The sequence below is a fragment of the Paenilisteria rustica genome (genome assembly GCF_013820765.1).
Classification (GTDB): domain Bacteria; phylum Bacillota; class Bacilli; order Lactobacillales; family Listeriaceae; genus Listeria_A; species Listeria_A rustica.
Genome location: NZ_JABJVM010000020.1, coordinates 1 through 55,519, shown reverse-complemented (window position 1 = coordinate 55,519; position 55,519 = coordinate 1). Strand labels below are relative to the sequence as shown.

General features: G+C 42.8%; 49 protein-coding genes and 1 riboswitch. Of the genes, 10 read left to right on the top strand and 39 right to left on the bottom strand.

Annotated features, from left to right (window positions below; translation table 11 throughout):
• Positions 1-518: 518 nt before the first annotated feature.
• The 8 genes from HPK16_RS14560 to HPK16_RS14525 all read right to left on the bottom strand — a co-directional run bounded on the left by HPK16_RS14560 (position 519) and on the right by HPK16_RS14525 (position 9,292).
• Positions 519-1,820, bottom strand: a complete 1,302-nt coding sequence (locus HPK16_RS14560) for a pyrimidine-nucleoside phosphorylase (RefSeq protein ID WP_181677644.1) — start codon at positions 1,818-1,820, stop codon at positions 519-521.
• 20 nt (positions 1,821-1,840) lie between these two features.
• Positions 1,841-3,022 carry a phosphopentomutase gene (gene deoB / locus HPK16_RS14555; RefSeq protein ID WP_425487942.1) on the bottom strand — a complete coding sequence of 394 codons (1,182 nt, stop codon included), beginning with the start codon at positions 3,020-3,022 and terminating at the stop codon, positions 1,841-1,843.
• 14 nt (positions 3,023-3,036) lie between these two features.
• Complete coding sequence (locus HPK16_RS14550; protein ID WP_181677642.1) at positions 3,037-4,218, bottom strand: NupC/NupG family nucleoside CNT transporter; 1,182 nt, start codon at positions 4,216-4,218, stop codon at positions 3,037-3,039.
• Between the two features lie 356 nt (positions 4,219-4,574).
• Positions 4,575-5,588 carry a LacI family DNA-binding transcriptional regulator gene (locus HPK16_RS14545; RefSeq protein ID WP_181677641.1) on the bottom strand — a complete coding sequence of 338 codons (1,014 nt, stop codon included), beginning with the start codon at positions 5,586-5,588 and terminating at the stop codon, positions 4,575-4,577.
• A gap of 66 nt (positions 5,589-5,654) precedes the next feature.
• The gene (deoC, locus tag HPK16_RS14540) at positions 5,655-6,329 is read right to left on the bottom strand and encodes a deoxyribose-phosphate aldolase (RefSeq protein ID WP_181677640.1); all 675 of its coding nucleotides are present in this window, start codon (positions 6,327-6,329) and stop codon (positions 5,655-5,657) included.
• A 498-nt stretch (positions 6,330-6,827) separates the two neighbouring features.
• Entirely contained in the window at positions 6,828-7,763 is a 936-nt protein-coding gene (deoR, locus tag HPK16_RS14535; protein WP_181677639.1) for a DNA-binding transcriptional repressor DeoR, read from the bottom strand.
• A gap of 9 nt (positions 7,764-7,772) precedes the next feature.
• Positions 7,773-8,576, bottom strand: a complete 804-nt coding sequence (locus tag HPK16_RS14530) for a GHKL domain-containing protein (RefSeq protein ID WP_181677638.1) — start codon at positions 8,574-8,576, stop codon at positions 7,773-7,775.
• Positions 8,577-8,590: 14 nt separating this feature from the next.
• Positions 8,591-9,292 (bottom strand): LytR/AlgR family response regulator transcription factor, encoded by a 702-nt coding sequence (locus HPK16_RS14525; RefSeq protein ID WP_181677637.1) that lies wholly within the window; start codon positions 9,290-9,292, stop codon positions 8,591-8,593.
• Between the two features lie 153 nt (positions 9,293-9,445).
• Between HPK16_RS14525 and HPK16_RS14520 the strand changes: the two genes are divergently transcribed.
• From HPK16_RS14520 to bla, 3 genes are all read left to right on the top strand, one after another.
• A complete protein-coding gene (locus HPK16_RS14520) occupies positions 9,446-10,192 on the top strand; it encodes an ABC transporter ATP-binding protein (protein ID WP_181677636.1) in 747 nt (248 codons plus the stop codon).
• Positions 10,185-11,372: an ABC transporter permease gene (locus tag HPK16_RS14515; protein WP_181677635.1), complete on the top strand. Its 1,188-nt coding sequence runs from the start codon at positions 10,185-10,187 to the stop codon at positions 11,370-11,372. Before HPK16_RS14520 ends, HPK16_RS14515 begins: the two co-directional genes overlap by 8 nt.
• 159 nt (positions 11,373-11,531) lie before the next feature.
• Positions 11,532-12,449 (top strand): class A beta-lactamase, encoded by a 918-nt coding sequence (bla, locus tag HPK16_RS14510; RefSeq protein ID WP_181677634.1) that lies wholly within the window; start codon positions 11,532-11,534, stop codon positions 12,447-12,449.
• A gap of 45 nt (positions 12,450-12,494) precedes the next feature.
• Here bla and HPK16_RS14505 read toward each other — a convergent pair whose 3' ends face one another.
• The 26 genes from HPK16_RS14505 to HPK16_RS14385 all read right to left on the bottom strand — a co-directional run bounded on the left by HPK16_RS14505 (position 12,495) and on the right by HPK16_RS14385 (position 39,092).
• Positions 12,495-13,727, bottom strand: coding sequence for an MFS transporter (locus tag HPK16_RS14505; RefSeq protein WP_181677633.1), 1,233 nt, complete (start codon positions 13,725-13,727; stop codon positions 12,495-12,497).
• Between the two features lie 133 nt (positions 13,728-13,860).
• The gene (locus tag HPK16_RS14500; RefSeq protein ID WP_181677632.1) at positions 13,861-14,331 is read right to left on the bottom strand and encodes a MarR family transcriptional regulator; all 471 of its coding nucleotides are present in this window, start codon (positions 14,329-14,331) and stop codon (positions 13,861-13,863) included.
• 74 nt (positions 14,332-14,405) lie between these two features.
• The gene (locus HPK16_RS14495; protein ID WP_181677631.1) at positions 14,406-15,215 is read right to left on the bottom strand and encodes an amino acid ABC transporter ATP-binding protein; all 810 of its coding nucleotides are present in this window, start codon (positions 15,213-15,215) and stop codon (positions 14,406-14,408) included.
• Positions 15,212-15,922, bottom strand: a complete 711-nt coding sequence (locus tag HPK16_RS14490; RefSeq protein ID WP_181677630.1) for an amino acid ABC transporter permease — start codon at positions 15,920-15,922, stop codon at positions 15,212-15,214. Before HPK16_RS14490 ends, HPK16_RS14495 begins: the two co-directional genes overlap by 4 nt.
• Positions 15,923-15,942: 20 nt before the next feature.
• A complete protein-coding gene (locus HPK16_RS14485) occupies positions 15,943-16,647 on the bottom strand; it encodes an amino acid ABC transporter permease (protein WP_181677629.1) in 705 nt (234 codons plus the stop codon).
• Positions 16,648-16,842: 195 nt separating this feature from the next.
• Positions 16,843-17,670 (bottom strand): amino acid ABC transporter substrate-binding protein, encoded by an 828-nt coding sequence (locus HPK16_RS14480; RefSeq protein ID WP_181677628.1) that lies wholly within the window; start codon positions 17,668-17,670, stop codon positions 16,843-16,845.
• An 11-nt stretch (positions 17,671-17,681) separates the two neighbouring features.
• Positions 17,682-18,221: a GNAT family N-acetyltransferase gene (locus HPK16_RS14475; protein WP_181677627.1), complete on the bottom strand. Its 540-nt coding sequence runs from the start codon at positions 18,219-18,221 to the stop codon at positions 17,682-17,684.
• A 155-nt stretch (positions 18,222-18,376) separates the two neighbouring features.
• The gene (locus HPK16_RS14470; RefSeq protein ID WP_181677626.1) at positions 18,377-19,702 is read right to left on the bottom strand and encodes an LLM class flavin-dependent oxidoreductase; all 1,326 of its coding nucleotides are present in this window, start codon (positions 19,700-19,702) and stop codon (positions 18,377-18,379) included.
• 17 nt (positions 19,703-19,719) lie between these two features.
• Complete coding sequence (locus tag HPK16_RS14465) at positions 19,720-20,721, bottom strand: LLM class flavin-dependent oxidoreductase (RefSeq protein WP_181677625.1); 1,002 nt, start codon at positions 20,719-20,721, stop codon at positions 19,720-19,722.
• On the bottom strand, positions 20,697-20,981 hold the full coding sequence (locus HPK16_RS14460) for a glutaredoxin family protein (protein ID WP_181677624.1): 285 nt from the start codon (positions 20,979-20,981) through the stop codon (positions 20,697-20,699). The genes HPK16_RS14465 and HPK16_RS14460 overlap by 25 nt, the downstream gene beginning before the upstream one ends.
• A gap of 17 nt (positions 20,982-20,998) precedes the next feature.
• On the bottom strand, positions 20,999-21,544 hold the full coding sequence (ssuE, locus tag HPK16_RS14455; RefSeq protein ID WP_181677623.1) for an NADPH-dependent FMN reductase: 546 nt from the start codon (positions 21,542-21,544) through the stop codon (positions 20,999-21,001).
• 103 nt (positions 21,545-21,647) lie between these two features.
• A riboswitch (SAM riboswitch) is annotated at positions 21,648-21,758 on the bottom strand.
• A 131-nt stretch (positions 21,759-21,889) separates the two neighbouring features.
• Entirely contained in the window at positions 21,890-22,429 is a 540-nt protein-coding gene (locus HPK16_RS14450) for a VanZ family protein (RefSeq protein ID WP_181677622.1), read from the bottom strand.
• Positions 22,430-22,453: 24 nt separating this feature from the next.
• Positions 22,454-22,840: a hypothetical protein gene (locus HPK16_RS14445; protein WP_181677621.1), complete on the bottom strand. Its 387-nt coding sequence runs from the start codon at positions 22,838-22,840 to the stop codon at positions 22,454-22,456.
• Between the two features lie 118 nt (positions 22,841-22,958).
• On the bottom strand, positions 22,959-23,063 hold the full coding sequence (locus HPK16_RS17250; RefSeq protein ID WP_484549370.1) for an avidin-fold protein: 105 nt from the start codon (positions 23,061-23,063) through the stop codon (positions 22,959-22,961).
• 30 nt (positions 23,064-23,093) lie between these two features.
• A complete protein-coding gene (locus HPK16_RS14440) occupies positions 23,094-26,873 on the bottom strand; it encodes a right-handed parallel beta-helix repeat-containing protein (RefSeq protein ID WP_181677620.1) in 3,780 nt (1,259 codons plus the stop codon).
• Between the two features lie 61 nt (positions 26,874-26,934).
• Positions 26,935-29,061, bottom strand: a complete 2,127-nt coding sequence (locus HPK16_RS14435) for a leucine-rich repeat domain-containing protein (protein WP_181677619.1) — start codon at positions 29,059-29,061, stop codon at positions 26,935-26,937.
• A 296-nt stretch (positions 29,062-29,357) separates the two neighbouring features.
• Positions 29,358-29,696: an avidin-fold protein gene (locus HPK16_RS14430; RefSeq protein ID WP_036094577.1), complete on the bottom strand. Its 339-nt coding sequence runs from the start codon at positions 29,694-29,696 to the stop codon at positions 29,358-29,360.
• 98 nt (positions 29,697-29,794) lie between these two features.
• Positions 29,795-30,373, bottom strand: coding sequence for a nitroreductase family protein (locus tag HPK16_RS14425; protein ID WP_181677618.1), 579 nt, complete (start codon positions 30,371-30,373; stop codon positions 29,795-29,797).
• Between the two features lie 239 nt (positions 30,374-30,612).
• Positions 30,613-31,968, bottom strand: coding sequence for a metallophosphoesterase (locus HPK16_RS14420; RefSeq protein ID WP_181677617.1), 1,356 nt, complete (start codon positions 31,966-31,968; stop codon positions 30,613-30,615).
• A 523-nt stretch (positions 31,969-32,491) separates the two neighbouring features.
• Complete coding sequence (locus HPK16_RS14415) at positions 32,492-33,469, bottom strand: DNA cytosine methyltransferase (RefSeq protein ID WP_181677616.1); 978 nt, start codon at positions 33,467-33,469, stop codon at positions 32,492-32,494.
• Between the two features lie 206 nt (positions 33,470-33,675).
• Positions 33,676-35,271 carry a hypothetical protein gene (locus tag HPK16_RS14410; protein WP_181677615.1) on the bottom strand — a complete coding sequence of 532 codons (1,596 nt, stop codon included), beginning with the start codon at positions 35,269-35,271 and terminating at the stop codon, positions 33,676-33,678.
• 102 nt (positions 35,272-35,373) lie between these two features.
• Positions 35,374-36,006 (bottom strand): hypothetical protein, encoded by a 633-nt coding sequence (locus tag HPK16_RS14405; protein WP_181677614.1) that lies wholly within the window; start codon positions 36,004-36,006, stop codon positions 35,374-35,376.
• A 15-nt stretch (positions 36,007-36,021) separates the two neighbouring features.
• Positions 36,022-37,497: a T7SS effector LXG polymorphic toxin gene (locus HPK16_RS14400; RefSeq protein WP_181677613.1), complete on the bottom strand. Its 1,476-nt coding sequence runs from the start codon at positions 37,495-37,497 to the stop codon at positions 36,022-36,024.
• Complete coding sequence (locus tag HPK16_RS14395) at positions 37,494-37,778, bottom strand: hypothetical protein (RefSeq protein WP_181677612.1); 285 nt, start codon at positions 37,776-37,778, stop codon at positions 37,494-37,496. Before HPK16_RS14395 ends, HPK16_RS14400 begins: the two co-directional genes overlap by 4 nt.
• Before the next feature lie 86 nt (positions 37,779-37,864).
• Positions 37,865-38,143: a DUF3130 family protein gene (locus HPK16_RS14390; protein WP_181677611.1), complete on the bottom strand. Its 279-nt coding sequence runs from the start codon at positions 38,141-38,143 to the stop codon at positions 37,865-37,867.
• A 253-nt stretch (positions 38,144-38,396) separates the two neighbouring features.
• Positions 38,397-39,092, bottom strand: coding sequence for a type II toxin-antitoxin system PemK/MazF family toxin (locus HPK16_RS14385; protein WP_181677610.1), 696 nt, complete (start codon positions 39,090-39,092; stop codon positions 38,397-38,399).
• Between the two features lie 138 nt (positions 39,093-39,230).
• Between HPK16_RS14385 and mutT the strand changes: the two genes are divergently transcribed.
• The gene (gene mutT / locus HPK16_RS14380) at positions 39,231-39,620 is read left to right on the top strand and encodes an 8-oxo-dGTP diphosphatase MutT (RefSeq protein ID WP_181677609.1); all 390 of its coding nucleotides are present in this window, start codon (positions 39,231-39,233) and stop codon (positions 39,618-39,620) included.
• Between the two features lie 111 nt (positions 39,621-39,731).
• Here mutT and HPK16_RS14375 read toward each other — a convergent pair whose 3' ends face one another.
• Positions 39,732-41,162, bottom strand: a complete 1,431-nt coding sequence (locus tag HPK16_RS14375) for a DEAD/DEAH box helicase (RefSeq protein WP_181677608.1) — start codon at positions 41,160-41,162, stop codon at positions 39,732-39,734.
• A 283-nt stretch (positions 41,163-41,445) separates the two neighbouring features.
• Between HPK16_RS14375 and HPK16_RS14370 the strand changes: the two genes are divergently transcribed.
• From HPK16_RS14370 to HPK16_RS14345, 6 genes are all read left to right on the top strand, one after another.
• Complete coding sequence (locus HPK16_RS14370; protein WP_425487943.1) at positions 41,446-42,843, top strand: CapA family protein; 1,398 nt, start codon at positions 41,446-41,448, stop codon at positions 42,841-42,843.
• A gap of 16 nt (positions 42,844-42,859) precedes the next feature.
• On the top strand, positions 42,860-43,825 hold the full coding sequence (locus tag HPK16_RS14365) for a cation diffusion facilitator family transporter (protein WP_181677606.1): 966 nt from the start codon (positions 42,860-42,862) through the stop codon (positions 43,823-43,825).
• Positions 43,826-44,039: 214 nt separating this feature from the next.
• Positions 44,040-45,524, top strand: a complete 1,485-nt coding sequence (locus HPK16_RS14360; RefSeq protein ID WP_181677605.1) for an MDR family MFS transporter — start codon at positions 44,040-44,042, stop codon at positions 45,522-45,524.
• Positions 45,525-45,690: 166 nt separating this feature from the next.
• Complete coding sequence (locus HPK16_RS14355) at positions 45,691-48,564, top strand: immunoglobulin-like domain-containing protein (protein WP_181677604.1); 2,874 nt, start codon at positions 45,691-45,693, stop codon at positions 48,562-48,564.
• 105 nt (positions 48,565-48,669) lie between these two features.
• The gene (locus tag HPK16_RS14350) at positions 48,670-49,575 is read left to right on the top strand and encodes an AEC family transporter (protein ID WP_181677603.1); all 906 of its coding nucleotides are present in this window, start codon (positions 48,670-48,672) and stop codon (positions 49,573-49,575) included.
• Between the two features lie 122 nt (positions 49,576-49,697).
• Positions 49,698-51,158 (top strand): AcpB/EbpR/MafR family transcriptional regulator, encoded by a 1,461-nt coding sequence (locus HPK16_RS14345; RefSeq protein WP_181677602.1) that lies wholly within the window; start codon positions 49,698-49,700, stop codon positions 51,156-51,158.
• Between the two features lie 51 nt (positions 51,159-51,209).
• On the opposite strand, the gene HPK16_RS14340 is transcribed toward HPK16_RS14345, so the two are convergent.
• The 4 genes from HPK16_RS14340 to HPK16_RS14325 all read right to left on the bottom strand — a co-directional run bounded on the left by HPK16_RS14340 (position 51,210) and on the right by HPK16_RS14325 (position 55,183).
• On the bottom strand, positions 51,210-52,160 hold the full coding sequence (locus HPK16_RS14340; RefSeq protein WP_181677601.1) for a quinone oxidoreductase family protein: 951 nt from the start codon (positions 52,158-52,160) through the stop codon (positions 51,210-51,212).
• Between the two features lie 256 nt (positions 52,161-52,416).
• Positions 52,417-53,535: a dual-specificity RNA methyltransferase RlmN gene (gene rlmN / locus HPK16_RS14335; protein WP_181677600.1), complete on the bottom strand. Its 1,119-nt coding sequence runs from the start codon at positions 53,533-53,535 to the stop codon at positions 52,417-52,419.
• A 63-nt stretch (positions 53,536-53,598) separates the two neighbouring features.
• Positions 53,599-54,288, bottom strand: a complete 690-nt coding sequence (locus HPK16_RS14330) for an amino acid racemase (RefSeq protein ID WP_181677599.1) — start codon at positions 54,286-54,288, stop codon at positions 53,599-53,601.
• 73 nt (positions 54,289-54,361) lie between these two features.
• Complete coding sequence (locus HPK16_RS14325; RefSeq protein ID WP_181677598.1) at positions 54,362-55,183, bottom strand: alpha/beta hydrolase; 822 nt, start codon at positions 55,181-55,183, stop codon at positions 54,362-54,364.
• Between the last annotated feature and the right edge of the window lie 336 nt (positions 55,184-55,519).

Genomic DNA, 55,519 nt, shown 5'->3' with positions numbered 1-55,519 from the left:
GCGTAGTGAAAACCCTCTTTTGGTTTTTGCGGAGGCCACGAATTTTCCGAGAGGCTGGCAAAAAGGAAGGCAGTCTCATTGCATATTGAGGTTCTAAAAAAGGAAACGACGCTTTTCAAGAACTACAACAAAGCCGGATCCGGAGGCGCAGGTCATGACGCAAAACATGGATTACATGCTCACTTCGCTCCTATGCATATTGCGGCTCGACAGAAATTGTTAGGGGGCGTAGTGAAAACCCTCTTTTGGTTTTTGCGGAGGCCACGAATTTTCCGAGAGGCTGGCAAAAAGGAAGGCAGTCTCATTGCATATTGAGGTTCTAAAAAAGGAAACGACGCTTTTCAAGAACTACACAACAAAGCCGGATCCGGAGGGCAGGTCATGACGCCAATTATGGATTACATGCTCACTTTGTTCTCATGCATATTGCGGCTCTAATTCAGCACACGGCGCTTCATAAGAGCCGCAACAAAAACCACCGATTCAGCTACTACAATCGGTGGTCTTTTTCATGCCTGCTATTCCGTAATAATCGTGTGGATCAACTTCGGCGCCTCAGCCTTATCGCTCACTCGAATATTCTCGTAAATCTTCGCCTCAACAACCTTCACATCTTCCTTATTCGCGTAAATCGTCACAAGCGGCTCACCTGCTGCCACCTTATCCCCGACTTTCTTACGCAACATAATGCCAACTGCCAAGTCAATTTCGTCCTCTTTCGTCGCGCGTCCAGCTCCTAGAAGCATTGCAGCGATACCAATTTCATCCGCCACAATCTCAGACACAACACCGCTTTCTTTCGCTGGCACATCGATTTTGAATTTCGCTTGCGGTAATTTGCTCGGATCATCAACAATCGAACCGTCGCCACCTTGGTTGTTCAAGAAATCCTTGAATTTCGCCAAAGCTTTTCCGTTTGCCATCACTTCTTTTAACATTTCGCGTGCTTCGTCCAAATCCTTCGCTTTCTTAGCTAAAACAACCATTTGACTTCCTAAAATTAAAACTAATTCCGTCAAATCTTCCGGTCCTTCACCTTTTAGCGTATCAATAGCTTCTTGTACTTCCAAAGCGTTACCAATCGCAAAGCCAAGTGGTTGCGACATGTCGGAAATGACAGCCATCGTTTGACGACCAACATTATTCCCAATTCGAACCATCGCGTGCGCCAAATTCTCAGCATCTTTGTCTGTTTTCATAAACGCACCAGCGCCCGTTTTAACATCCAATACAATGGCGTCGGCACCTGCTGCAATTTTCTTACTCATAATCGAGCTCGCAATCAGCGGAATCGAGTTTACCGTACCGGTTACATCGCGTAACGCATATAATTTTTTATCAGCAGGAGTTAGGTTCCCTGATTGGCCGATAACCGCTACTTTATCACGGTTCACCAAATCGATGAACTGCTCTTTCGTGATTTCAACGTGGAAACCTTCGATCGCCTCTAATTTATCAATCGTGCCTCCTGTGTGACCCAATCCGCGTCCAGACATTTTCGCAACGGGTACGTCAAGCGCTGCAACAAGTGGTGCCAGTACAAGCGTCGTCGTGTCGCCCACACCGCCAGTCGAGTGCTTATCTACCTTGATGCCTTCAATGGCGGACAAATCGATTGTTTCGCCGGAATTGACCATCGCCATCGTTAAATCTGCGCGCTCACGGTCTGTCATATCTTGAAAGAAAATCGCCATAGCCAAAGCACTGACTTGATAATCAGGAATCTTGCCAGCTGTATAACCATCCACCACGAATTGAATTTCTTCGGTCGTTAACTCTTTACCATCACGCTTTTTCGAAATTACGTCTACCATTCTCATTTTAGTTCACCAATCCTTTTTTATTTTAAGTCGTTTAGGAAACTTGTGCCGTATTCAGGCATTTTCACTTTAAAATTATCTGCGACGGTTGCGCCTAAATCAGAGAATGTTTTGCGCAGATCAAGTTCTTTGCCACCGTCTTTGAATTGTTTTGAATAAGCTAAAAGTGGCACGTATTCGCGTGTGTGGTCGGTGCCGCGGTATGTTGGGTCATTTCCATGGTCGGCTGTGATAAGTAGCAAATCGTCCTCTTGCATGTTCGCAAACACTTCTGGAAGTCTCGCATCGAAGGCTTCTAGCGCATCTCCGTAACCGATTGGATCACGTCGATGTCCGAATAACGCATCAAAATCAACTAAGTTCAAGAAACTCATGCCGTGGAAATCTTCGGTCAGCAGGTCGATAAATTTATCCATACCGTCCATATTTGACTTCGTACGAATCGATCTTGTTACACCTTCATCGTCAAAGATATCCGAGATTTTCCCGATTGCGATCGAGTCTAAACCGCCATCCTTCAAATGATCCATTACCGTTTTATCGAATGGTTTTAGCGCGTAATCATGACGGTTAGACGTACGTTCGAATGTTTTCGCTGTTTTACCAACAAAAGGACGGGCGATAATACGACCTAGCATATAAGGCTCATCACGCGTAATTTCGCGGCAATACTCACAAATACGATACAATTCTTCGAGTGGAATCAATTCTTCATTCGCAGCAATTTGCAAAACGGAATCCGCGGATGTATAGACAATCAAAGCGCCTGTCGCCAACTGTTCTTCGCCAAGCTCTTCCATGATTTCCGTACCACTTGCCGGCTTGTTCCCGATAACTTTGCGACCAGAGAAGTCCTCAATTTTTTGGATAAGTTCATCTGGGAATCCATCTGGGAAAACGCGGAATGGTGTGTCGATGTAAAGCCCCATGATTTCCCAATGTCCAGTCATCGTGTCTTTGCCTGCGGACGTTTCTTGCATTTTTGTGAAGTAGGCTTGTGGTTTGTCGGCCACTGGTACGCCTTGGATTTCACGAATATTAGAGAGACCAAGCATCGCCATATTTGGCATTTTTAGCCCACCTTTTTCGCGTGCAATGTGTCCTAATGTATCGACGTCAAAATCGTCAAATTGTGCCGCGTCTGGCGCTTCCCCAATACCCACCGAGTCCATAACTACAACGTGAATTCTTTTAAATGCCATTTTCAAAAACCTCCTTAATAGATTAAGCCAACGATTGTGGCTGTTAAGAAACTAACTAATGTGGCCCCGAATAACAGTTTCAAACCGAAGCGAGCGACAACGATACCTTGCTTGTCGTTCAAGCTTTTGACTGCTCCAGCGATAATACCGATGGATGAAAAGTTCGCGAAAGATACTAGGAATACGGATACAATCGCGGTTGTTCTGCCTGAAAAGTTGAAATCGCCTTTTGCTAAATCGGTCATTGCGACGAATTCATTGGATACCATCTTCGTTGCCATGATGCTTCCTGCGTGAACCGCTTCGTTCCACGGAACACCTACTAGGAATGCAAACGGTGCAAAAACGTAACCGAGTAAATCTTGGAATGAAAGTCCGAAAATACCGCTGAAAATCGCGTTAATCATCGCGATAATCGCAACGAATCCGATCAGCATCGCAGCAACCGTGATCGCTACTTTAAATCCGTCCATAATGTACTCGCCCAACACTTCGAAAAAGCTCTGTTTGGCTTCTTCTTTTACTTCGAGAATATCTTCTTGTTCGGTGACTTCGTATGGATTGACAATCGAAGCGATAATGAAACCGCCGAATAGGTTAAGAACTAGAGCAGTCACGACATACTCTGGCTTTAAGAGTACCATATAAGAGCCGACGATGCTCATAGAAACGGTTGACATCGCGGACGCACAGAGCGTGTATAGACGATGTTTTGGCAGTAAACCGAGTTCTTTTTTCACAGAAATAAAAACTTCGGATTGTCCAAGAATCGCGGACGCAACGGCATTATATGATTCAAGTTTTCCCATTCCGTTGATTTTACTCAGCGCAAGGCCGATATATTTGATGATAAACGGTAGGATGCGCCAGTGTTGCAAGATTCCGATGAGTGCCGAAATAAAGACAATCGGCAATAATACACTTAGGAAAAAGGACATTTGATCTGTGTTAACAAGCCCTCCGAATACAAAATTCACACCTTCAGCAGCGTACGATAATAGTTTCCCAAAACCGTCTGCAATCCCACCGATAAGCCAGTTCCCCGCGCTTGTGTTCAGCAAGATAAAGCCTAAAATGAACTGTAATACAATCATGATGATAATCGGTCTAAATTTCACTTTTCTGCGGTCGTTACTCGCAATCCAAGCGATGCCTAGAACAACAATCAAGCCAATAATACCAATTAGATATTTCATTATGAATCCCCCAATAATTTAAAGTATGAAACAATCATTGCTATGTTCGGTAAAACGGTTTACTAATAATGGTTACACCTTTTCAGCAAGCGTTTACATTTAGCTTCCGAAAAAGTAAAACGGTTTACTTTTAGTAGTATATCATCAATTTCTCCCCAAGTGAAACAATATCCTCTCTCCGTGTGCTCACAAATACTCATCTTCGTCGTTAAAGTCTGCGCGCTGGTGCTCACATACCTTAGTATGCTCCGCTCCAGTGCTCGACTTTGCCTAGAATCTAAGCATTTGTGAGCACACGGAGGTGTGGCGGGATATCTTGTTGGGCGGGTTTTCTGTGACTCTTTTTATTTTGTGTTTTATTCTGCCACTCTCTTTTTCGTACTTTCGCGAATTATGAGGTCTAGTGGCATTTTTTTGTTGGGCATTTTTTCGGTTGGGTTTTGTATGGCTTTTAGTAGATATTTGGCTGCGGTTTTGCCAATGTTGTAGATGGGTTGGCGAATGGTAGTCAAAGTTGGTGCCATGTATTCTGCGAGCTCGATGTCGTCGAAACCGATGATCGAGAGGTCGTCTGGAATGCTGATGCCGAGTTCAAGCGCTGCGCGGTAAGTCCCCGCCGCCATCTGATCGTTTGTTACGAATAATGCTGTAATATCCGTCGATGCTAGTAGCTTTTTCGATGCAACATAGCCGCCCGCCATCGTTTGGTCGCCTGCCATAATCCAATCGGGTGAGCCTGAAATCTCGTGTTCCTTCAAGGATGCCTGATAGCCTTGCAAACGTTCTTCTACAGAATAAAAAGAATCGTCTGATGTGATAATTCCAATTTTCGTGTGTCCGAGTGATAGAAGATGTTCGGTCGCCATGTATCCGCCTTCATAATCATCGATAAAAATATTGCCTTCCTCGCGATGATGTCGTTTGCGATCGAGCAAAATGTACGGTTTATGTAGCGCTTCTAGCTGTGTGAACACGTTTGACGCTAAAATATTCGGACTCGCGATTATCAAACCATCCACGGCCCGATGTAAAAGCTCTTCGACATACAAGTCCTCACGTGTACTGTCCTGCGAAGAGTTACACAGTAAAATCATGTAATCATGCGCGTTTAAATAGTCCTCTGCGCCCTTCACCATCTGCGAAAAAAATGGGTCCGTTACCTCCGGTACAATCATGCCGATCGTATTCGTCCGATTCGTCACCATATTTTTCGCAAAAAAGTTCGGTTTATAGGCTAAATCTTTTGCGGTTTGAAACACTTTATTACGCGTTGCTTCGCTAAAACGACTTCCTTTACCGTTTAGGATCTGGGAAATAGTCGTAATCGAAACACCCGTTTTTTCTGCAATATCTCGAATCGTCGCACTCAATGTGGCTCGCCTCTTTTCACAGGAAAAATTACTTCTCCTCCATCATGCCACATTTCGGTGATTTTGTTAATAGTTATCTTTTGGATTTGCATCATTTCCTGAAACAATCGATACGCCAGCGCTTGCTCCAATACGAGTCGCGCCCGCTTCAATCATCTTATCCACGTCTTCTTTTGTGCGGATTCCACCTGATGCTTTCACGCCGATATTTGGTCCAACTGTTTTGCGCATTAACGCGATATCTTCGGCTGTTGCGCCACCTGTTGAAAATCCTGTCGATGTTTTGACGAAATCAGTTCCTGCAGCTACCGCTAAACGGCATGCGCGCTCTTTTTCTTCGTCAGTTAATAGGCACGTTTCGATAATGACTTTAACTAAAGCTTTTCCTTTGGCTGCATCGACAACTGCTTTAATATCAGACTCTACTAATGCATCGTTTTTGTCTTTTAGGGCACCAATATTGATGACCATGTCGACTTCTGTCGCGCCTTTTTGGATAGCGTCTGCTGCTTCGAATGCCTTGGTAACGCTTGTGTTAGCACCAAGCGGGAAACCGATAACCGTACATACATCCACGCCTGTTCCGGCTAATTGTTCATGTGCTAGCTCAATCCAAGTTGGGTTTACACATACAGATGCAAAATTATATTGTTTCGCTTCTGCCGTTAGTTTTAGAATCATTTCCTTCGTTGTTTCTGGTTTTAAAGCTGTGTGGTCGATCATTTTGGCGATATTCGTCATGATTAATCTCCTCGCTTTTCTATTATTTGTCTTCATCATAATACATCGTTGAACATTTGTAAAGTTATATATGAAATTATGTTCATTTCTGATTTTTGACAGTCTGTAACTAACGCATGCTATAATGAAAAAGCAGACGAGTTTATGATGTGGTTTGGCAGCCTTCTTTTACGAAAGTGGGTGATGCCGATGTTATTTGTGGTTTCTCCTAAGAAAGGATAAATTATGACTGTCTTTGAGTCGTTAACGATTATGATCGCTTTTGCGTGTCTAGTCGTTATGATTATGAACAGTAAAAATGACAAGAACGAATAAAAACCACTCATAAGCTCCAAACAGCTGAGTGGTTTTGAAAAACTATGAAGGCTGGCACCATCTTAAACGGTGTGTTAAGTTTGCAAGTGAGGCTATGTTGACGCATAGCCTTCTTTCTATTACATAGTACCATAATTAGAAGCAGAACAACAGAGTTCAGTCACCTATCCAGCTAAAAGGCTACTATCGAACTAATTCTTTCGCAGTAAACTGGTCGGTGATGAGGATGTTAGCATATTCGCCTTGAAGCGCACCATGAATCGCGGCAACTTTCCTAGCTCCACCGGCAATCAGAATCGAGCGCTCTTTTTGCTTGAGTGATTCAAGTTCAATGCCGATTGTACGAGCATCAATTTCGACGCTACAAATCTGACCGTCTTTATCGTAGAAACGGGAACATATATCTCCAACGCCAATCGTTTTTAATAGCTTTTTCTCGGATTCATTGAAATAACCAAGTCGGAAAAGTAGTGCTTCATCGCGGACGGTTCCTACTGTAAAAACGGCGATATTCGCTTGTTTTCCCATCTCTATAATATGGTGAATATGCCGGTCTTGTTCCACCATTTCTTTGACAGTCGCGTTGTCGAAAATGACGGGAAGCGGTAAGTGACGCGGCATCGTTTGGAAATTTTCGGCGAATAGTGAAATTGTTTCGGACGCGTAAGTATTGACGTTGGAATGGCTGATCCCGCCTTTTAATTGAATGACTTCAACGCCGCGCACGTCTTGTGGTCGGATTTTTTTCGCGACTTCGTACATTGTTGTTCCCCAGCTCACACCTAGGATATCGCCATTTTTGACGGTTTCTTCTAGGTATTCAGCGCCCTTTTTGCTGAGAAAATCGGTAATCGTTGTATATTCGGTAGTTGGGGAAAAAACGACATGTGCCTCTTTCAAGTTATATTTTTCTTTGAGTGCAGCTCCCAGCGCGTCCAAATCAGCGAATGGATCGGTGACTTTGATCTCAACGTAACCATTTTCTTTGGCAAATTGCAAAAGTCGAGATACGGTTGGGCGCGAAATCCCGAGTTGGCTGGCGATTTCTTGCTGGCTGTAGTCGGATTGATAGTAAAGTCGCGCTACTTCAATGCTTAGCTGCTGTTTTTGTTTATCCATTGGGTTTCCTCATTTCTTTATTGCTGGGAGTTTGAGCATTAATTTGAAACTCCCTTGCTCAAAGCGGTAATCGCTGGTACCATACGCGTTCGCTACCTGCTTTTGGATAAATGCGAGGCCGCTCATAGGTTTGGATTTTGTAAATAGATAATCCATGGTAGCTTGACTAGGCATTTGGGTCGCATTAGCTACCTCAAGCAAAAATAGGCCACTTTGTTGTTGCAACCGCCACGTTATCCACCCATTTCCGGTTTGTGTCGCGGCTTCCTTGGCATTGGTTAAAATCGCGGATAGGAACGGGATTAGTTCGTCTTTTTCGATGGGTAGATCGGATATGGGAACTTGTAAATCTAGTTGAAAATCAAGGTTTTCCAGATGTAATTGTTCTTCGGTCATCGCAAGCCAGGCCGCAACGTCTGGTCGTTCGTTTTTTGTCAGCTGAAATAAGGTGTGGCTCGTGTAATTCTTATGACGCTCGGCTTGGAGTAGTGCCACAAAATTCTCTAAATGGACGTTTTTGTTCCGTAGTTGTTGTTTCTTTAGCTCGGCGCAATTTAGATAGTGACTTGCTAGGAGGAGTAAAAAAACTAGTGCCCAGCCTGCCAATGGATTGCCGACTATCGCTATCCAAATAAGTCCTACTAATGTGATGCCAAGTAAAGCCCAATACTGTGTGAAAAAACGAATCTTCACCAGGAAGAATAATGCAATCAGGCATAGAAAAATCGAAATAGCTTGCATACTAAAGCTAGATAGCACAAAACAACTTATGATGGCGTATAAGGTGATAAGAAGGGCTAAAATAAGTCGCATTGGCTAAACTCCTTTTAAAAATAGTTTTCTTGTAGGTATTTGAGTTTTTCTTTAGTTACAAGTGCTTTTTCGGATGTTCCTTCAAAAATGACAACGAATGATTTTTTTGAGTAGGCGGCGAATCGTTTGACGTATTGCAAGTTAATAATGAACGAGCGGTGCGAGCGGATGAACATGCTTTCTCGTATATCTCCTTCTAGTTCGCCTAGTGATTGGTAAGTCTCGAATGTTTCGTTGCTTGTATGTATGGTCGTTGTCCGCCCAGTGCGCTCGAGAAAAATAATTTCAGCTTTAGGAATCACGACGAGGTCGCCTCCTGAGCGAATAAAGAGACGCCCAGTAATTTTTCCAGCCGCTTTTTTTGTAGTGAAACGCTCGATGCTTTGGACTAAACGTTCTTGGTTGTAAGGCTTGAGAATATAGTCGTGAACATTCAGCTCAAAGGCATGAACTGCATAACCACTTTTTGCGGTGACGAAAATAACGGTGGTGTGCATGTTGTTCAGGTGAATGAAGTCGGCTAGCTGATATCCTGACATACCAGGCATTTCGATATCTGTAATGAGCAAATCGACGGGCTTCTCTTGGATAAAAGTATACACTTCCTCGGCTGAATTAGCTTTTAATAGAAGTTCTATGGTAGGTATTTGAGCCACAATGAGTTCTAGTTTATCTAAATCGAGCTGGTTATCATCAACAATTCCGACTGTTAGCATTTTTTCCACCCCTTATGCTTTCATTATAAACAAACTCTATCTGAAATACACCCCTTTCGCGACGAATTTAGCTCCCTTCACGACGAAAGCCTCGTATTATCGTGAATTTGCGGTATGATTTAGTTATTCAAGTAGAACGAAGGAGGAAGAAACATGATTGATGTTGTGAACGTAACGAAAAAATTTCAAGATCGCAAAAAATCAACAACCGCAGTAGATCACGTCTCGTTTCATGTAGATAAAGGGCGTATCGTTGGGCTCGTCGGCGAAAATGGAGCTGGTAAAACGACGATTTTGCGGAGTATTGCAACACTTATCACGCAGGATGAGGGTGATATTACGGTTGCGGGTTATGATACGCGCAAACAGCCTGAGGAGGTGAAAAATCATATTGGTGTGCTTTTCGGTGGAGAAACGGGGCTTTATGACCGGCTTACGGCACGTGAAAACTTGTTATATTTCGGCGGATTATATGGTTTGCCAAAACATACGTTGAAAAACCGCATCGATGATTTGTCAAAACGCTTTGGTATGCGGAAAGAACTGGATCGTACGGTGGGTGGTTTTTCTCGCGGTATGCGTCAGAAAGTGGCTATTGCCAGAGCTGTGATTCATGACCCTGAGGTGATTCTGTTTGATGAACCGACAACTGGCCTTGATATCACGAGTGCCAATGTTTTTCGTGATTTTACGCGACAATTGCAACAGGAAGGCAAGACGATTATTTTTTCCAGTCATATCATGGATGAAGTGGAAAGCCTTTCTGATGATATTATTTTGATGCATCAAGGACAGCTTTTATATACTGGGACAGCGGAAGATTTATATGCTAAAGAAGGTACGAGAGATTTGAATTACATCTTTATGTCGAACATTGTGCGGGGGGATATGTATGCCTAAGTCAGGCCTATTTTCACACGTGTATAAGAAAGAAATGCTTGAAATTATGCGGGATAAACGGACTTTTTTACTTGTCGTTTTCATCCCGATGCTCCTGTTTGTTGGTCTGGTTTTATTTTATGAAAGCATGCTAACTAGTCCTAATGAGGAGGTTACCGTCGCCGTGAATAACTCTGCGGACCCTGCCCTGTTGAAAGCGTTGCAGCAGCAAGATAAAGACTTGATTTTCAACAAAGTGGGGCAGCCGAAGAAAACAGCAGCGGCTGGAGACGCGGACATCGCTATGTTGGTGGACCCCGATGCGCTTTCTAAAATGAAAAACGGTGACTCGGCTTCGATTGTTATTTACAGCGATTCCTCGGATAAAAATGCGGCGGCAGCGGTTGGGACACTGAGTGCACAACTTGGCGCTATCGATAAAGCCGTTGTGTCTGAGCGACTTGTGAAAGCCAATATCCCTGTTCAAACGCTTGACTCGATGCAGGTTCAGATAAAACCATTATCTAGTGGTTCAGCGGATACGGATGCCTCACGTATGATGTTAACAATTCTGTTGCCCATGTTGCTCTGCCTTGGCGTGACGATTGGCGCCTATCCAGTAGTTTCCGAACTTTTCGCGGGAGAGAAAGATAAGAAAATTATCGATGCCTTGCTCGTAACGCCTGTCAAACGCGGGACATTATTATTTGGAAAATGGTCTGTTGCCATTACTGTCAGCTTGTTCACGGCGCTCGTTTCCTTAGCCGCAACATTGCTCATTATTTTCTTCGCGACGACCCATTTGCGTAAAGCATTGGATGCGATGTCGAGCCCACTTGCCCTATTCGCGGTCGGTATGCTTGCTGTGGCCTCATTCGCAGCTCTCATTGTCAGCATTCAAACGATCGCAGCCATTTTTGCGAAATCGATGAAAGAGGCAAATAGTTATCAAAGTCCAATCATGATGCTCGCGATAATTCCGTCCTTTGTAACGATGTTTATCAGCCTGAGCCAGACGACAACAGCTATGTTCTTCATCCCATTGGCTAATATTTCGTTCTTACTCCGAGAGATGATTTATGATCAGTTTGTATGGATGCATCTCTTGGGGACACTAGCTTCTAACCTTATTTTAGCCGCGATTTTCTTATATGTCGCCAAACGAATCTATAGTAATAATAATTATTTGTTAGCAAAATAACACAATGCAAAAATAAACCGACTTACGACATATTTTCTAACACTTACGCAAAATAGACCATCAAAACTTAATATTTTCTTTCTGTTTTCTGCGGTCCTGCTTTAATTTTGTGCCATAGACTAGAGCATGTAACACAAACTTAAGATAGGAGATGAAAACATGCGTATGCGAAAAATTTTGTTAAGTTTGATGGTCATTTTTGCAGTAGCTGGGTTGGTAGCGTGTAGTGCGCCAGATAAAGATGCGGTGGCCACTAAGAAAGAAGCGAAGCAAGATACGAAAAGCGAACAAGTGAAGGCAGCGCTCGAAAAACTGGAAAAAAAGTACGGGGCAACATTGGGTATTTACGGTATGGATCAGACGGGAAAGCAGTCTCTCCGTTTTAATGCGCAAGAACGATTTGCCTACGCCTCTACTTTTAAAGCAATTGCTGGCGGTATTTTACTTAAAAATTTGACGGATGAACAACTGAATAAGCGGTTTACTTTTTCAAAAGAGGATTTAGTGGATCATTCACCGATCACGGAAAAACATGTGGGTAGCGGGATGACGATGAAGGAGCTTATTAATGCGTCGATGACTTACAGTGATAATACGGCGGCGAATCTGACGCTTCAACAGCTTGGTGGACCTAAAGGCTTTGAGAAGGAGCTCGTGAAAATCGGCGATAAAACGATGAAACCTGTTCGCTATGAACCTGAACTAAATAATGCTGTGCCTGGTGATATTCGTGATACGACGACTCCGGAAGCGATGGCTAAGACGCTGGCCTACCTCATAACCGAGGGAAATCTGCCGGCCGATAGATTGGCTTATTTTAAACAGACTTTGATTGATAATACGACTGGCGGTACATTGATTCGTGCTGGTGTTCCGGATGGTTATGTTGTTGGTGATAGAACTGGCGCTGGAGATTACGGCACTCGGAATGCTATTGCGATGATTTATCCTAAAAATAAGGATACGAAACCGCTCGTGTGGGTTATTTATTCTAAGAAAACTGGCAAAGACGATGAATATAACGATCAATTGATAGCGGATGCGGCAAAAGTACTTAGTGATTATTATTCTCTATAGCAAAAAGGTGAACAGAAATCTACACCTGGATTTCTGTTCACCTTTTTAGTGTGCGCTAACCTGTTTTGCTTTATACAGAACAAGTATTGCCGCGGCGAGGAGGATAACGCCCATCACGGCTGGCGCTGCGTGTCCGAGTGATACGTAGATAGCGCCTCCGAGTATCGGACCGATGATTCTGGCTAACGATTGGATGGATTGGCTGCCGCCTTGGATCCGGCCTTGTTCGCTTGCATCGACCGATTTGGATAACATGCCATTGAATGATGGTCCGAATATCGAATCACCGAAGCCGAATACGAAGAATCCGATGATGAAAAGTGGCACGGATGCAGCGATTGTTGATGTGGCGATGAACGCGTAACCCACGAGCTCGGCGCCCATTCCTAACATCGCGATGTGCTTGTCACTGAGCTTTTTCAAGAGTTGCGGCATGATGAAGGCTTGTGAAATGATGTCTTGGAAGCCCATGATGGAAAACACGAGTCCGATGAGCGCTGGTTTCCAGTTGAACGTGTCGATGGTGAATTGGGACATGATGGCTTGTAATGAGCCGCTCGGTACCCACAGTAGGAACGCCGCGATAAGCAGTCGGTTTAAGTTTTTGATGGATAGTATGTTTAAAAGTTGCAAAAATGGATTCAGTCGCGCTGGTGTGATTTTTTCGAGTCTATTTTTTGCGTGGAGGCTTTCTGGCATGAAGAAGAAGCCGTAGATCATGTTGAGCAGTGCGATAACCGCGCCGAAGTAAAGTGGGGCGATGTAGCCGAAATTGGTTGCGAGGAGCCCGCCGATTGTTGGGCCCATGATGGAACCAGCGCCTGCCATTGCGCTTACCCAGCCGAAGTATTTCGTGCGCTGTTCGGGAGGCGTGATATCGGCAAAATAGGCGAAAATGGTGCTGATGCTACCGCCTGTTATGCCTTCAATGATGCGTCCTGCGAATAGTACCCATAGCGCTCCGCCGATTCCGAAAACGAAGAATCCGATGGCGGCACCGAGCAAACTGACGATAAGTATGGGACGGCGACCGTATCTGTCACTTAGAGCTCCGAGCACTGGTGCAGAGAAGAACATACAGACGGCGTACACGGACATGAGTAAGGTCACGACCATCGCTTGATCTCCGGGATGCGTTATATAGGGCTGTACTAAGAACGGGATGACTGGTGTGATAATGCTGAAACCTATTCCGATAAGAAATACAGAGATAAGGCCGAATACTAAGGCGTGCTTGTTGACGATTGGTTGCTTGTTGTTTGATTTGATTTCTGACATTGATTTCTCTCCTTAAGAGGCATTTTTTGTTTCTAGGTAAACAATATCTCATTTTTGTTTCCTTGTCAACAAATTATTTTTAAAAATAAAAAACAGCCCCGACTCTGAATATAGAGTTAAGCTGTTTCGCGTTTTAGGATTTATCATCTGCATTCTGTTTTTTGATTTCGGCATCTAAATGGTTACTATAGTTTTTTAGAAATTTGAGCGTGGCGTTGAATTGTTCCTCCGTCACTTGCTCAAAAACGGCTTTATCACGGTCTCGGAACTCTTTATGCAACGTTTCATGAATATCGAAAACTTCTTGTCCTTTTGCGGTCAGGCGGAAGTAGATTTCTTTTTTGTTGTCTGCTTTTTGGTAGCTTTCGATGAGGTCTTTTTCCATGAGTTTTTTCGTTAATTTACTGATGGCCCCTCGAGTCATATAAAAGGCTTCCGCGAGTTTTGTCACATTGGGCTCGGTCATTTTTCCGATATATTCGACGCCGTGGACTTCGGACGATTTGTATCCCCTGAGGCTCATTTCCATTTTGGACTTGTTCAGCGAGGCCATTTTATTAAATACATCCCTGACACCTGACATGATTTCTTCTTCCTTGTTCATGGCTTGCCCTCCTACCTACTTCGTGCGTTAAGGACAATTATAGCTCGTTTTTGTTTCTTTTTCAACAATAAAATTCAGAACGCTGTTGGGTTGGAAGGTGTCGCAATCCACGCTTCTTTTAGCGGTATAACTACTGGCGGAACGGCTACATCGCCGGATATCCGTTTCAAAAATTGGCGGGTTCGTTCTTGTTTTGGCGCGCCGAATAATTCTGCTGGGCTTCCTTCTTCTACCACAACACCATCTGCCATGAACAGGACGTGATCGGAGACTTCTTTCGCGAATTGCATCTCGTGCGTGACGACAACCATGGTCATGCCTTCTTCCGCGATGGATTTTATCACAGCCAAAACTTCACCAACGAGCTCTGGATCGAGTGCCGAGGTCGGTTCGTCAAACAGGATAACTTCAGGATTTAGGACGAGTGCTCGCGCAATGCCGACGCGTTGTTGCTGTCCACCTGAAAGCTGGCTTGGATAAAAATCGAGTTTATCGCCGAGCCCGACTTTTGCGAGAATGGCTTCGCTGCGCTCGCGAGCTTCGGCTTTTTTGACTTTTTGGGCGATAATCAGGCCTTCCATCACGTTTTGAATCACGGTTTTATGCGCGAATAGATTGTAATGTTGGAACACCATCGCGGTTTGTTTGCGCAGAGCTATGATATCTTTTTTCGTCGCTTTTTCGGTGGCTACGCTCACGTCGCCGATTTCGATTAAGCCACCATTTGGTTTTTCTAAGTAATTGAGGCAACGCAAGAGTGTCGTTTTTCCCGAGCCGCTGGGGCCTAGAATAGTAATCACCTCGCCTTTATTTATCGTTAAATCGATGCCTTTTAGCACCTCTTGTTCACCGAATTGCTTTTTAATTCCTTGTAAGCGTATCATCCAATCCCTCCCTGGTTATAGGCCGTGGCTCTGCGGTCGATGTGTGACGCGATTAGTTCGATGATGATTGTGACGCCCCAATATAGCAGGCCTGCCGCGATGAATGCCTCGAGAAACTTGAGGTTGCTTGAGGCCACGATCTGCGCAGTTCCCGTGATTTCTTTGACGGATACAAGGAAAGCGATAGACGATGCCTGCAAAAAGCCAACCGTGACATTCGTCAAATTCGGAATCGACTGCGCGAGTGCTTGCGGTAAAATAATACGCGTCATCACTTGGAATTTGGTCATCCCGACCGAGTATCCCGCCTCGATTTGACCGCTTGGAACAGCGACAATACCAGAACGGATAATCTCGGAAAGATACGCCCCAGCGCTAAGTGACAATGCGATAAGTACAAAAATCGTAATTGGTACGCCGTTGATATTGAATGACCAGTCGTAGCGCTTCGCCAGACTGTCGAGCAAAAGTGGCAAACCGAAATAAATCAACATAATATGCATCACGATTGGCGTTCCGCGGACAAAGGACACATAGCCATTCGCCACATGATAGACGCCCTTGACGCGATAAATACGTGCTAGCGCGACGCCAAGTCCAATCAAAAAACCAACAATCAGGGGTACAAAAGTGAGCATTAAGGTAAGCGGGAGCGCCGTCAAAATTTCTTTAAAAGCCTCCCAAATAAACGGATAATCGAGTTGCATCGTTTGGTTCGCCTCCTTTTTTAGTCTAAAACTACGACTGGTGCTTTATGACGATTCGCGCGTTTTTCAAATACTTTCGCCGCCTGCTCTAGAATCAGCACAACCGCGTAATAAATAATCGACATCGCGATGTAGACTTCTAGCGCGTGAGCCGTCGCCGCAATCAGTGCTTCGCCGCGCCCCATCATGTCCATCAGCCCAATCGTGAACGCGAGCGATGTATCCTTCAGCGAACTAATCACCGAATTCGCCACGTTCGGAAACGCGATACTCGCACTTTGCGGCAGCACAATTCGGAAAAAGCTCTGCATCGGACTCATACCAACCGACATCGCGGCTTCCGTTTGCCCATAATCCACGCCTTTGATCGCGCTTCGGAAAATCTCCGAGAAAATCGCCCCATCCCTGAGCGCGTAAGTCACAATCACGAAATACGCCGGCGCCATCCGCGAAATATCGACGCCAAACACGAGCAATAACGCTGGCAAACCATAAAACACCAAAAATAACTGAATCAACATCGGCGTCCCGCGAATAAAGGAAAGAAATACGATTACCAACTGACTCAAAACCGGCACCCGAAACAACCGAATCACCGCCAAAATCAGCCCTAAAACAAGTCCAATCACCGTTGCATAAAACAAAACCTGCAACGTTATCATTAAATATTCCAGCAATGTCGGAATAAAGTCAAAAATCAAATGCCAATCAAACGCCTTCCCCATCCGCGTTCCACCCCTTATTCTTTAAAATGTAAAAGCTACATCCTGCTTTAAACAAATCGAGCGAAAGCGGTTGTATTTCATGATTTTGGTGGAAGCCGGAAGCGGAGCATACTAGTGTATGTGAGAACCGGAAGTCCACTAAAATCGTGAAATGCGAGCGCTTGTCGCCGATTTATCTAGCCTAGGATCTATTCTTTAAAAATCAACCGTGTAGTCAGCACCAAGCCATTTCTTACTCAACTTACTAACAACGCCTTCTTCCTTCAATTCCTTCAGCGCCCCGTCCAAATCATCCGACAACTGCGACTCATTTTTGCGTAACAAGAAGAAAACCTTCGAGTTCAGCATAGGATCCCCGACAACTTTTTGCTGAGCATCCGCCTGTTCATTCAGTAATTTCACCGCGAATGGCGTTGTAATCGTAGCATCCGCGCGCCCCGTCCGAATTTGATTGGTCGCATCATTGTTCCCCGTACCCGAATACACGATATTAATTTTATCCCCATGCTCCTTATTATATTTCTCCAAATACACCGCCGAATTACTCGTCGCACTCACAATCGCCGTCTTCCCAGCGAGATCCGCGACCGACTTAATATCCGTATTATCCTTGTTCACCGCCACCTGCAGCGGAAAAACATTATATGGCTCCTTATTAAATAAAAACTTCTCCTTACGCTCATCATTCACTTCCATTTGATGCGCCACGAAGTCGATTTTATTAGTTTGCAAACTCAGTAATAAATTCGAAAAATCCATCGTTTTAAACTCAAACTTGTACTGCGGCAACTTCTTATCCAGCGCCTTTACAAGTTCCACGTCGTACCCCGTCAAATTCCCCTTATCATCAATAAAGCAGATATTCGGAAATTGTGTCCCAGTCCCAACCACAATCGTTTTAACATCCTTACCATCTTTCGAAAGCGCATCACTCGACGCCCCCGTATCCGTTCCAAGCCCACAACCCGCGAGCAAAACACCACTTGCCACCACTAACAACGCCCCAAAAATCCACTTTTTCATCCAATCTCCCCTTAATTCGAATTAACTAGCACATCCACGTCGCCTAATTCAGCAAACAGCGATTCATCCAAAACTTTCCGCAAGAAAACAATATTATCCCCTTCATATTCATGCTCATAAAATCCAACATATCCGCGATGCTCATAAATCGAAACGAGCCAAGGGTGCCGCGTCGCCGTCGCCAAGTAAACCGCTGGAGCCTTAATCTGAGCCACCAAAACCTGCTCCTCCACATAATCCAAAAGCGTCGTCCCAACACCTTGCCGCTTGAAATCCGGGTCCACCGCGAACCACCAAATAAATGGATACGGCTGAATCGAGCGCTCACCTAAAGCCCACGGAAAAGCCACCGTCACCGTCGCGATAATCCGCCCATCACGCTCCAAAACATAGTTCGCATTACGCCTAATATTCTCCTCTACCGTCGCCAAATCCGCCGTCGCCCCAACAAATTTGATATCCATATCCTTCAGCGGCTTGTACCCCCGAATCGAAACATCGTGCACAACCGCCGCATCTTCCAACTTCGCTAACCGAATAACATCCCCCACAAAAATTCCTCCTTAGTTTTTTTAGATTGATCAAACCTCCAAATAAAGCAAAAACTGTCACTCTATTATTTCGAGTAGGACGAATATTCCGCTTTAAACAAATTTGCGGAATGCGAACGCTTGCCGCCGATTTATCGAGGTTATGCTCCAGCCCATTAGTTTTGTGCCTCAACCTTGCTCGCGTAACGGCTTTCCTTAAATGGCAAATCCAAATTTCCACGCAACGTATCACTCGCATATTCTCGGTCATAATACCCGCGAGCCTCCAAAATCGGAATCACTTTTGCAACGAAATCATCTAATCCCTCGCCCAAAACTGGCGCTCCGAAAATAAAGCCATCCGCCGCCTTGCCATCAAACCAAGCGATTAACTCATCCGCAATCCGCTCCGGCGTGCTCACAAAAGCCGATTTTGGCGTCGTCACCCGAAGCGCCACCTCACGCAACGTCAAATTCTCACGCTTCGCATCCGCCTTAATTTTCTGCGTCGTCGCCCGGAAACTATTCTCACCAACCGTCCCAATATCAGGAAACGGCTCGTCCAGCGGAAACTTACCGAAATCAAAATGATCGAAAAACCGTCCAAGATACGCGAGTGCCTCCTCATCCGAAACCAAATTCTTAATTTTCTCATATTTAGCATCCGCGTCCGCCTGCGTCACTCCAACAATCGGCGCAAAACCAGGGAAAATCTTAATCTCATCTGCATTCCGACCATTCGCCACCGTCCGTGCCTTCACATCCGCATAAAACGCCTGCGCCTCCTCAAGCGACCCTCCATTCGTAAACACTGCGTCCGCACTCTTAGCCGCCAAATCCTTACCTGGCTCCGACGCCCCAGCCTGAAAAATCACCGGTTGCCCCTGCTTCGAACGACCAATATTCAGCGGTCCCTCCACCGAGAAAAATCGTCCCTGGTGATTCAAACGATGCAACTTCTCCCGATCAAAAAACTGCCCAGTCTCGCGGTCCCGCACAAACGCATCGTCCTCCCACGAATCCCAAAGCCCCTTCACGACCTCCAAATGCTCCACCGCAATCTCATAACGCAGCGCATGTTCCGGGTGCGTTTTCTTACTATAATTATTCGCCGAACCCTCAAGAGGCGACGTCACCGCGTTCCAACCAGCCCGACCATTACTAATCAAATCCAGCGACCCGAACTGCCGCGCCACCGTATATGGCTCACTATAAGACGTCGAAAGCGTTCCAACCAGCCCAATCCGCGACGTCACCGCAGCCAATCCCGAAAGCACCGTCAAAGGCTCGAACCGATTCAAAAAATGCGGAATCGACTTCTCATTTATAAACAACCCATCCGCCACAAAAGCAAGCGTAAACCCAGCCGCCTCAGCCTTCAAAGCCTGTTCCTTATAAAATTCAAAATTCACACTCGCATCCGCTGGCACACTCTCATGTTTCCAAGCATTCATGTGCCCGCCAGGACCATGCAACATCACGCCAAATTTAATTTTTCCCATCGATCATTTCCCCTTCCTCATCTCACATCCACCGTCAAAATTGCCTCACTAATCAACTGCACTGACCGAAACCGCGCGTCCTGCTCCGCAACCGGCGTATGAATAACAAATTCATCCACATCAAACGTCGCCCGTAATCGCACCAATTCCGCCTTCACCTGCTGCGCCGTCCCAACGATAATATCCGCCACACGCTCCTCAATCTCGAAATCAACCGCACCAGCCTGTCTCGCAAATTCCTCCGCCTGCGCCACCGTCTGCACCGTCACCGAAACACCCGTCGAAAGCGTCACCCGCACCACTTTCTGCTCACCCGCAAGCGCTCGTGCCGCGTCTTCCGTATCCGCCGCCAAAACCGGAACCGCAATAATCAATTCGCCATCCGGATTCGCCGCCCGAAACGCCGTCACCGCCTCACCAAGCGCCACCTCATCACTATTAATAAATTTCGCAAAACAATAATTCACACCTTGCGCGCCCGCCAATTCCGCACTCGCCACACTCGCACCAAGCAAGAAAATCTCCGGCTTCGTTGGCGGTTCAGGATCAACGCCAACACCCGCCAACACATGATCCGCAGGCACCTCATCATCCACGAACTGCTTCAAAAGCGCCAACTGCTCCTCAAAATCCGCTTTTTCCGACCGACCAAACTGTAAAGCCTTCGTCGAGAGCGGCAAACCACCAGGCGCCTTCCCAACACCTAAATCCACTCGATTCGGCGCTAAAGTAGCTAACAATTGGAAGTTCTCCGCAACCTTATACGCACTATAATGCTGCAACATCACGCCACCCGAACCAACCCGAATCCGTTCCGTCCGCGCCAACAAATGCGACACCAAAACCTCCGGCGAAACACCAGCCAGCAACTTCGTATCATGATGCTCTGACACCCAAAACCTGTGATATCCCCATTCCTCGGCCTTCTCCGCAAGCGCAATCGTCTGCTGCAACGCCTGATACGCACTTTTTCCATCCGCAATCGGACTCTGATCTAATAAACTGAGTCTAAATCCCATTTCTCCGCCTCCCTCAAAGCCAATTCAAGCGCTGGCAAACCGAGCTCCGTAACGCCCCGATATGTATGCCCCCGACCAATTTCTACCACTGGAACATAACGCACCCCGTATTTCGCCTGCAAAATATCCCGCTGCTCATCGTAATCCGTCACATCGACCACCTGAAACTCGTGCCCCTCCTTCGTCAAATAATCCTTCACCTCCGCACAATACGCACAACCCTGTTTCGCCCAAACCACAATCGATAAATTTTCCGCCATCTCACTCGTCCCCCTTTTTAACTAATTTGTCCAACCTCACGTCTATCAATCGCCACGACCAATTCCGCCAACTGCCCACGCAACCGCTGTTCCAACTCCACATCCCGAATCGGCACAACCGCCGCCTTATCCACCTGCGCATCCACCACATAAACCCCTTGCAAAACCTCGCCCTTCAACACACCAAGTAACGGTTTGAGCGCAAAATCAATCGCCAACACATGCCCACTGCTCCCACCAGACATAATCGGCAGAACAACCTTATTTTTCAAAATATTCTCCGGTAACAAATCCAGAACCGCCTTCAAAACACCCGTATACGAAGCCTTATAAACCGGCGAACCCACAATAACACCATCCGCCGCCTCAATATCCGCAACCAATTCCCCGATTCGCGCATCCTTAAAATTCGCGTTCACCAGCACCTCCGCATCAAAATCCCGCACCGAGTGAAAACCGACCTCCACCCCATCCCCTTGCAAAATCCCGCCAGCATACCGCAAAACCTTATCCGTCCCCGATTGCGCCGATGGACTCCCAGACAAAATCACGATTCGACTCATCTCATCCCCACTTTCTGTTTAAAACATATATATCCGATGCATTTACTATGAATTAAGACAAAAAAGAACCTCCCTTCCGAATTTGGAAAAGAGATCCCTCTTCTCCCCATTTGCCAGGCCAAAAACGCTCGCCTGCTGGAATTAGCACCGTTCTATCACTAGAGGTTGCTGTGGGATCAAAGGACCAGGTTCCTCCCCCAACTCTTAATAAGGACTGTATAATTTTTATGATTGGATGTATCTTACCATCTCCAAAATCAGATGTCAACAAATAGTTTGTCTTTTTAGATTAGTTAGCTTTTTCACAAAACGGACCAGAGAAGGCTATATCTAGCATTCCAAGCATCAATTTTTTTCTATCTGATACATATTCCGTATAAATGATATTCGACAAATCAGGCAACCCAAAACAAACCCACTCACATTCAGAATAACATCTGTAATATCCATAAAATGATTCGGATAAATAAACACAATATCTAAAAATAGCTGTACAGATTCAATCATCACCGAAGTAAGTAAACCGACACAGAAAACCCTCCCAAAAGATAGTTTCGGCTTGATCACACTCACATAAACACCAAAAGGAAAAAGCAACATCACATTCCCCATAATTTGATATAAACCCGCACCTTGCATAAACGGTATAACATTCACATAATCCGTTATCGCATAACTCCCTGCATCCAGCAAATTCCCAAATATCGTAAACGGAAAAATCACAAACTTAATCAAAAATACCAAATAAACACCAAACAATATCGTCGCAAAATAATACCTATCAAACTTTTTCGCCTTCAAAAGAAATACCAAAGTTATCACCATCACGACAAGAATCGAAATCGCCAAGATAATAATAAGAAATGGATCATACGTTATGTCCATGCTAGTTGCTCCTTTAATTATAATTTAGTCAATACGTACATTCCCTTTAAACGGTTGGCTATTTGGCAGTATGCTTGATTTCATATAAACTCTATATACTCCACGCCCTTTCGCATATAACTTAGCTGATGTATCCTTTACATGAGAATAATTCCACGAAGCATCCGTTTTTGCCCAACCAATATAGCCAAGACTTTGCTGTAAAGTTAATGTTATATGAAATTTTCCAGCTGGCCATTTCGTTGGCGTTGTTGTTACCCTCACTGAATTTCCAGCACCCATGTCAAAACTCCGCGTATACAACCCACCTTTAAAATCATACGTGCCACTCACAGATGCTGCAAGTGCCGATATTGGTAAAATAAAAACTAGCATCACTGCAATAATAGAACTAACAATTCTCTTTTTCATAAACCCCTACTCCTTTTTAGTTTTATTTATAGCATCCAAATTGTATCATATAAGTATAAAGCGAGTCAAATTGTGTGGGTTAATTGCAAAAAGCCCCTCAAAAAGGAGCAAAAAACTCTCAAATCTCTTCCACAATCGATGTCCCAGAATCTCTCTCCAGCCCATTCCATTGCCATTTCTCGTGCATACGAAGTTTTCCATCTGGTAAAAATCTTTGAAGCATTAAAATCAAATTTTTAGTCTAATTTTCACATCACTTAATCACAGGTATCGACACGCGGCGCATTTCTACATATCCCTTGTCCAATCCAATGATTTCCACTTTATTGGTCGTCACCGAAATAAAATTATTCGCATACGTTATTTTATATTTATTCGTGACCCGATCAATCGTCGCCTGTTGCTTAATCACACCATTGACAGAAAAGCGGACATAAGCTAAATCTTTCCCACATGTCCCCGTTATTTCCTTCGTCCCCAATTTGTAATTCACAGGCGCCGTTAATGTTGCTTGTAAGGCTGGTTTTACAACAACTGGCGTGATGACCTGCACTTTCTTCGCTACGTCTAACCCTCTCACGTCCACTTTACTCGTTGCTACAATCCCATATTTCCGCATTTCCATAAAGCTGTATTTACCGACTTGGTTCGCCACGTTCGTCGCCTGCCCTTTATTCATACCATTGACCCACACTTGAACGGTCGCAATATCTTTCCCAAAAGTTCCTAACAATTGTGGATAATCTACAGGATACGCCTCTACTTTCAAATCATAATCCTTCCATACCGTCACCACAACAGGAATTCGTTTCCGCTCCACAAACGCCCCATCCACGCCCTGTACTTCCACTCTCGATGTGGCATCCGTGATCATCTGCGCAGCATTCTCAAAACGATAGCTCCCATCACTGCCCAGCGTTGCACTCGTCTTGTTCACGCCATTCACACTCAAACGCACCGCCATGATATCTTTCCCAAAAGTTCCTGTCAAAATCTTGCTTTGATTCATCACAAAAGCAGTCGTTGTTAGACTATAATCTCTCGGCGCATTCACACGAACTAACAGCCGAACGCGCTCTTGGTAAACCTTATTCACACCAACAATCTCGACCACATCATTCGCCGTTTGAATCGAGGTGGATGCCTTCGCAACAGTATAATTCCCATTTCCATCCATCAATGCCTGCTCAGCAACTGCGCCATTCACCCATAACCGAACTTTGAATACGCTCTCACTATGAGTTCCAGCAAATGTCACCGTTTCTCCGATCGTATACTCTTGCGCCGTCACCTGAAACAGACTACTCATCGCTACTGGAACGCGGCTCAACTCTTGCCCCCACTCATTTCTCCCCACGATTTCTACCAATTTAGATACACTGTTCAGAAGCAGCACGGTATCTTTTAACGTGTAGTTACCTTTTCCATCCATTGGTATATCTAGCATTTCTTTGCCTTCAATCCATAATGAAATTCCTGCAACTGAATGCCCATATGTCCCTGTTAGCGTGCGTTCAGGATAGGTAATCACATAAGGTACCACCGCCAAACTAAAATCTAGATAGCTAACCACCGTTTCCTGACATATTTCGCCACCCACGCCTGTTCCCCGAAGTACAAACATGTCTTCCCAGCGTATATTTTGGGCGACAAGTCCCGTGATTTCGAATGTATTTCTCCCTGTAATCGTGACTGGTATCTCCGTATCGCGAATGACTGCAGAAACGACTCGAATATCCCGCCCAAAAGTCCCCGTCATGCGGTCCGTTCCGAGTGTATAATCGCTGCCTGTCAATGTATAATCGAGCGGCGCCTCCAACACACGTACAGGTAATCGATAACGCTCCACACCTTGTCGATCTAGCCCAATCAGCTCCAAAATATCACCAGGACTAATCAACAAATCCTCTACAGAAAGTGTATACCGCCCCATTCCGTCTAGCGTCGCATTTTTTATCATACCTGCTTTTTGTAACTTTATCGTGTAAATCTCCCTGCCATACGTTCCCGTCATCTGCGTATCATGAATCGTATAATCCGCATCCATCGTAATAGCTACCTCTGAAAGTAACGTCATCGCGACCTGCTCCACTTGATTGCCACGAATATCTTTCCCAACAAAAGAATACGTCGCCGTTTTCTCCGCCACTTTTTGAGCCATATTCAAAAAAAGAAAAGCGCCTTGATTATCAACCGTAGCTTCGTCGATTTTGACATTTCCCTTATGCAATTCCACCGTGCAAATGGGCAGAAAACACTGACTTTGATATAGAGGACTCGGCGTGACATCATCGTAAATGACTTGTTCTACAAATAAGGATTTATGTAGCACCTCAATTCGCTCATCCAAAACCGTTTCGAAAGCCATCCCTTCCATATGCGTGGTTAACCGATTATTATTGACCGCCACGTGTTTAATGACAGTGTCCCCTATATTCTCAGGACTCGCAACCAGTAACTTATCCGGTTTCGCCCAATTATTGTAATAATAACCTTGTAACGGCTGATGATTGATCCGATTATTATGCAACAAAACCTCTTCGGATAAAACCAGCTTCCCCCGTTCTTTCCCTAATCGAATCGTCATAAAGCGTGGTTGCTTTGGAAACGAGCTCACTACACCGGTTTGTCCACTCCCATTAATAATCCCCTTTATATGAAAATCATTATCCAAAATTTCCAGACCGATACCTCTCGTAGCATGCCCACTTGTCCCATCGTCATTATTTTCCACATTATTTCGCTTTTTCACGGTTATCGCACGTAACGGGAGGCGAATTTCCCCTTCTAATTCCAACATATTTTCCGTCACAACCACGTCCGATACTTCTCCAATGACAATATCCGTTTTATTGCTATATACTTCTCGCTGTGCGACGAAAAGAAAGCCAAATATATGCACACTGCGAACTTGCGCTGTATTTCCTTGGAAGCGAACATTGTTAGCTCCACTGAGACGGTAGGGTAGATAGAGAGTGTGTGGCGTTGTTGGCAGCGCTCTTCTCTTTCCGGTTTCATTATCTATAGGATTAACAGCAATGTCTCCATGTAACTCAATGATTTTTGGATTACATGGATTTTCTTTTGGGGCAACATGATTGGCACGTGACGTTTCATCCCATCCTACCGTAACGTGATTTCCTGCAATAACTAGTTCTGTATTATTCGGCCCATAACTATCGATCCCACCGTCAAACATCTCCGTACTGTTATCAGGTTTGTTGACAGAATAATAATGATATACGCCATAACGTTGCATCCAGTCTGCCACTTTATTGTTTGTTACGCTCACTTTTTCGTTGCCTCGATATATTTGGATTCCTGCACGCCCTGTATTGGTCACCTGATTTCCATCTAGAATGACATCACGGCAAAACTCTATTGATATACCACTGAGGTAGCCTATGTTCTTTATATCACAATTGATTACTCGTAAATTGTCAATCCCGCCAAAATTGAAACCATTTTTCCCAGCGTTTTTCCCATCTACTTCCACATTACGAACGGTGATATTTCGCGTCCCTCTGTATGGTATATAGTTTTCTACATATGGACCTGTGATGGATAAAAGTGAGGGGGATGTTAGGAAATTAGGTTCGGTATAAGAAAGCATTAAACCAGTCTTACCACCTTCTTCAACTGTTAGAAATTCCAATCGAATATCCTGCAAATACACATCATGTAGATAATTGGGATTCTGTGATGTTGGCAAATTAGTAAATCCAGCCTCTCCATTTGTCTCTGCGCCAAAAACAAAGATTGCTTTTTCCTTATTTGCATTCAGTGTAACATCCATCGTCGTTTGAATGGTTATTTTAGAAATAAGTCGAAGTGCCCCTTTGACATAATATTTCCCTGGTAATACCTCTATACACACTTCTTCTCCCGTCATTTCAAGAGACCGTATACGTGTACTCCATACTTGTTGATTCTTTGTAGCCTCTATCTCTTTATACTCTGTCCCAGATTTTAGTTCCATCATTTCTTGAATCGCCATTTGTTCGTCCTCCTCAATATTTTTTCTTTCTCTCATCCATTTCTTCTTCCTAATTTATTTGAGAACACAGCCGCCATAACGGCAATGCTGATCTCACCTAATTTTTCTTTCTTCGTACTAGATATATCGTAGCTCCTAAGACACTGAATATCCCCCAATACCATATCAGCGGATCGATACTATCTCCTGTCAACGGTAATGTAACAACCTTACTTTTTGATGCTTTGTTAGTTGATGATTTAGATTTGCGTATCCTCGTATCCAATTGTTTTGGGCCTTTGGTTACCTTCCCAATAGTCGGTGAAATAGGTCTTACAGGACGTACTGGAACTATTGGTTTTATTGGCGCGATAGGTTTTATCGGAACAATCGGCTTCACTGGTGGTGTAATAATACTCGGTATGTCTTTCTTCCATATGGCATATAATGTCATGCTCTCTAACATCTCATAACTTTCTTCTTGCAAATAGCTTATTCCAGAACCATCCGCTGCCGTATTCCAAGCAATGAAATCGTACCCTTTTCGCTGTATTTCCACTCCAGTCGCAATCAACACAGGCGAATCCCCAATACTGAAAGACGCTACTTCAGGCAGTCGACTCGTTGGATCTGCCCCATTCCCCTCATAGGTTACTGTATATATAGATTTCTTCCAGCCCGCACGCAGGGTTAGTGCCTTATTTGGCATCTTATCTTGCTGAAAATCCCACAACCCTGAAGCATTACCATCTGCCACAAACCATCCCTGAAAATCGTACCCTGTTTTCATCGGCTTCTTGGGTTGCACTATCACTTCACCAGGATATACAAGCTGTTCTTGTGATCCAGACCCATCCTCAGCATCAAAAGTAACTTTCTTCTCTGATGCCAATAGATAAGAGAAATTCACCCTACCAGTGAAACGTTTTGTCGTATCATAGAAATAAAACTCTAACTCCTCTGACCCTGTCACATTTGTAAAATACACTTGATTCGTTGCCATTTCATAATAACTAGGGACTTTTGGCCAAGACGACGGTACAATATTCGTCGTGGCTTTTCCCCCGCTATCAATACTCGGATTCCATACCTTTACTATGCCATCCTTACGCCCATATTGCATAGGCATCGCTAAAACTTGATATCGAAAATCCAAATTTGTCCGTTCTTCAAATCGATGCACATTACTAATATTCATAATCCTATTAATTTGTAAACCGATTTGGATAGTATCTGGTAAGTCATTTACAAAACTAGCATCTGTTATTTTATTGTCTGTAAAGACTAGCTCTTTTAGATTCGTTAAGCTACCCAACGAACCCACAGAAGTAATCTGGTTTCCTAACAGGTTTAGTTTTTCCAGCGAAGTTATAGATTTTAACGGCATCATATCTATTATCTGGTTCTCTCTAAGCACCAAATTTTTCAACTTCAGCATACCACTTAAAGGCGACACATCTTTGACCAGATTATCTTCCAAATTCAAATACTCCAAGTTCACAAGCTCTTTCAGCGGGGTTAGATCTTCAATCTTGTTGTAGCTCAGTGTCGCGTACTCTAAGTTTACTAATTTTTTCATAAAATCAAGTGTAGTTAGATTATTATTATCTCCTGACAATTGATTTAACCCTGTTAAATTTTTGATTGGTGAGAAATCAGTCACCTTGATATTTTGAAAATATAGAAACTCTAATTCCGGCACCTCTTTTAGGGGAGTTAGATCTTGTATCGCGTTATTTCCGATACTCAGATATCCTAATTTCGGAAAATACTTCAAAAAATCGAGTGAGGTTATCCCACAGCCGTCTACATTCAACCCATATAAGCCTGGTATTATTTCTAACGCACTAAGATCAGAAATATTTGTACTCCCGCTAAAATCAAGCGCCCTTAAGTTAGGTAAATTCTCAATTCCTCCAAAATCTATTTCGCCATCTGCTAAAATACGTAGACTCTTTATCGTACACAATTCTTCATAGCTCACATCCCATGTCGTAAACGAATCTAATGCTTGTGCAGCAGCGTAAGCAATTCGCCCGTCAGCAAACCATTCTCGGAAAGACTTTGTTTCGGATGGATCGGGGGTTGTTACTATTTCTGCGTTTACTTTTTTATATTTGGTTATTTCTAGCACTTTTTCTGTTAGCGCTTTCTTATCTGCTCCAAATACAGAAAGTGGTGCCGCTACTAACGTCACCATTAAACTGCACATCGTGATTTTGAGCCATTTATGATTTTTCTTCATGACCTCACTCCTCTATGCTATTTTTCTATCTAGTTTCAATTATATTAGAGTGAATTCCGCTATACAACAGCATAATTGGATAATGATGGATATATATGCTTTTATACTCGTTTTTATTTAATATGTTATTTTATGTACATATAACGGCATCAGTAAACTCGCCATAGCCTACTTTCAGATTTGTCTAAATTATGTATTGGAATCCAACTGAAAATCCCCCTATCTTCCTATAGTTGATATTAAATATTCTTTAAGACCATTAAAAAAAGCCCCTCAAAAAAGGAGCAATAATCATCTCAAATCTCTTCCACAATCGATGTCCCAGAATCTCTCTCCAGCCCATTCCATTGCCATTTCTCGTGCATACGAAGTTTTCCATCTGGTAAAAATTCTGGTGTCGAATGGCACGTCCCGCTTCGAATCTTCTTGTGGACGCTTACATGATTATAGCGAAAATCAATCGACCCGTCCTTATGAACAACGCCAATCAGTGTGCCACGCTCAATCTCGCCACCCTCGTATGTCCCCGAAATAACATCGCCATCTTGAAAATAATGAAAAACCGTTTTTTCAGATACCTCGCCATTTCCCGAGTTTTCGACCACTGTGAACTTTTTACCCTGATAATTAACGATCAGAATCCCTCCTAGTTTTCGAACTAATCACACAACTATTATAGCACAAAATGACAAAAATGCCCTAGACAAGTGATGCATGACTAGAGCCTTATTTTTTACTCGCCTAAATTCTTAACCCACGTATCCATTGCACGGCGTGGCTTCGCGTCGGGAACCTCGTTGAACCGCGTAATCTGCAGGCAACCAACGATCTGCTGACCATCCAGCCCTAGCTCCGTCACAACCTCTGGATCAAAAATAAAGTTATTCGTACGCCACAGTACGCCAAGACCAGCTTCCCATGCCAAAAGTTGGACATTCTGAATAAACGCACTCGTCGCAGCAATCGCCTCAAAATCCTTCTTGCCACTCCCGATAATATCTGTCGTCACAATCAGCGTGTAAGGCGGAGCCACAATCTTGCGCTCATTCCCAGCTCGAATCTGCTCACGTCGCTCATGCGTCAACGGCTCGCCCTGCATCCGCTCCATCGAGTTCACAATCGCCTCCACAAAACGGCGCTTCTCCGCTTCTGTCGACAAAACCGCCACATGCCACGGTTCTATTTTACTATGAAACGGTGCAAAAGCCGATTTCTCCAAAATGTCGTCAATAACCGCGCGCTCGATTGGCGCCTCGTCCACCTGCTTGATACTGCGTCGTTCCATTATAATTTCTGATATATTTTTAGCCATCGATAGTCCTCCTAGTGATAATCATTCTCACTAAGTATAGCACGCCAAACCACCGTTGACCATCTCAGCGTGTCGACAAACGCTCATTCTCGTCGTTAAAAACTCCGTTCCAGTGCTCACATACTCTAGTATGCTCCGCGCTGGTACTCGCTTTTGCCTAGAGTCTAAGCATTTGTCGACGCGCTGAGGTTTGGAGGGGAAATCATGTGAAATAGTTTTTCTACGGTCTCCTCCTTTACCTAACTTTCTGGAATTTCCAACGTGAGGTCATTTTTCGATTTATGTGCCACAATATAATCGATATACTGCGTCATAAACTCCCCGTCCGCTTTCTGCCACAACGCATAACCCGGTGTCTTCTCTACACCATTCAAAAAGCTCTTATCCCCCGTGAAGTACGCAAAATTGACCTGTTCCATCGTTTTTGCCATCTCCTCTACATCATCTGGATCATATTTTCCAGTTATGAATAAATCGCTGAGCGCCTTCGTATAGCTAAATTGGCCAAAATAAGCCTTAGAGTACTGCTGAAAACCGAGCAAATTCGGATCCTTCGAGTTTATCTTCCGCGCATATTTTTCCACGTCCACACGCTGCGTTTTATAAGACAATCCCTTATTTGGCACGTAGTTAACGACACCATACTGCTGCGGATACATCGCCATAGAGCTCGTCGCAACATCATAAATCGTGCGGTCATGCGACGTTTCCGACCTAATATCTTGAATATGCACATGCCCACTCAAGTTCAGCGGAATATCATTCTTCGCAAAAAGCGACACCGCCTCCTTATTCTGCACAATCGTGAACCCTTTCGTCAAAAGCTCACTATGATCCAACAAATTGTGATGCGTCACCGTAACCAACTCCGCACCATGCTTCTTCGCCAAATCAATACATTCCTGAATCCAAGCAAACGTCTCCGTGCTGATATAACCGTTCGTCTCCGGCGCACCATACCGCTTATTATTCTCATAATCCGCCGTGTCCACCATCAAAAGCCAAACATCACTAGACGTTGTCGCAAGGTAACTAAGCGTTGAATCATCCCGCATCACCGCCTCATCATACCCCGAATTATGATAAATCGAAGCAAATTCTTTCGGTGTAATATCCTCCGCTTTTATCTGCTTATCCCCTTCAAATTTACGCGCGTAAGGGTTCGAAACATCATGGTTGCCAGGAATAACATAGGTTTGGACACCCGCCTTCTCGATATCCTCCAATTTCTCCGCCATTTCCTCATGGCTGACCTTTTCACCATTATTCGTAATATCGCCACTGAGCACGAGAACATCCGGTTTCTGCGCCTTCACATCGTCCACAAAAGCATCGGTAATTTCGGTGATGTAATTCTGCTGCTTGCCGTCCCCCGTCGCGAGGTAGGTTTTAAACGCCTTTTTGCCATCAGTGAGGGTGTTCGAGAGATAGTGGATATCGGTAGCTTGGTAGATGGTGAGCGGTTGGTTTGCTGGGATTTTTGGAGATATAGTAGGTTCAGCAGTTTGTTCGGTAGGTTGCGCGCATCCAGTTAACGCAATACTCAGTAACGCAATACTCAGTAACGCAATACATGCAAGGGCAGTTTTTTTCATTTCGCGGAACTCCTTTGTTTATATATTCACATGATTTAGTATAACATGGATTTTGGAGTTTTGGGGTGGATAAATTGTGACAAAGATTATACTATTTTGCTTGTAACCACATGTCCTCTATTTATTCTCCCGCTTGAAGTAAATAAAATTCATCAGCATTACGCCCAGTACGATGACAATGGCTACCACGCTAAATGCCGAATGATCTTGCATAAAAGTGAATACACATATAACCAGTAATATAAAACAGACTATCGTTGCAAGAATTAAAAACCATTTAGAACCTTTTATAGTCTTCTTCAAAAGTATCACCTCGTGGGATTATTTATGATTCTATTTTTTTCAGTATACAATAAAAAAATATTATACAGGACTTCTAAAATCATATGCACAAAAAATGATTATTTAGTTACTTAATATTAAATTAAAGAGCAAAATACGTATGAAATCTGATTTCATACGTATTTTGCTCCTAATAGAATCCTTATTTCTACCCCCTTATTTTAGACTCCCAGATAATCTCCTATTGTGCTTGTGCAATATTATTTTGATATTTACTTGCTTCATCAATAGCATCAAACACTTCTATCATAACTTGTTTAATTACAGGGACTACAACTGAGTTACCTGCTTGTTTGTATAAATGTGATTGTGCTACATCTGGTAGTTTATAATTTTTAGGATAGCCCATTAAATTAAAACATTCTCTTGGAGTAAGCTTTCTTATGCCATGATTAGATAAAATCAAAGGTACATTGTGACCACCTGTACCCATGTTAGCAGTTAAAGTAGGACAAACTCCCGATTTATTTTCCCTAACATATTGTCTTCGCCACTGATAAATACTACTTTGAGAGACCACGCTTTCCTCTAGTAAATCATAAAAACTATATTTATCTGCCGAATAATAATACTTGTCATCTACTTTCTTAGCGAAATCTATAACGTCTGAAAGCTTCTTCTTCAGCTCTACTGGATCAGGGAAATTAAAGTTCTTATACGCTTCTTTATCTAAGAATCCAACTATATATATTCTTTCCCTATTTTGTGGTATGTTACCATACTCCTTAGCATTTAATACACTATGTTTAACATGGTATCCGTGTGCCTCTAGAGCTTCTTTTATAACTCGAAAGGTATTTCCATTATCATGACTTACTAGATTTTTAACATTTTCTAGAAAAACTACTGGTGGTTGCTTATCTTTAATAATTCGATCTACCTCAAAAAATAAATTTCCTCGCTCATCTTCAAAGCCCTTTCTGTAGCCTGCTATACTAAAGGCTTGACATGGAAATCCAGCTAATAATACATCGAAGTTAGGGAGCATTTGAGTATCCACTTTGGCAATATCTTTCACTTCTAGATGGCTTTTAAAATTTTGCTTATAAGTAATACTTGCTTTTTCATCTATTTCGTTCGCCCATATTACCTCACCACCGGCTTGTTCAAATCCAAGATCTATGCCACCTACACCAGCAAATAAACTCAGTGCTTTCATAAAATTTCAACACTCCTCTTACAATTTGCAGCACGCCGCAAATTATTAAATAAAAATTTGTTCTCTCAGTTACGCGAACTAAGAGAACATCCGTTCCTTTATTCTATCATACATTTTTTTTATTTACTACTTTTTTTATTTGTTTTTTGATAAGTTTACTTAAATTTGTGCTATAATTCCACATTCAAATAAATAATTATTTCTTACTATCTACGGCTTACCCAACCTATAGCATCATTTGGAGGATTCCCAACATCAATCCATGTAAACTCTAAGCCGATTACGTTCTCATCGTTAAATTTTATAAGACGGATAGCATTAATTCCTAGATCATTTAATCGCTTACCAGTCAATGGCTCATATTCTTTTAATTGAAATACACCTCGCAAAATCCATTCCCCTAAGATTCCTTGCTTATTAAAAGATTGAATGGCCTTTCCATACTCCTGATTAATATAGGCAGTAATTCTTTTCCCACTAGGTAAAAATTCCAATTCAAAAGTTCTTTGGTCTTTATCTAATGCAAGTTTCTTAGAATCATCTTCAAATGTTCCGATGTTCTCTCCAAAAAAATCTGGATTTTCGTAATGAAACATTCTTGATTCTGGAATTGGAATATACATTTCACTTACAGGACGATCAATCATAGAAGAAATCTCATTTTTCATTTCTATATTATCAATCATTATTATCTTTTCTCTGAGTTCTGATCGTATTCTCTTCCTTTTTCTTTTATCTTTTTTTTCGGGATAGTCTTTCAACAGAAATTCTTCCAGATGTGAAATAATAAATTTCATATCACTTTCAGGTAATTCATTTTCGTATTTTTTTCTAAATGAGTCAATTCTCTTTTCCCGATAACCATTCTTTTTTTGTAATTTAGTAGCACCATCAAAACCATTATATCCAGAGCTTTCTTCTACATTCCCGTCTTCATTAGCAATCATCCACGAAATAGTTGTATCAATATTTTTTCCTTTCGGCAAATCTATAGCCTCCTCATGAAGATTTTCAAAAAATGAAAAAGCATCTTCTAAATAGCTCACATGCCAAGTATCAACAACAATGTCTTTATTATTAAAACTCATAAATAATTGCGAATCAGCGTCTGCATATTTGTATATGTGTTGACCATCTGTAAACTTAAAATTAGCTGACTTCGACAATGCAGTTGAGCCAAGAATTTCTATATGTTCAATATCAATAGGGAGATAATCTATTTCTCCAACATGAATCTGTGGCGCTTCTCCTTTTTTTGATGGCATTAGCACATGGTACACTGCTTTAACACTTACATCGGATGCGTCGAACCCCTTTACCAGCTCTTTTGAAGAGGCAATTCTCTCATTCCGTAATATAGCAACTTTTCTTGCTATTTCTAGATATAAAGAAGCATTTTCTTTATCAGCTAAATTTTTATCTTTTAGTCTTTCAGCGTTGCTTCTAGCTTCAGCTAAAATTATACTCCATCCATCTGCAACACTACTTGCTTTAAATTGAGCAATTTTTTGATCACCAGAATAAAATCCAAATGATTTAATCCCAACCAGATACTTATGAGTATCATCAATTTTTAAAGAAACATCATAACTTGTATTTGCTATATCCTCACCAACAGCATCAAATGCTCGTTGGAATGCTGTTTCTTGAAATTTAGAATTAACAATCGGCCCAACTGACTCAGTAATATCAATTACCTTACCACTACTTACTTTTTGTGAAAAAGCTTCACTTAAACTAGCGAAATTTGTTATAAGCGCTTTATATTTGTCCTTTTTACATACATCTAATTCATTCCACATATCTCATTTCCCCCTACTTTTATCTTTTAATTTATATTTTTTGCATTACTACCGAACCATTCATTTAATCGTTCTAAAATAAGCTTAATCACCTAACTTAAACTAGTCTATAAACTGCATATAATCCCGATCCAAAAAAACGTTAGAAATCTCATTCTGGTCCAATAACTTCATCTCATTCAACTTCAATAAATACAACAAGTACATATTCGTAAATGCATAGAAAAAAGCATCTTCCTTATCTAATGGCATCGATATCTCAACCCTACTCAAATCATGATTTATAAAGTAAAGTTGGAATAATTTCTCTCCTATACCTTTTACCATAACACTACGTTGTACCAATTTGTCCTCATCTACAGATAAACAATTTTGACTACCGATCTTCTCCGATGCCAGCTTTAACTCTTCCATGCCAAATAATGATGTACCTATCTCAAACTCTTCATTCTCCCTAATGAATGCCCTAACATACTTCTTAGAGCAGTAAGATGACAAGCGATCCATATAAAAATAAGTCCCAGCTTCATCCTCATTTGTGAATCTTTCTATTTCTTTTATAATAGGTTCATTTTGTCTCTCAACTATTATCAAATTCATCACCCATTCACTATCTTCCTTCTTTAGTTCATGATAATTACTATAAGCACCAGGCTCTTCTTTGATAATACCGTCTTGATAAGATATCAAACAACCGTCTTCTGTCAATAATCGAGCTACTTGCTCTAACTTCAATGGAAACACTCCTTCCTAGTCAATTTCACGAATATAATTGTTATCAAGTAAATTTTCAACGGTTGCGTCTATTAGTTCGCCTTTTTTATTTAATATTTTACTTTCACCAGAAAAGTACTGCGTTCCGCCCCCAACCCTATCAAACCAAGGAGCTGCTTTTCCCGAATCTACCACAAACGGTTTTACAATTTTATATCTATAATAATTAGCTTCATCACTGTGTAGAGCAAGTGCTCGCTGTTCATATAAAATACCATCTGGAGATGTAAAATAAGCATTTTCTGGCTCTCCATAGCGATCTATTATTTTCCCTGGCTCTATCTTTTGCTTTACTGGAATTCCTTCAAAACCATTATTAGGCGGCCAATTTATCGCACCAGTCTTTTGATCGTAATACTTAGGATTATCATACACCACTTTATATCTCAAATACTTCGCTTCATTCGGCGGATAACTCCACCCGCTCAATTTCACTCTATCTAGAGCATTCATTTCCGCAAGTGAAGCACTCGTTCCAAACCTAGCCGAAAACTTCGCTAATCCCAAAGTCGGCATCCCATACTGCAGCGCCAACGTTGCTCCATCAACCAATCTCATCCCAGCGCTAATCCGCTCGCCAGATACGGAATCAATACCATACACAGCACGATAAAATGCGCCAACACCAAGTACTTCGCGGAAAACCGTCTCATTTTGCCAATAAATCATTTGCTGATTCACAAAGTTTAGCGTTGCCTCCGTATCCACTTTGCCATCAATCGTCATAAAGCCTGCGCTATTGCCAGTCGGGATATTTGGTGTTAGTCCAATTTCTTCTATCGCCTTTATTTTATCATCAATTTCCTGCCGGGTCGCGTACATTTTGACCAAGTGCTCGAATGTTGCTGGAGTCAGTTTTTCTATATTATATGTACCTGTCTTACTGTCAAACTTCAAATTCTGCTGAATGTCCCGAACGGCTCGGTTAATGTACTGTGCCAATTCACCCAATTCGTCAAAGTAATTCGCATGGCTCCGCTCAAAATCAAGCAGTTTTCTAAGAATCTCTTCTTTCTTGTGTGCCTCAAAAATTTGTGTTGCTAAATAATTCAATTCGGAAGCTTTCTGAGTGCCGTTTATCGCGCTTAGCTCTGCGGTCACATCCCCCATCCGGTTCTCAAATCCATTAATCTTTTGATCCAAGTCGAAAATTCCATCTGCATCAAGCCTTGCGTTTGGCGACATATCGACTTGGCTATGAAAATCAGTAATATAGCGCCGAAGCAAGTCTTCACTCAGATTAAGTGCTTGTTTAATCGATGTGCAGAGCGGGATATACGCCCCTGCATAGTAATCTTTTGAAACCGCAATCGCTTCACCGGAAATTGTGTTGTCATTTAAATAAGCTGTCACGGCTTGTTTTACTGCTTCAATCCGTGGCTTTATTTCTTGATTCGTCGCTCGCAACTGATTTGAGAAATGCGTTACTTCTGCAATATCGATTCGTGTCATCGTTTCAACTCCTCGTATAATAATTGGTGTTGCGCTTCTATTTCATATAAACGTTTTTGTATCCCTTGCGCTTCTTCCTGCAACTCATCTCTTGTTCGCTCTAAATCTCGGCGTAATCTTTGTAAATTTTGATGTCCTATTTCAGCTGCATCATTAGCCACACTTACCCCAAAATTCCCGCTCCATACATCTCGAGCTTGTGTTAGTAACGCCTCTTTTTCACGTTCTATTTCAAAAATAGTCATTTCCACCGATTCTAGCCTTACTTGCTTCTTTTTCACCTGGTATAACTTATCATCCTGAATTTCAGAATCTTTTTTTAGTATCTGCAATGTCTGGTGGATTTGTTCGCTTCTCGGTTCTATTCTCAACGCACCTCCAGCTGTTGTGCTACTTCTCTATCTTTCGTTGCGTAAGCCTCTCCGATTTGCTTGATTCGAATCGCATCTTCGTGTACCACTTTTCCGAATAACTCCACACTTTCAACCAACTCAAACAGCGCTTCCCGATAGTTGGAAATCGCTTGGCTCTGCGTATAAGACATATTACCATTCTTCATCGGAAAATAACCCATCCCGGCTATTCCGTCACTTAAATCCGAAGCATGGTTCATCATTTTTTCTCGGCTAACCTTTATTTCAACCATGTTTTCGCTCTCCTCTATGTTGCTAATAATTTCTAAAATCTCATAATATCTTCATTATATCGCAATTGCATATAACTTGTAAAATAATCTCAGACACAAAAATAAACCCAACAACCTCGCCGAAACGAAATTGTTGGGTTTATACGGGTTCAAGACCCTTCGAACGCTGCTTTCTTTTTGCATCTAGTGCACGGACTCTAAGGCCCTTCGATATCTCTATACTACACTATTATTTTGGTTATGTCAATTACTTTTATAAATTTTCTTCCAATTTACTTATCTGTTCTGAAAGCAAGCGTATCTCCGTTTCGTTTTCTCGAATAATCGCTTCTTTTTCTTCTAAGTTAGCTCTCCATTTATTATAAGTGAATCCACCAATATACTCCATAACAACTGTATCAATTCTTTCAAGTATTTCATTATTTGAAACTCGTCCACCGAATTTCTTCAGTACTCGATTTTTGGAAATACATCTTAGTTGTTCTAGTAAAATAGTAGAATCCTTACCCTGATTTCCTAGATCTATCGTATTCCGACCAAGCTTAATGTGATATTTATTGTTATCTCTGAATTTTCTTGAATTAGAGGTTAATGGAGCCACAATTAGCAATCCACCTTGTTCCTTCAACACAATAGCAGGATGATCGTATGTCATTTCATTCCCATAATTCCCGAAAAAATCAACATACACAATGCTACCCTTAGAATAATTCCGATACTTTCTTTTTATGGCTGTCTCTTTATCTTTCACATAGCGCTCAAATCCTAGCAGCCACCTAATACTACTCTCCAATCGCTTCGTTCTAAAATTGTGGGTTAGCTTCTCCTTCGCATCGTAAAAATCGAGAAATAGCTGTGGTTCATCGACAATGTGCTTATTGTCCGCTCCTTTACCTCCCAAATTGGGATCAAATCGGGTCATCGCTAAGTATTTTTCTCTATCTCGCATCTCAACCACTCCTCATTTGTTGTATTGCTATTATACCACATAACCAGTGTCAAAGGAATTATTATTTTACATATATTACAAAATATACGAATCAGGGATGACTATGCTATGATAAGGGGTGAAAAAGGAGGGATCCCCATGCAAAAAGATATCCATGTCGTTGGTGCGATTATTCAAAACAATGGCAGAATCCTCTGTGTCCAGCGAGCTGATTCCGCAGTAAACGGCGCTGATTGGGAATTTCCCGGTGGCAAAATCGAGCCCGGCGAAACACCTGAACAAGCGCTCATTCGCGAAGTCCAAGAGGAAATCGGCTGTGTCATCACGGTAAACCAGTCGTTTGACCATAACGTTTACGCCTACGAATTCGCCAACGTCCACCTCACTTGCTTCCTTTGCGAACTTATCACTGGCGAACCAATTTTGCACGTCCATCAGGCGATGAAATGGCTTGATACTAGCGAATTGTCTAGCTTGAAATGGTCGCCTGCCAATCTCCCGGCCGTTGAAAAACTCCAAACAAGATAAAATCGCCCTACCCGTTATTTGGGTAAGACGAAAATCATGCTTTACACAAATCGAGCGAACGCTTGTCGCCGATTTATTTGGGTTATGTCTTAAACTCATTCTTTTTCTAACTTATCTCCGTGCTTTGCTGACCTTCAATTTCTTCCCTTTTACCGTCACGGTTTGCATTGCCTTCACGACTTGCGCACCCTTTCCGTTCAGAATTTCCACAAACGACACGTTATCCTCAATCGTAATAATTCCGATATCATCCGCGCTAATCCCGTCCAGCCTCGCAATCGTGCCCACGAAATCCACGGCGCGCAGTTTCTTCTTCTTACCACCGTTAAAATAAATCTTCATAATATCTTTACTCAGCGCCGCGCTCTTATCTTTTTTCACGACCGGTGCTTCTTCCATTTTCTCATCAAAAGCTGGTTTTCGCGCCGCCACAATTGCCTCATTCGGCAAATCAACTTGCGGAATTTCAAATCCGATATACTCCTCGATGTCGCCGATGAAACGATTCTCAAACGGTGTCACAAAAGTAATCGCCTTCCCGCTTCGCCCAGCGCGCCCAGTCCGGCCAGTCCGATGCACATAACTCTCTTTTTCAAGCGGCACATCGTAATTCACCACAAGCGTTATGTTCTCAATGTCAATCCCGCGCGCCGCCACATCTGTCGCCACTAAAAAACGGAACATCCCGCGTTTAAAATCGTTCATCACGCCAAAACGATCCTCTTGCGTCAAACCACCGTGAATCTTCTCAGCAGGGTAACCCATGCGGCGCAACTGATCATACGTGTCATCCACACGCTCTTGCGTCCGACAAAAAATAATCGCGCTCTCTGGATTCTGTACAATCAACGTATCGCGTAACGCGACCATTTTGCGATCATCCTTCACCGTCACTTTTTCATGCGTAATATCCGCCGTCGTCAAGCCTGTCGCCGCGATTTCCACGTGTTGCGGTGCCTTCATATATTTGTCGCTCAACATCGCGATATCTGCCGGCAAAGTCGCCGAGAAAAGCATCGTCACGCGATTTGTCGGCAACGCTTGAATAATCGCCTCCACCTGCTCAATAAAGCCCATGTTCAGCATCTCATCCGCCTCATCAATGACCAAATAGCGCACCTTTTCCAAGCTCAGCGTACCTTTTTCAATATGATCCAGCGTCCGACCCGGCGTCCCCACAACCACATGGCTCTTCTGCTTCAACTCCAATTTCTGCTTCGCAAACGGAGACTTCCCGAAAATCGCCGTTGCCTTGATGCGTTTAAATCGGCCAATATTCGTAAAATCCGCCTGAACCTGCGCTGCCAGTTCCCGCGTCGGTTCCAAGACTAGCGCTTGCGGTTTATTCTCGCCCCAATCCACGAGCTCACAAATCGGAATCGCAAACGAAGCCGTCTTTCCACTCCCAGTCTGCGCCTTCACGACCACATCCTTCTCCTCTAAAACCAGCGGCACAACCTCACGCTGCACCTCCGTCGCCTCCGTATATCCCAATCCAGCCAGCGCCTTCTCAATATCCGAACCTATATTATCAAATTTCATAACTCAACCTCATATTCTTTTTTATTTCTCTTAGTATACCATGAAAAGCTAAGACCTCCCGCTAGAGCCGAAAAAAAATGTAAGAGCCCGAAATTTTCGAGGATCTGGCCGTTGATGCTGGATCTGATGAAGAGCTTCGAACGCACTATACTTATCCTAGTACACTCATAAACCAATTTTATACATTGCCAATCCATACGTCCTCATATTATACTTACAATAAAAACTGCTCTTGGAAAGGGGCATACTAGTGAACAAAAAAACAGTTTTCGTATCAGGCATCATTATTTTATTTTTTGCAGTAGGTATTTTTTGGACTGTCCATGCGTTAGATTCATCGGCAAAGCCAACAAAATCGGAACCTCTAAAAAACATCACTCAGAATTCCGTACGGCAGCTGTCCAAGCAGACCAACTCTACACTACAAACCCTAGCTAATTCTGGTGGCGACACCGCTTCACAAAAGCAATTAAACACACTCATAAATGACGCAAAGCAATACAAACTAACCGATGACGCAAACAGCGCCTATATCAAGAGCTTAACCTCCTGCCTAGAATCGCTACAACAATATAAATCTGGTAACACAGACCAAAAAGCGCTCGGCAAAGTTTACCCTAATTTTGTTACAAACGAAAATAAAATGAGCGACATCACAAAAACCACCCAATATCAATGGTTTTACGCTGCGGCCGCGAACTACGAGCAAGGTCTCAAGCAAAAAGGCGTCATCACGCTAACTATGGTCGGCGACAACTCGTTCGGCACCTATCCCGAAACGCCTGAACACCTTAAATTTGACAATGTTTTCAAGAAAAATAACGGCACCAACACCTACGTTTACCAAAACTGCTTGCCATGGTTCAAATCCGACGACTACACGGTTATCAACGCGGAGAGTGCCTTCACAAATGCGACCAGAGCTGAAGTCAAAATGTGGCGTATTAAAAGCGATCCCGCACATGTCGCATTCCTACCAGCAAGCGGTGTTGATGCCGCCAATCTCGCCAACAACCACACGATGGACTACTTCCAGGTTGGCTATGATGACACGCTAAAAGCTTTTAAAGACAACGATATTCCCGTTTTCAACAAAAATATGCCGCTCATCACCAAAATCGGTGGTATCGAAACCATACTGCTCGGCTACGACTGCCGCTCTAGCCAACAATCCGCGAGCTATCTTGCAAAAATCGAAGCGGACATAAAGAAGTATAAAAAACCGAATAATCTCGTTATCGTCAACATGCACTGGGGCGTCGAATATCATGAAACACCCGTCGACTACCAAACCCAATACGGTCATGCCATCATTGACGCCGGCGCGGACATCATCATGGGCTCACACCCTCACCGCCTCGAAAGCGTGGAAAAATATAACGGTAAATATATCGTTTACAGCATGGGAGACTTCGCTTTTGGCGCCGATCCAACCTTACTTTCCCGCATGACTTCGATGTTCCGATTGCGCTTCACAGAAGATAATGGTAAAGTAGTTCTTAAAAACATGTCCATCGTCCCAACATACGAAAACTCAGACGGTAGCCTAAACGAAAATAACTACCAGCCACTTCCTGTTTTTGGCGACGATGCGAAAAAAATCGTGAACGAACTCATCCGAATAAGTAAACCAATACAGGGTGGAGTAACCGAATACGACTACTTTGATCCATTTATGTAGAAAGAAGGAACCCAATTTGAAAGAAATATTCCAACTACTGAAAAAGGGAAACAAATCGGCACTCACCGCGGCAATCGTCAACGTGCTTGTCTCCATCATTAAAGGAACTACCTACATCTTCACGGGAAATGTCGCGATGTTCGCCGAAACACTTCATAGTCTTGGTGATGCGGCAAACCAATTTTTCGTATTCGTCGGCTCAGCGCTCAGCAAAAAACGTCCAACGAAGCGATTTCCCAATGGTTTCGGCCGTGTTGTGAATCTCGTGCTTCTCGGTGCTGTCCTAATCGTTGGTATCATGGCATTCGAGACGATCAAAGAAGGCCTCGCTCACATTTTCCATCCGACAGAATCGACTGGTTTCCTCATTAACCTTCTCGTTCTGGCCGTTTGTACCATTCTAGAAGGCTTTGTACTTGTGAAAGCCATGCGTGAAATTGCCCACGATGTCGGTCTAGAATCGCGTGGCCTCAAGTTGTTCAAAGATAGCCTCGCCAATTTTGGTAAAGCAAAAGCCGCAACTCGTCTCGTTTTCCTCGAAGATTCGGTCGCAACTGGTGGCGGACTTTTGGCCATGATTGCAATTATTATTTCCTATTATACGCCTTACCATCAAGCAGAGGGAATCGCTTCTGTCCTCATTGGTATTCTCATGTTCCTCGTTGTCGGCAAAGTATTTCTTGATAATGCAGCCGGCGCGATTGGTGAGTCTGACGAGGTGATGCAAGTCCAAATTGGGCAGCTTGTCATGACAGACCCCGACGTGCAGGATATCCAAGTTATTACGGTACTAAAAGAAGGCGACTTTTTCCATGTCGAAGTGGAGGTCGAACTCGATCCAGAAATGACGCTCGCTCAGGTGGATGACGTTAAGGATCGACTAGAAGAAAGCATCCTGACTGTAAAAGGTGTCGTTGATGTCCTCGTGACGTTCGATGAAGACGATACTATCACTAATTGGGAATACGGCGATGGTCGCTAATTTTATAGTTAACATACGGTGAACAGTATTTTCGTTTCTGCTCACCGTATTTTTTTCGCCCTAAAAATGGAGCCACACAACAAAGACAACGCTATCATTTATATATCCAAATTTTTTTCAACGTTTTCCATTGACTCTTTTGCCAAATTGCCCTATAATAATCAAATAGTTAATTAAGTGAACTAATTACTTTTAAATCAAAAGGAGATTGAACATGACACAAACTGCACAAATGGAACGGCCTGTTGATATTCAGGGGAAACCTTATAATCGTATGTTACTAATGACAGTAATGCTTGTGGGGGCATTCGTTGCTATCTTAAACCAAACGATTCTATCAACGGCGCTTCCTCACATTATGGAAGATTTAAACATCACAGCATCAACTGGGCAATGGCTAACGACAGCATTCCTACTTACAAACGGGATTATGATTCCGATTACGGCTATGCTAATCGGTAAAATCAACTCGAAAACACTATTTTTAACAGCAATGATTGTCTTTACAGTCGGTACAGTTATTTCGGCTTTCTCAGATAGCTTTGCTTTACTACTAACTGGACGTATCATCCAAGCAGCCGGGGCCGGTATTCTAATGCCTCTAATGCAAACGATTTTCCTACTTATCTTCCCACCAGATCGTCGTGGGGCAGCAATGGGTATGGTCGGACTAGTTATCGCTTTTGCGCCAGCTATCGGACCCACTTTATCAGGTTGGATCGTTGACAGCTATGATTGGCACATGCTTTTCATCATCTTGATTCCGATTGCCGTTCTTGATATTATCTTCGCCTTTTTCGCCATGAGAAAAGTGGTAGAACTAACGAATCCAAAAATCGATATTCTCTCGATTGCACTTTCAACTATTGGTTTCGGTGCCCTTCTTTACGGCTTTAGTAGCGCGGGTACAGACGGTTGGACAGATGGCCTTGTGCTTACCATGTTCGCAGTCGGTGTAGTTGGTTTAGTCCTATTCGTATGGCGCCAATTGAAAATGGAAAAACCGATGCTCGAACTTCGCGTTTTCCAATCACCAGTTTTTACGTTATCAACTATTATTAGTGCCATCGTCATGATGTCCATGATCGGCGCTGAAATCGTATTACCACTTTACATCCAAAATATTCTCGGCGAAACCGCGCTACACTCTGGATTACTACTACTTCCAGGTGCAATCGTAATGGGTGTTATGAGCCCGATTACCGGTATTATTTTCGATAAAATTGGACCTAAATTACTCGCAATCGTTGGTATGACACTACTTGTCGCGGGTACGATTCCATTCATGTTCTTGACAAAAGACACGTCTACTATGTACATTATCGTCTTCTACGCCGTGCGTTTCTTCGGTATTTCGATGGTTATGATGCCAATGTCGACAGCTGGTATGAACTCGTTGCCACTGAACATGATGAGCCATGGTACTGCGGTAAACAACACGATTCGCCAAGTTGCCGGTTCGATTGGTACAGCGATTCTAATTACAGTATTGAGTAACGTAACGAAAGATAATATGCCTGGAAAAGCTTTGGCAATGACTGATCCACAAGCCTTCCAAAGCCAAGCATTGACAGCAAACCTTGACGGTATGAAAGCAGCGTTCCTCGTTGCCGTAGCCTTCGCGGTTGTAGGTTTGATTCTGAGCCTATTCGTGAAAGATATCCGTCCTCAAGGTAAGAAATCTGTTACTAATAAATAATACAAAAAATGCGTTCACATTTGATGTGGCGCATTTTTTTAATAAAATCTACAAATCTGTCACAATTTCCATACATATATTTGCCGAAATCTAAATACTCCATATATTTTATGCTTCTCCTGGGTGTTATAATGTGTACGATATACTTAGAAAGGGGCCAAATAACATGAAATCACATTTTAAAAAGGGAACACTCATTTTTGCCATATTTGTACTAATTATGAGCAGTATTTTACCAACTTTACAACCGCTCGCTGCCACAGAAAATATCACCATTACCATCACACAACTATCAAATGATAGCCAAACCGTTACAGGAAATGGTGCACCAAACGGTGTTGTCACTATTTTAGATAAGAAATCCGATACGCTTGGCTATGGAAAAACAGATGCTACGGGGAAATTTAGCATTCAAGTCAGTCGTGCACTTATTTATAATGAAAAGATTATAATTTACATTTCTGTGAACGGCAAAAATGAAATGAGCGAAAGCCTTGTTACTGATGATCTTGCACCAAAAGCTCCAAGACTTGAAGGAACGGAGACTACTCATTTAGATGCAACTTTAGATATTACAAGCCTAGATTATGAAAAAGCAATTGGTAATCTCGTAACTGCTATTGTTGGTGGAAAGAAATACGAAACAACCCTCGGAGCGTTTGGACGAGCAACAATCACTCTAACAACACAAGCGAAAATTGGCGATAAAATTGAGATTACAGAAACAAATAGACACAACGGGAAAGTCAGCCCACCCACAATTTCTTATGTGACAGATGGGACACCTATTTATCCAGCGCTAAATTTCACAAAATTAATCACAGATGAAACAACTCAGGTTACTGTTGAATGCCCGATTCCTGTTGAATACGGAGAGCGGACAATAGCGCTTGTTTTGAGCAATGGCATCATTTTAACAAAAAAGGTGACCCTCTCTTATTATAGAATCAAAGAAACATTTACGATTCCACCTCAGCCAGATGGGGCCAAGCTAACGACTTACCTCATTGCACCCAGCGGCTTTAATAGCGTTGAAAATAGTACTTACGTTACTTCATCTAAGATAGCAATCCAGCTCGATTATCTTGATACAACAAAGCAAACCATTACTGGGAATTACACTGGCGAAGCACGAGCAATACTTGATGTTAATGGTACTCAATATCCAAACGAAAGCAAAACAAAAGGCCAATTTAGCTTTGCGATTAATGAAAAAATACGCTCATCGCTTATCAAAGCTAGCGTAAAACTCTATAATACTTCTGGTTATCTAGCCGCTACTCAAAAAGTGAAACCGGCCATTTTCCAACCTGTCGTTCTGATGCCTAAAGAAAACACCATTACTGGACGGTTTGACGGTGAGCTCGACTATATTAACCTGCTCGTAAACGGAACAGAAACACAAAATATATATCCAGATGGTTCCACATTTAATTACTATATTGGCAATGCTCGCTATACCTCTGCCGATGATATTATCATTCAAGGTTATTCAGATGGTAGAATTGTAGATAAAACTAAGCTAGCAATTATGCCAAATACAGCCGGTTCTATCACGATAGACGGATATACGTCCTCCGATACGGAAATCACAGGATCATGGAAAGGTGACGTGGCAACAGTTGCTGCGATGAGCTATAGCAATTTTATTAGCGATAAAGTAAAGGTCGATAAAAACGGCCATTTTCTCCTAACACTAGATGATTACTACAAAAACACGATGTATTATATTATTGCCTATGATCAATATGGTCATGTGCTAAGTAAAGTTCGTGCAATACCTTCTAGTAACACCATTCAAGCAGATACGTATTTCATTGGTAAAAATCAAGTTACCGGTCTTGTAAAGGGAGATATCAAATATGTCCGTCTCACTGTAAATTCAACTTATGATGTTGCTTATGAATTTCTACCAGTGAATAGCGACGGTACCTTCTCCATACCAAGTTCAGAGATCTACTCCAATACTGACGTAGTTTTCATCACAGGTTATAATTCTAATAAAGATGAAGTAGCAAAAAAGCAGCTATTTATTAGAAATGAAACAGCAGAAGTTGATTCATTCGCGATTAACGATAGTTATATTACTGGTAGTTACACTGGTGCAATTACAGCTGTGAACATCGTAGTTAACGGTCAGCAATACAAAAATGGTTCATTCTCGAATGGGACTTTCAAATTTTATGCAAAAGATAAGAAAATCAAGAAAGACGATAAGGTTTTTGTTCAACTATTTACTGGTGACACACAGGTCTATGAGTCCGCTGTAAAAATCACTGATCCACTCAAAGCAACCATCACACCGTTTAATATTGTCACTGATAGAAATATTCTCGCAACCTATCAGAATGCTACCGTCACTCGAGTTTCCCTTCTTGTCGATGGAATAACTTATAACGGTGGTACAGTTGCAAATGGTAAGGTCACTTTTTACGCATTGGATAAGATCTCCAAAACCAGCAAGAATGTAACTATGCTTTTTTATAATACAACAAATCAATTACTACTGGAACAAAATATAAGTGTCATAAATGAGCCTTTCGTTGCCGCTGTGAACACTTTTAAATTAGGTGATAAAAATATTATTGCAATCTATAAGAACAGTACTGTTGCCAAAGTGAGCCTTGTTGTTGATGGCACAACTTACAATGGAGGTACAATCGCAAATGGAGCTGTCACTTTCTACGCACTTGATAAAATTCAATCTGCCAACGAAAGTGCTATAATGTACTTTTATGACGGTCAGGATAGGTTGCTCGGTAAACAAATGGTTATATTTGAAAGAAGCCCATTCGTGGCTAATGTAACTGCCTTCAAATTAGGCGACAAAAATATACTCGCAACCTATAAAAATCGTAAAGTCGGTCGGGTTAGCTTAACCGTAGATGGCGTCGTTTACAATGGTGGAACAATTAGCGATGCATCTATCACATACTACGCTTTAGACAAAATCAAAGCCAGTAGCAAAGATATCTCCATGCAATTCTATGATCCAAATGATAAATTACTTCTAGCACAACAAATTACGATTACAAAATAATATCCCCACATAAAACAGCGCCTGAGGAAGCAATTTCAGCGCTGTTTTATTATTTGTGCTAAGATAGTTAAAAAAGCTTTCTAACTTAAGAAAAGGGTGTTTTAGATGGAATTTGTTTTGATTTTGTTGCCGATTTTCGGAATTTTCGCGATTGGCTTTATTGGGCAGAAAACGCTCAAGTTTGATATTCCGAATTTGTCGAAGTTGACGCTTTATTTGATGTCGCCGTTTTTGGCGTTTAATACGTTTTACACGAATGCATTGACGATGGATTACGCGTATTTGCTGATTTTCGTCGTTGGGCTTTGTTTGTCGATTATTGCGATTATTTACGTGATCGCGAAGGTGATGAACTACGATATTCAAGATGCGTGCGCGATGATCTTAGCCTCGGCGTTTATGAATAACGGAAATTACGGAACGCCGGTCGTTTTACTTATTTTCGGCGCGGCAGGGCTTGATATTGCGGTTATTTTGATGGTTCTGCAACAACTTGCGATGAGCACAATTGGCGTATTTTTTGCGGCTCGGGGAAGTTCTCAAAATGCTAGTATGAAGATTGTTTGGCAACGCGTGGTACGGATGCCTGTCGCCTACGGTGCGCTACTCGGAATTCTCTTGCAGCTCGTTCATTTTCCAGTTCCAGCTAGCGTTATGACATGCGTAAAACTAGTTGGTGATGCTGCGATTCCAACGATTATGATTGTACTCGGCATGCAACTTGCGGTCATCTCCTTTCGCCGCATTGACATCCCAAAAGTATCGATTTCGCTTATTTTGCGACTGCTCATTTCACCCCTGATTGCCGTTTTATTTACGCTGATTTTGCCGGTGGATACGATGACGAAGCAAATCATGATTCTGCTTGCAGCGATGCCAACTGCCGCGAATACAACGTTGCTCGCTGTCCAATTTAACACCAAACCAGACCTTGTTTCCAGCACTACTTTTATCAGTACTGTTCTCAGTATTGTCACAATTCCAGTCGTTTTATGGATACTTTCCCCTTAAAACTAATGACAAATTAAAATTTTCATGATATAGTTAACTCTCTAAAATAATATTTCAAACATCATGCCAATTATTTGTCCCTACAGCCCAATGTGAATCTATGAGCTAGGAGTGGTATCTTTTTGAAAAATTTAATCGTCGCCTCTGAATATCGCAAACTCCACCTGTTACAAACACTATTCGAAGCCCCGCAAAACTATCAAAAAAAGGAACTGGCAGACATCTTAGATTGCTCTATTAAAACGTTAGAGCGCGATATTGTGTCTCTGCAAGAACTATTTGATTCAGATGTCGCCCATGTTTATGAAGACTCCTCCAAAAACATCCTGCTTGATGTCGGTGAGCATGTCAATTTTGCCTATCTTTATGCCCTTGTAGTCAGTAATTCCCATCTATATTTACTAGCAAAGGATATTTTTACGGGCCAAAAGATGAGCTTAGCCGAGTGGGCGAATGAGCATTACACTAGCCTCCCTACGATGTATCGCCGCGTCCGTCAAATCGATACGTATCTCGCCGAAAGTAACCTTATTTTAGAAACGCAACCGCTCGCTATTAAAGGTTCCGAGATTAACCTCCGTTTTTTTTACTACCAAATCTACAGTAAATCCTACCCGTACACCGAATGGCCATTTCCAGATATCCCTTATGAAATCGTCAATCAATTTATCCTCCAAGTCGAAGCTTTTTACCACATCCGTTTTTCACTATCTTCACGAATCCAATACGCGATTTCTATTGCAGTTTCCTTAATACGCATGCAGCAAGGCAATACTCACACATTTCAAGAGCACTGGTTACAAACTTGGGACGCATTCGCTGCATCACAACCCGAGGGCATCACGATTGATTACAGTATCCTTGAACAACTCATTGGCATGTCATTATCAAGAAGTGAACGTTTTTTCACGTTAGCCGCTACTTTCTGGAGTCACTTCACACATACAGATGATTTTTTCCTAACCGCACGCGCCACATTTAGCCCCTCCACCTATCTGCCAAAATATACGCTCGCCTCTGAACTTACTAGTATTTTGGGTGAATATCCTAGCACTGAGAAGGACTTTGCGATTACCGAAACGATCGATTTTCTATCTTGTTTCACCTTTATAGATAACATAAATATTTTACCAGATATACCTCTACCTCAAGTTCCCCTAGAAAAAGCTACCCTCGCTGATCAAGTTCATAAAATCTTAACGAAATATGAATCGCATCCTAATTTCCGCTTTATTCGTCAAAATAAGTTGGTGATTACAAATCATTTAACCGATATTTATAGTATCCTCACACAGCAAACACAGCACTATGACACGCTCCATATTAAAGTTATTTCGAAAAAAGGATATTTGTGGGAAAACTATCTTCGTGGTGAAATTGAACGAAAATACTCAAAAAATCAGATTCGCATTTGTACTGACGTGACGATGAACGAGCAACATTCGAATATCGATTTAATTATCAGTGACTTCCCATTCTATGAACAGACGGAGATTCAAGCAGATGGTTTACTTTGGAATATTCCACCTTCATTAGCAGATTTCGCTCAGTTGGATAATATTTTAGAGCGGCAGAGAGCATAAGAAAAGCAGGTAAATTGGACTATGTATAAAAATCCAACTTACCCGCTTTTTTTATGGAATCAACAAAATTTTCCCCGTACTTTTTCTACTTTCCAGTAAATCATGGGCAGCTTTTCCGTCAGATAAGGCAAATTTCCGCGGCTTATTCACCGTTATTTTGCCAGTACTAATCATATCGAACAAAGCACGTGAACGCTTAATCCGCTCTTCTTTGCTCGTTAAAAAGCTCCACAAATCGCCGCCTGTCAATGTTTTCGAGGTATCCATCAACATCCGTGGATCGACCGCAGCAGGATCGCCGCCAGACATGCCATAAAAAACGACCGTCCCTTTTTCGCGTACCGTCTGGAAACTATCCATCAGCGTTGAACCTACAGAATCATAGACCACATCCATTTTTCCAGCGAGTTTTTCTGCCCAATTATCACTGTATAGCAAAACCTCTTCTGCGCCTAGTTTCCGTGCGACTTCGGCTTTTTCTTCCGTAGAGGTGAGGCCAATCACTTTGCCACCGAGTGACGTAATAATTTGTGTCAACATCTGGCCAACGCCGCCTGCAACCGCATGGACAAGCGCTACGTCTCCGTATTTAATCGCGTAACTATCTTTTGCCAAATAGCTTGCAGTCAGGCCTTGTAACAGAACAGATGCGGCGACACCATCCGAAATCGCATCGGGAATCGGTATCGCCTGTGTAACTGGAACGGCAACGAGTTCGGCATTCGCAAGAGGCACATCAACAAACGCCACTCGGTCTCCAATCGCGAAATCCGTCACACCCTCGCCAGTCGCCTTCACAACTCCCGCACCCTCATAGCCGAGTATGTAAGGCGGCTCGCCAACAAGATGGTAATTCCCCTTCCGACGATAAATATCCGCAAAATTCAAACCAATCGCAGTCGTATCAAGCAAAATTTCACCCGCTCCTGCCACTGCATCTGGAATATCTACATATTGCAACACATCCGAATTCCCGAACTCATTAAAAACCAACGCTTTCATAAAATCGTCTCCAATCTCCCATTTATGTAAGAAAAGCCAGGATTAGGCTCCGGATAAAGAAAAATACGCCTACCCGTTATTAATGGATAAGGCGAGGATTCCGCTTTAAACAAATCGAGCGAGAGCGTTTGTATTCCACAATTTTGGTGGAAACCGGAAGCAGAGCATACTGGTGTATGTGAGAACCAGAAGTCCGCCAAAATTGTGGAATGCGAGCGCTTGTCGCCGATTTACTTGGGCTATCATCCCTACTTATTTATTCTGCAGTTGCTGCTTTGGCTTCAGCCTCTGCTTTTTCACGCATCCGTTCCCGAACGCCTTTCTTCTTAATTTGCTTACTACGCAATTGACCACAAGCCGCATCAATATCCGTCCCATGCTCGCGACGAACGACACAGTTAATGCCTTTACGCTTCAAGGTCTCATAAAACGCGTCAATAACCTCCGTATCGCTACGTTGGTACTGATCGTGCTCATCAACTGGGTTGTACGGAATCAAGTTCACCCAAGCCAGATGGCGCTTCTCACCGATTAAAGCCGCCAGTTCAAGCGCTTCCTGCCTGTGATCATTGACATCTTTTAGCATGATGTACTCATACGTAATACGGCGATTCGTTTTCTCCAAATAATACTCGACCGCTTCCATCAATTTTTCCAGTGGATACGTCTTATTAATTCGCATCACACGCGTACGCAAATCGTTGTTCGGCGCATGTAATGACACGGCCAAATTGACACGAATATCCTCATTGGCAAAATCAATAATACGCGGTGCCAAGCCACTCGTCGAAACTGTAATATGACGCGCACCAATCGCTAAGCCCTTCTGATCGTTCACAACACGAAGGAAATCCATCACGTTATCATAATTATCAAACGGCTCGCCGATACCCATAACCACGATATGACTCACACGCTCGCCTTGCCCCTTCGAATCCAAGTAAAGCTGCACGTTCATGATCTGCTCGACAATCTCACCAGCATTCAAGTCACGTTGCTTCTTCAACAGCCCACTCGCACAAAAAGTACAGCCGATATTACATCCCACTTGCGTCGTCACACAAACACTCAGCCCGTAAGAATGCGTCATCATAACTGTCTCAATTAAGTTACCATCCGATAATTGGAACAAATATTTCGTCGTGCCATCTTTAGATTCCTGTTTAATTTGTTCGTTCAACGTGTGCATCGTGAAGTTTTCCTCCAACATATCCACACATGTTTTATTCAAGTTCGACATCTGCGCAAATTCCGTGACCCGTTTAACATAAAGCCAGTCCCACACTTGCGTCGCGCGGAATTTCTTCTCGCCTTTTTCCTCAAACCAGTCGCCAAGCTGCGCCATCGTTAACCCGTAAATCGAGCTTTTTTCCATTCTTTAAAAACCTCTTTTCAAAATTTCATTACGCCTTATCCAAATTATAACGGTTTTAGCGCCTTATCGCAAGGCTTCCTTTGCCGCATATTCCGCATGAAGTTCAGCTGTTTTAAAGATCGGCAACGTCACGTCTTGTTCTCGAATCAACAACTCCAATTCCGTACAGCCCAAAACAACGCCCTGCGCCCCTTTTGCAATCGCTTTTTCAATCACCGCCAGCATCTTCGCCCGCGAATCCTCAGATATTACACCCAAGCACAATTCCTCAAAAATAATTCGATTCACCTCGTTGCGATCCGTCTCGTCTGGAATCTGAACCTCGATCCCACTTCCCTTATAGCGTCCCTTATAAAAATCCTCGACCATCGTGTAACGCGTCCCAAGCAACAAAATCTGCTCTAATTTCCGCTCACCAATCGCCCGAATCGTCGGCTCTGCAATATGTATGAGCGGAATCCCGGTCGCATCCTCCACCTGCCGTGCCACCTTATGCATCGTGTTCGTACAAATCACAATAAAATCCGCACCTGCCCGTTCCAATTTCACCGCAATATCCGCCAAAATGCGCCCAGCCTCATCCCATTTACCCTCGTGTTGCAACTGCTCAATCACATAAAAATCCACACTATACAAAATAATTTCCGCAGAATGGAGTTCACCCAACATTTCGCGAACCGTCTCATTGATAATTCGATAATACTCCGTCGTCGATTCCCAACTCATCCCGCCGATTAATCCGATTTTTTTCACAATCGCACGCCTCCTCCTAATCTTTTCAGTATAACAAAAAACGACCACTAATTGATCGTTTTTCATCCTATATTCAATAAATAAATCCTGCAACAATCGCATCCACCGTCGTATTTTCATGCAAATCACTATGTTGCGCGTCCGAGCCCGTCACAACCTGTTCACTATAGTCCACCACTGCATCATCAAAAATCAGGCGTGAAGCTAGCGCACTCTGAACCGGCACGACACCATCCGATACCGAATCATTATCCAAGTCTCCCGCAATCGAAAGCACCTTCAAATTCGCATCCAAATTCGAACTATCCGCAATATATTTCTGCAATTCCGCCGTTCTATTTGTCACATCCACGAAATCCGTCGACGCCGCATTATCATCCGCATCCAAATCGTTAAACGGTGTTCCAATCACGACCAATTTTTCCATCATAGGCGATGAATCATCTGCTAATTCCTCCGCGTACGTCGTTAGCGCCAAACCACCATTCGAGTGCCCAATCGCATTATATTGCGTCACATTATACTTCTTCTGGATATCCTTTATGACCGCGTCAACCCACTCAGCCTCTTGGTCAATCGGCGCATCATTATTCTCAAACACGATTTGGATAAAAGGATTCTTCGACTTGTCACTCAGCATTCCTTGATACTCCAGCGTGCCATCTTTTTTCACCAACACAATCACTTTGTCCGTGGATTTGCCATATGTAGCCGTAATTCGCGAAATCATCCCGTTGAAGGAATTCGCGGTTCCATGAGTCCCGTGAACAAGCACAATCGGCGTCGTGTCCGATAAGTCAACATCCTTGAGCTTCGCTGAATATGCCTTTATTGATCCAAACAAAGCAACTGCCACAAAAAAACATCCGCCAAACAACGCCAATTTCCGCCACATACAACATCAAACTCCTTCTGTTTCATTCTCATATACTTACTTTACCCATAAAAGATGAACAAATTATTACCAAAATATTAGGTTTTAAAGAAGTTTTGAAGATCTGGTTTAGAAGTTCGGGGTTTGGGGTTTGATTGATTAAACATGTTACCTGCTACAGGCGTTTTGGTTTCCCACGTATCTATCTGTTTTGGGGTTATTCCTCATTTCCCGTTGCAATCACCCACTGGTGGATTACATGCTCGTTTCACTCTCATGCATATTGTGGCTCGGTCGTTTACTGGTCCTTAATTGTTCTGTAGTTTTTCATGTTTTGGTTTGCCGACTTTCTCATTC

What these genes read in the sequence shown, in the direction of transcription:
- HPK16_RS14460 (WP_181677624.1), bottom strand. Translation starts at nt 20,981, where the DNA reads ATGGCGGAAAATTTATCGATTGTGGTTTGGGCGAAACAGGGTTGTGCG.
- HPK16_RS14500 (WP_181677632.1), bottom strand. Translation starts at nt 14,331, where the DNA reads ATGAACAAGGAAGAAGAAATCATGTCAGGTGTCAGGGATGTATTTAAT.
- HPK16_RS14470 (WP_181677626.1), bottom strand. Translation starts at nt 19,702, where the DNA reads ATGGGAAAAATTAAATTTGGCGTGATGTTGCATGGTCCTGGCGGGCAC.
- HPK16_RS14325 (WP_181677598.1), bottom strand. Translation starts at nt 55,183, where the DNA reads ATGTGGCGGAAATTGGCGTTGTTTGGCGGATGTTTTTTTGTGGCAGTT.
- HPK16_RS14390 (WP_181677611.1), bottom strand. Translation starts at nt 38,143, where the DNA reads ATGGTTGAAATAAAGGTTAGCCGAGAAAAAATGATGAACCATGCTTCG.
- mutT (WP_181677609.1), top strand. Translation starts at nt 39,231, where the DNA reads ATGCAAAAAGATATCCATGTCGTTGGTGCGATTATTCAAAACAATGGC.
- HPK16_RS14340 (WP_181677601.1), bottom strand. Translation starts at nt 52,160, where the DNA reads ATGAAAGCGTTGGTTTTTAATGAGTTCGGGAATTCGGATGTGTTGCAA.
- HPK16_RS14450 (WP_181677622.1), bottom strand. Translation starts at nt 22,429, where the DNA reads ATGGACATAACGTATGATCCATTTCTTATTATTATCTTGGCGATTTCG.
- HPK16_RS14495 (WP_181677631.1), bottom strand. Translation starts at nt 15,215, where the DNA reads ATGATACGCTTACAAGGAATTAAAAAGCAATTCGGTGAACAAGAGGTG.
- HPK16_RS14490 (WP_181677630.1), bottom strand. Translation starts at nt 15,922, where the DNA reads ATGCAACTCGATTATCCGTTTATTTGGGAGGCTTTTAAAGAAATTTTG.
- rlmN (WP_181677600.1), bottom strand. Translation starts at nt 53,535, where the DNA reads ATGGAAAAAAGCTCGATTTACGGGTTAACGATGGCGCAGCTTGGCGAC.
- HPK16_RS14485 (WP_181677629.1), bottom strand. Translation starts at nt 16,647, where the DNA reads ATGGGGAAGGCGTTTGATTGGCATTTGATTTTTGACTTTATTCCGACA.
- bla (WP_181677634.1), top strand. Translation starts at nt 11,532, where the DNA reads ATGCGTATGCGAAAAATTTTGTTAAGTTTGATGGTCATTTTTGCAGTA.
- deoB (WP_425487942.1), bottom strand. Translation starts at nt 3,022, where the DNA reads ATGGCATTTAAAAGAATTCACGTTGTAGTTATGGACTCGGTGGGTATT.
- HPK16_RS14435 (WP_181677619.1), bottom strand. Translation starts at nt 29,061, where the DNA reads ATGAAGAAAAATCATAAATGGCTCAAAATCACGATGTGCAGTTTAATG.
- deoC (WP_181677640.1), bottom strand. Translation starts at nt 6,329, where the DNA reads ATGACGAATATCGCCAAAATGATCGACCACACAGCTTTAAAACCAGAA.
- HPK16_RS14480 (WP_181677628.1), bottom strand. Translation starts at nt 17,670, where the DNA reads ATGAAAAAGTGGATTTTTGGGGCGTTGTTAGTGGTGGCAAGTGGTGTT.
- HPK16_RS14415 (WP_181677616.1), bottom strand. Translation starts at nt 33,469, where the DNA reads ATGAAAGCACTGAGTTTATTTGCTGGTGTAGGTGGCATAGATCTTGGA.
- HPK16_RS14375 (WP_181677608.1), bottom strand. Translation starts at nt 41,162, where the DNA reads ATGAAATTTGATAATATAGGTTCGGATATTGAGAAGGCGCTGGCTGGA.
- HPK16_RS14560 (WP_181677644.1), bottom strand. Translation starts at nt 1,820, where the DNA reads ATGAGAATGGTAGACGTAATTTCGAAAAAGCGTGATGGTAAAGAGTTA.
- HPK16_RS14360 (WP_181677605.1), top strand. Translation starts at nt 44,040, where the DNA reads ATGACACAAACTGCACAAATGGAACGGCCTGTTGATATTCAGGGGAAA.
- HPK16_RS14400 (WP_181677613.1), bottom strand. Translation starts at nt 37,497, where the DNA reads ATGACACGAATCGATATTGCAGAAGTAACGCATTTCTCAAATCAGTTG.
- ssuE (WP_181677623.1), bottom strand. Translation starts at nt 21,544, where the DNA reads ATGAGTCGAATCGTGATTTTGTCTGGGAGTCCATCGGCGCAATCGGGG.
- HPK16_RS14550 (WP_181677642.1), bottom strand. Translation starts at nt 4,218, where the DNA reads ATGAAATATCTAATTGGTATTATTGGCTTGATTGTTGTTCTAGGCATC.
- HPK16_RS14420 (WP_181677617.1), bottom strand. Translation starts at nt 31,968, where the DNA reads ATGAAAAAAACTGCCCTTGCATGTATTGCGTTACTGAGTATTGCGTTA.
- HPK16_RS14385 (WP_181677610.1), bottom strand. Translation starts at nt 39,092, where the DNA reads ATGCGAGATAGAGAAAAATACTTAGCGATGACCCGATTTGATCCCAAT.
- HPK16_RS17250 (WP_484549370.1), bottom strand. Translation starts at nt 23,063, where the DNA reads ATGCTTCAAAGATTTTTACCAGATGGAAAACTTCGTATGCACGAGAAA.
- HPK16_RS14350 (WP_181677603.1), top strand. Translation starts at nt 48,670, where the DNA reads ATGGAATTTGTTTTGATTTTGTTGCCGATTTTCGGAATTTTCGCGATT.
- HPK16_RS14505 (WP_181677633.1), bottom strand. Translation starts at nt 13,727, where the DNA reads ATGTCAGAAATCAAATCAAACAACAAGCAACCAATCGTCAACAAGCAC.
- HPK16_RS14530 (WP_181677638.1), bottom strand. Translation starts at nt 8,576, where the DNA reads ATGCGACTTATTTTAGCCCTTCTTATCACCTTATACGCCATCATAAGT.
- HPK16_RS14440 (WP_181677620.1), bottom strand. Translation starts at nt 26,873, where the DNA reads ATGAGAGAAAGAAAAAATATTGAGGAGGACGAACAAATGGCGATTCAA.
- HPK16_RS14445 (WP_181677621.1), bottom strand. Translation starts at nt 22,840, where the DNA reads ATGAAAAAGAGAATTGTTAGTTCTATTATTGCAGTGATGCTAGTTTTT.
- HPK16_RS14410 (WP_181677615.1), bottom strand. Translation starts at nt 35,271, where the DNA reads ATGTGGAATGAATTAGATGTATGTAAAAAGGACAAATATAAAGCGCTT.
- HPK16_RS14515 (WP_181677635.1), top strand. Translation starts at nt 10,185, where the DNA reads ATGCCTAAGTCAGGCCTATTTTCACACGTGTATAAGAAAGAAATGCTT.
- HPK16_RS14520 (WP_181677636.1), top strand. Translation starts at nt 9,446, where the DNA reads ATGATTGATGTTGTGAACGTAACGAAAAAATTTCAAGATCGCAAAAAA.
- HPK16_RS14525 (WP_181677637.1), bottom strand. Translation starts at nt 9,292, where the DNA reads ATGCTAACAGTCGGAATTGTTGATGATAACCAGCTCGATTTAGATAAA.
- HPK16_RS14425 (WP_181677618.1), bottom strand. Translation starts at nt 30,373, where the DNA reads ATGGCTAAAAATATATCAGAAATTATAATGGAACGACGCAGTATCAAG.
- deoR (WP_181677639.1), bottom strand. Translation starts at nt 7,763, where the DNA reads ATGGATAAACAAAAACAGCAGCTAAGCATTGAAGTAGCGCGACTTTAC.
- HPK16_RS14465 (WP_181677625.1), bottom strand. Translation starts at nt 20,721, where the DNA reads ATGGGATTTAGACTCAGTTTATTAGATCAGAGTCCGATTGCGGATGGA.
- HPK16_RS14355 (WP_181677604.1), top strand. Translation starts at nt 45,691, where the DNA reads ATGAAATCACATTTTAAAAAGGGAACACTCATTTTTGCCATATTTGTA.